We start from the raw sequence: 56,843 nt of genomic DNA, 5'->3' as shown, positions 1-56,843 counted from the left end.
TATTACAGTAGGTTTTCCTTTTTTTCTATTCTCTTCTATTATTTTATAAATATCTATTTTCTTTTGAGAGAGGATATTTTTTATTGCATTCTTTATAGCCATCAATGTAATCTCTTCTATATTATCTTCTGGAGTTATTTTTTTACCTATAAGCTCATTTTTTATATTCTCTATAAGTTTTTCAACAACATCATATGCTACATCTGCCTCTAACAATTCAATCCTTAGCTCTTCTAAAATATCTTCTATATCTTCTTCAACAATAACTATTTCTTTTTTTATCACTCTTTTAATCTCTCTTGTTATCTTGAATTTATCAAAAAAACTAATATTTTCTTTTTTTTCTTCTTTCTTAATTTCTTCTTCTGATTCTTCTCCCTTTTTATAGATCTTTTCAGATATCTTTGAAACAGCATTGAACAGTTTCTCTTTTAACTTACCAAACAATTAAAATCACCTTAATATGCCAATAATCTATATATAACATCTATCAGCACCAGCCCTGCTATACTCATCTGTAGCATAACTGAATGATGTGGGGCAAGTAATGGGGTTAGTGCTGATATAAATGATAATATTATTGTTAATACTACCATAGCTGCAAGTGTAGGAATTATTCCTGTTATTCCTAAAAATACTGTTATAAATAACCATAATAGAACATAGTAGGATATTGATTCAGCTATATAAATTATAGATGCTAACAAACCATAGTGCTCTGTCATGTATCCACTAACTATATCCTTCCCTTTAACAATACCAAATGGACTGTATGGTGATTTTGATGCTAAAAGTATAAAGAAAGCAAATGCTGCAATTGGGAGTTTAAAGATCAATGCTCCATTGGTTTGTTGATATGCTATAATGTCTGAAATTAATGTTGATTTCACAGCTAAATATACAACAGCTACAGCAGAGAATAAAGGAACCTCTGCAGCTGCTGAAAATACACTTCTAACCCCTCCCATCTTTCCATATGGTGATCCAGAAGATAATCCACAACCGTGTTCTACTATTTTTTGTAAGATGTATATGCCTATTAATATTAATAGGGATGATTTCAATACAACAGCTATTATTAAAGCTATTAACCAAATTGAAAGATCAAATAATGGGATGAATATATATAATGGATTTCCAGCTGTTATTGGAAATGTTATTTCTTTAAAGTAGAACTTTATTGTATGTAATAAATACTGTATAACAGGAGGTCCTGGTCTTCCTTGAATTCTTGCTATGAGCTTTCTATGAAAGCCTAGAAGGAGAGAACCTACTAAAAATGCATGAAATGTAAGGTTTAATATATATATTATTGACATGTCCATTATATCCCCCTAAATGGTAAATTACCTGGGTATTTTCTTCTAGTTTTTGGTATTAAAAATGATCCCACTCCATATAGGATAGAAGGTAGGGAGATTGAATATAAGATATAGCATAACCATCCACTTGTTATAACCATACCAAAAGCTGATAATATTCCAATTATTAATAAACATAACCCATACTTTCTTTCAGTATCCATTTAATATCACCTTATAGATAATAAAATTTCAACACTTCTAAGAATTAATAGTAATGATGATAAATGAATCATTAATATATATGGTGCCCCTGGAGCTCTAAACATCTCTGCTTTTGCAGCATAAAAGGGAGCCACTCCAGTCTCTCCAGCTACTCCAATAGAGAATAAAATTTTTTCATAAATTAGGTTAGTATTTATTTTATTTAGTTCTAATAGTGAAAGAGTACCTGTTTTTGCTAATACTAAACCTGCTGATGCAAAAAGTGGTAATGATGAGATTATAGCTATTAATCCATATTGATAGGCTGCATTTAAAACATGTTCTTTCTTCACTGCAGAGACAATCCCAATATTTGTTATCCCAATCAGTGCTAAGAATAGGCAGAAGTCAAATAAATCATATGTTAGCATAGCCCCAGCTGTAGCAATCCCACAAGCTATTGCCATAAATCTTCTTATCTTCAACTCTTCTAAGGGTATTTTTACTAACACATCCTCTCCAAATTTTTGAATTTCCAGCTGCTTTTCTGGCTTTGTTAAATAGACTATTATAGTAAAGACTATTGCAATAATAAACCCAATTATGGAAAAATCTGAGAATAAAAATATAATATCTCCAAATGGAACTAGTGCATAGATGTTTCCAAGTAATTCAATCATCTAATTCCCCTCTCACATATCCAATTAGCCCTAATTTATAACCTACTTTTATAACTAACCCTAAACCAGCCATTAATAGGAAGGCTAACCAGTATTTTGGAAATATGTAAAAGCCTAAGAATCCAAATATCCACAAAGCCCATGCTACCCCAGATAGTCCAGTAACTCCTTTCCACATATTCATAAGCTCTTTTCCTATAGCCTTTTGTGTTATAGCATAAAATAATAACCCAGAAGCCATTACTGCTCCTCCAGTAAAACCAGAAAGTATAGCTCCATAGATCACTAAAATAATAGCAAAGAACTTTGGAGCAGTTTCTAATATTTCCATTTCCACATCATATTTTAAAATTTTATCTTGTAAAGGTAGCCTAAACTCTTCAAAAATATCTACTTTTTTATTATTTTTAGATATAGAATTTCTTGTTAATAAAACTTGGGATACAGCTAATAATTCTGCTAAACTAACAACTAATCCTGGTAAAATTAAAGCTTCAGCTAAGTCTGTTGATATTGCTGCTAATATAATAAGCATAGCACTTTCAACAATATCAGTTAATATGAATGCATGTAAATCATCTTTTTGAAAATAAATAGCTAACAGTGAAAGAAAACCAATAATTAAAGCTATTAAGATAGTTAAACTGAAGATATTAATCACCTCCTATGGAAAAACATCCATGAGAATATCATAAATGATATTAATAGAACAGTACTTTCTAAAACTGTATCCATACCTCTGGTATAATATAATATTTCATCTAAAATCCCTCCTGGGGTAGAAACAATAGTAGTTCCAAAAAAATATGTTTTATCTTTGATAAATTCAGCTATTGGAGTAAGATAAGATGTAATTTTTCCTAAGTTTTTTAAATAGTTTGGATATTGAGCTTTGACAATGTTTCTATCATATGGGGCTAAAGGAGTTTTTAATATTTGAGAATGAGGTTTAGGCTTTGGATAGAGTTGATTAGGAATTTTGTAGTAATGATTAAAAAATCCAAATAATAAAAATATAGCTAAAAACAATGCAAATATTCTTGGAACTACTTCAGGCTTTGAAAGATAATTCCAAATTTTCCCAATCATAGTTATTCATCCTCTAATTTTTTGTATAATATTATTGATCTAACAAATATTATAGTTAGGATAGTATTAACTGCTATAAACGTCATTAACGCTAATGCCATATCATAGGCTAAAAATGCTAGACAAACTCCCATATTAACTACTTCTAAGTTTAAAAATCTAATTAATGGATCTTTTGTATCATATCCAACCAATGCTCCTAATGTGCCAAATATCAAAAGGAAGTAGCTTATGTATAAAATTATCATATTATCACTTTGTTAATATGGGTAGTTCTCTACCATATTTCTTTTTGCTTTTAACCATGGATAGGTATTTCATATAACCAATTAATAAAATTACTGTACATATAGGCTCTGTCAAAGAGGTTATTAGAGCAATATCTAAATAATAATAATAAACAATAAACAAAATTACTCCAATCTCAATTAGGGAAAGCAATATTATCTTATTTATAGGATTTTTATAAAAAATAACTCCTATTGCTCCTAATACACAACAAAGTGATGCTATATACTCTATCATGACGTCACCTTTCTGAATCTTTTACTTGAGCTAAAGTATAAGCTATTGCATTAGACGAGAGTGTTGAGCAGACAAAAAAGGTAATAGCTACAATTCCACCCATAGGAGATTTTACATATAAAGCTATTAAAGCAGATATACAGAATGAAAGGCAGCAAAGATATAATAGCTTTCTTTCTCTACTTCTTTCTAAAAATATTCTGATAAGCATTAATATTGCTATTATATAAATTATCTCTTCCATCCTATCACAGCTTTATAGATATTCCCTAGAACTTTAGATGCTTCTTTATGACATAAACCTTGAATTGTGAATATTGCTAAAACAGAACCTACAATAAAGCTTTCTGGAGTTATAAATGGTTTTAGCAATGTTATAATTACTGTTATTGATAATGCCCCAATACTTCCAGCATATCCAGGATCATGACAGAGTCTATTTCCAATCCAAACTAAAAATGCTGCTAATAACCCTCCATCAAATCCCATTAAATAAGTCATTATTGATCCTAATAAAGTTCCAGCTGAAGCATCAGGAGAACAAACAATATTTCCCATAAAATAACCACCATTTAAATTACCACCAATCTTCTCTATTTTTTCTCCAATAACTTTAGCTCCTAAAACTCCTGGTTTTTCTGGTAATCCAAAAATTGTATCTATTATAACAAAATTCAGCCAACATAATATTGTGGCTATAATAATTTCAATCATTACAAACACCAAAAATTTTATTAGAATACTTTGCAAAAACTGCTCCTATAATGCCAGATATAATTGAAAAGGAAATGCTATCAAAAAATAAGTATTTGAATATTACATAAAATCCTAAAGCTATTATTGGAGTGGGAAAAATTATAGATGTCTGAAAACTGAATTTACTTTTTGGAATTAGTGGAAGTTTAAATAAATAAGCAAATATCATTGAAACTATTATAGCTAAAATATACCCCATCAAAATTTCACCAGCAGTGTATTATTACACAGTCTCTTTTCACTCCATAAATTGGTGGAACTTCTTCTTTTGGAAATGATTGTATAATAATGTTTTTCTTTGTTTTTTCTGAACATTTTTTTTCTAATCTCCTTATGTCTGAACAGTCTAAAATAATGTCAACATAACTATCAATATGTTTTCCAAAAGCTTTAATTTTTCCCCTACTTATTTCTATTTTTTCTAAATTAATAACTTTTAATCTTTTTTTCATTTCATTTATAAGACTATCTTTATCAATTATTATGACAGGAAAACCATCTATATTTCTTATATACTTTATATCATTCTCTTTAATAATATTATTAACTAACTCTGCAAAAGCATCTTCAAATTTTAGTAGAGATAGGGTATCTAAAAGTTCAATAATGGGGTTTTTAGATTTTTCTGAAAAACATTTTAATAGTCCATAAGTTATAGCAGCAGCTATTAACTCACTAGCTTCTCTTTTCCCTTTTTCAAGCATACTTAAATGAGATTGGCTAATTCCACTCTCTTTAGCTAATCTTGATTGAGTAATTTTTAATTTTTTTCTAAATGATTGAATGTATCTTGGATTTAACAATATAGCTCTCTCAATAATCTCTAATTTTTTAAACATCATCTCACAAATATTCTTATGGAATAATTTTATTCCTACAGGAAATATTTAAATCTTTCTTAAATCATAATTTTTAAATTATATGATAAAAAATATATATTTTTGGTTGGGACCATGAAGGTTAATGTTAAAGATGTTAAAGCCTTTATAACAAAAGATGGATCCATAATTAGAGAGTTAATCCATCCAAAGTTTGCCAATTCTAAGCAGAGTTTAGCTTTAGCAGAAGTCCCTATAAATGGAAAAACATTATTACATAGGCACAAAACATCGGAAGAAATTTATTTTATTTTAGAAGGTAAAGGAAAGATGATATTAGATAATAAAGAGTTTGAAATAGAAATGGGTGATACAATTTTAATTCCTCCAAATACAAAGCATAAAGTTATAAATACAGGAGATAAACCCCTAAAAATTTTATGTGCTAGCTACCCTGCATACTCAGATAATGATACGGAGTTGTTAGAATGATATTAAAAAACTGTAAAATAGTTAAAGAAGATAGAATTGTTGAAGCTGATATAATAATAGATGGGGAAAAAATAAAGAAGATAGGAAAATGTATAAATGAAAATGATAAATGTATAGATCTAAAAGATTATTTTGTTTTTCCAGGGGTTATAGATGCACATGTACATTTGAGATGGAGAAGTAAAAAAGAGGGTTTTTATAGTGGATCATTAGCAGCAATAAATGGAGGGGTTTGTTTTGTTATAGATATGCCAAATGACAATCCACCAATTATAAATAAAGAACTTTTTTATGAAAAATTAAAAGAAGCTAAAAAACAGTTAGTAAATATATTTTTAAACTTTGGAGTAACTGATGAAAATTATAAATTAACATTAAGAGAGGCTAAAGCTTATAAAATATTTATGGTTAAATCTGTTGGAGAATTGTATATAAGAAATTACAGCAAATTAAAAGAAATATTAAGAGAAGATAAACTTTTTTGTATTCATGCAGAACATAAAGATATAATTGAAGAGAATTATAAAAAATTTTCATTAAATGATTGGAGTGACCATTGTAAAGTGAGATGTAAAAAAGCTGAAATTGAAGCTATAAAAATAATTTTAAATAATCTATCAAGAGCTAAAGTTCATTTTTGTCATGTGTCAACAAAAGAGGGTTTAGAAGTATTAAAAGATAAACCTGTAACTGTTGAAGTTACCCCTCATCATTTATATCTAAACTGTGATATGGCTAATGAATTGAAAGGATTGGGTAAAGTAAATCCTCCTTTGAGAGATAAAGAAGATAATATTGCCTTAATAAAAGCTTTAAATGATAGGGTAGATATTATAGCCTCAGATCATGCTCCACACTTGTTAGAAGAAAAGATGAAAGATGTAAAAAACTGCCCTTCAGGAATTCCAGGCTTAGAGACTTTAATCCCAATGACTTTAAATTTAGTTAATAGTGGTTATATATCCCTCTATACTGCTGCTAAATTACTATCTTACAACCCCTCAAGAATCTTTAATATAGATAATGGTATTAGAGAAGGTAATTACGCTAACTTAACAATAGTTGATATAAAGAAAGAAGGTAAAATAGATGTTGATTTATTTAAATCAAAAGCTAAATTTTCTCCATTTGAGGGATATAAGGTTAGGGGTTTCCCTATATATACAATTGTTAATGGAAAATTTTATGAAAGCTATGGTTATTATTTATAAGTATTTCTTAACATATAGCTCAGCATTTAAGACACTAGCTCCTGCAGCTCCTCTTATTGTATTATGCTCTAAAGCTAAGTATTTGACATCAAAAATTTTATCTTTTCTTATTCTACCAACAACTATACTCATCCCTTTTCCTGTATTTCTGTCTAATCTTGGTTGTGGTCTATCTTCTTCTTCTTTAATAACTATTGGCTTAGCATAAGTAGGCAAATCTAAATCTTTTAATGGATCAAATTTCTCCATAACCTCTTTAATTTCTTCTGGTTCAGCACCCTCTGAAGTTTTAACAAATATTGCTTCTAAATGTCCATCAATAACAGGAACTCTATGGCATGATGCAGAAACTTTAAAATCTGCAAATTTAACTTTATTATCTTCAAATTTACCCAATATTTTAAGAGATTCAGTTTCCATTTTTTCTTCTTCTTTTTTAATATAAGGAATTATATTATCCAATATCCCCATTGATGGAACTCCATTATAACCAGCACCACTAACAGCTTGCATTGTTGAAACAAAAACACTTTCTAATCCAAAATTATCCATTATGGGTTTTAATGTTATACATAAACAGATAGTTGAACAATTAGGATTTGTTATAATTGCTCCATCCCATTTTCTATTATCTCTTTGAATATCTATTAAAGCAAAATGGTCTTCATTAACTTCTGGGATAATTAATGGGACATCTTCTTCCATCCTATAAGCTGAAGCATTGGAAAAAACTAACTTATCTTCAGCAAATTTAGGTTCTAACTCTTTAGCTAAATCTGATGGTAAAGCTGAAAATACAATATCCACATCCTCAAACTCTTTGGCTTTAGGATCAGTTTTTATAACAGTCATATCTTTAACACTTTCAGGCATCCCTTCACTTAAATACCAATTGCAAGCTTCTTTATAAGTCTTACCTGCACTTCTCTCTGATGCTGCTAAGACTTCTAATGAAAACATTGGATGGTCTGCCAAAAGTTGAACAAATCTTTGTCCTACCAAACCTGTAGCTCCAAGAACTCCTACTTTTATTTTCATTCTATCACCTATTTACAAACTCCCAAAATGATTTAACAGCACTGGGATTTTTTGGTCGTTTACTTTTTATTAAATATAGATATCTAACAACATCAAAATCAACTATAGGCACAATCTTAACCAATCCTGCATTTTCAGCTTTCTTAGCAGGAATTTCTGAAACTATACTAATACCATACCCTTCAGAGACAGCTGTAATTACTGCTGAACTACTACCAAGTCTCATAACTATATTTAGATCCATTATAGAATATCCCTTTTCATTCAAAGCTTTTATAAATGTCTCCCTAGTTCCTGAACCTTCCTCTCTATCTATAAAATCTTCTTTTAATATATCTTCTAATCTCACATACTCTCTTTTAGTAAAAGGATGATTTGGTGGGACAATTAGCACAAGTCTATCTTTCCCTATAATAGTATAATCATAATTTTCATTCTTTAAATACCCTACTGCTATTATATCAGCCAACCCCTCCTCCAATGCTTTATAACAGTTTTTAGAGTCAGTTATTGTTATCTCAAAATCAACATTTTTATATTGATTCTTATACTCTTTTATAATTGATGGTAATACATGCTCTCCTGGTGTTGTTGATGCATATATTCTAATAACCCCTTCAGGATTTTCATGTATGGCTCTCATTAACATTTTAGCTTCATTTATTAAATCTAATATCTTTTCAGCTCTCTCAAAAAGTATTTCACCTTCAGGAGTTAGATCAACACCTTCAGGAGTTCTTAAAAAAAGCTGTGCATCAAAGAATTTTTCTAAAGCTGCAATATGGTTACTAACTGTACCTTGTGTTATACCTAACCTTTTTGCAGCTTTAGAAAAACTTTTTGTTTTAGCAGCAATAATAAATGTTTGAAAATAACTGACCTTTGGATCCATAATATCACCCATTAAAGTATTTAATAAACTAATATATATATCTAATGGGTAAAAGATAATTTAGGGTGATATTTTGGAAATAATACACTATATTGTAATATTATTAATGCTATTGTCAAGTTTAGCAGCACTATTACAAAAAGATCTAATCAAATCTATAATTCTTTCAGGATTTTCTGGCTTGTGTTTGGCTTATCTCTACTATGCTCTCTTAGCTCCTGATGTAGCTTTAACTGAAGCTATCTTAGGAGGTGCAATACTTCCAGCCCTCTTTGCTTTTACAATAAGAAGAACAGAGAGATTTGAAGATTAATATCTAAGTTTTCCTCCAATGTTTTTAATTATTTTAATAAATTCTTTCTCTTTTTCTCTTAACTCATCTTTTTTATATCCAAATATTCTAAATGTTACACTTTTCCAACCTTTTTCAATATTTTCTCCCTTATATACATCAATAATCTCAATATCAAACTTACTTTTTAATAAATCTAATATTGTATTCTCATCAACATTATCCTTTAATAATACAGATACATCAAAATAGATTCTTTTTAAATATCTCTTTTTTAGCTCTTTTAATTTTTCTCCATCAAATACCTCTACCCTAAGAACATTAAATTTCTCTAATTTTCCATTCTTATCCAATATAAGATAATCCCCATCTACCCCTTTTAATATCCCAAAATGTACATTGTTAGAATCAATATTTCTAATAGCTACTTCTTCACCTATCATATCCACTAATCTATTTAGTTCATTAGTTAAAGCAAATATTGCTTTATCAGAATAATAAACTCCTCTCTTAGCTTCAGATCCAAAATGTTTAGCTGCTTCTTTCATTATTTTGACAAATTTTTCTCTATCTTTATTTTTAACTACATTGCTAAGCTCTAAACAACAGTTTATAAAAGTTTTATGGATCTCTCCAATTCTTTTGTTAAACATTTGAATATCTGCATATAAATATGGATTTTGACCAATTATTCTTGCTATTATTGATAACATAAGTTCATAAACTGGAGAAGAATATTTTCTTGACTCTTTTATATCTACATTCAACTCTTTTAAAGTATATGCTAAACTTATAAAAGAAAAGTGGGTTAACCCTTGAACAACTGCCATTATTCTATCATGTTTCTCAGGGGTAGTTATTATTATCTTTGCTCCCTCTTTTTTCAAAAAATTATAGACCTTCTTAAACCATTCAGTATTTTTATGCCTCTCCAATGGAGTTAAAATTATTACTTGGCCAAATAAAGATGGAGCTGAAGGACCAAACATTGGATGTGTAGGGATAATAACAACATTTTTATTAGCATACTCTTCCATAGCTTTTGTAGGAATCTCTTTTATTGAAGTAATGTCCATTAATAAACAGCCATCTCTAACATGTGGAGCCACTTCTTTAATGACTTTCTCTGTAACATTAATAGGAACAGCTATTATCACAATATCCGCTTTTTTTGCAGCCTCTATGTTATCATTAATAAATTTAACTCCTAACTCTCTTTCCACTTTTTTTCCCTTCTCAACATCCCTTCCTGTAACTATAACATCAAAACCTTTTCCTTTTAAATATCTAGCAAACCATTTACCTAAGCCATCAGTACCTCCAATAATAGAGATTATCATATAAATCACCTAAATAAAATAATGGATTTAAAAATTATAAAATATATTACAAAGAATGTTAAAACTAAATATTGTGGTGATTATAAATGATTATTGCTGTTAGTGGTAAAGGAGGAGTTGGAAAGACAGCATTTACAACCTTACTAATTAAAGCTTTATCAAAAAAAACTAATAGTATATTAGTAGTTGATGCTGATCCTGATAGTAATCTTCCAGAAACTTTAGGTGTTGAAGTAGAAAAAACTGTTGGAGATATTAGAGAAGAGTTGAAAAAGGCTATTGAAGAAAATAAAGATATAGGTATGAGTAAGATTGATTATTTAAAAAGTAAAGTTTATGAAATTTTAGTAGAGACTGATAACTATGATCTCTTAGTTATGGGAAGACCAGAAGGTTCAGGGTGTTACTGTAGTGTAAATAATTGGCTTAGGCAGATAATTGATGAGTTATCTAAATATTATGAATATGTTGTTATTGATACTGAAGCAGGTTTAGAGCATTTGAGTAGAAGAACTACACAGAATGTAGATACAATGATTGTTATAACAGATCCATCAAAAAGGGGTTTAGGTACTGCTAAGAGAATAAAGAAACTTGCTAATGAATTAGAAGTTAAATTCAAAGATATATATGTTGTAGCTAATAAAGTAAAACCTGAGCATGAAAAGTTAATAGAAGAGTATGCCAAAGAATTAAAATTAAATTTAATAGGTAAATTACCATATAACAAAGAGATAGCTGAATATGATTTGAAAGGGATTCCTCTTTGGTATTTACCAGAAGATAATGAAGTTTATAAAAAAGTTAAAGAGATAGTTGATAAATATTTTTAGAGGCTGATGGGTATGTTAGAAAAAATGAGTGAAAATCTTACTAAAGCTATTAATAAAATAAAAAATGCAATGTTTGTTGATAAAAAGCTTATAAAAGAGGTAGTTAAAGATATACAAAAAGCTCTAATACAGGCTGATGTTAATGTTAGATTAGTTTTAAATCTTAGTAAAGAGATTGAAAGGAGGACATTAGAGGAAGAACCTCCAAAAGGGTTATCAAAAAAGGAGCATATAATAAAAATTGTATATGAAGAACTTGTTAAACTGTTAGGTGAAGAAGCTAAACCATTAAATATTGATCCAAAAAAACAAAATATTATCTTGCTACTTGGACTTCAAGGTTCAGGTAAAACAACAACAGCTGCTAAATTAGCAAGATATTTGCAAAAGAAAGGATATAGACCAGCTTTGATATGTGCAGATACCTACAGACCAGCTGCCTATGAGCAATTAAAACAGTTAGCTGACAAAATCCATGTACCTGTTTATTGGGATAATAAAAAACCAGAAGAGATTGTTAAAGAAGGTTTAGAGAAGTTTAAAAAAGCAGATGTTATTATTATAGATACAGCAGGTAGACATAAAGAAGAAAAAGGATTGTTGGAAGAGATGAAGAGAATAAAAGCTATTACCAATCCAGATGAAATTATTTTGGTTATAGATGGGACTATTGGACAGCAGGCTAAAATACAGGCTAAAGCTTTTAAAGAAGCTGTTGGAGATATAGGAAGTATTATTGTAACAAAATTGGATGGATCTGCTAAAGGGGGAGGGGCTTTAAGTGCAGTTGCTGAAATAAAGGCTCCAATAAAGTTAATTGGTGTTGGAGAGAAGATAGATGATTTAGAAGAATTTAATCCTAAGAAATTTATAGCAAGACTTTTAGGTTTGGGAGATATAGATAGTTTGTTAAAAAAAGCTGAAGAGATTGTTAATGAAAAAACAGAGGAAAGTATTGAAGCAATAATGAGAGGAAAATTTACATTAAATGAGTTATATGCACAATTAGAGGCTATAGAAAATATGGGGTCTATGAAAAAACTTCTTTCAATGATTCCAGGATTCTCTGCTATGCCAAAGGAATTGTCTCATTTAACTGAGGAAAAGATAAGGAAATATAAAGTAATAATAAGTTCAATGACAAAAGAAGAAAGAGAAAATCCAAAAATTATAAAAGCTTCAAGAATAAAAAGGATAGCAAGGGGTTCAGGAACTACAGAGAGAGATGTTAGGGAGGTTTTAAGATACTATGAAACTACAAAAGGGGCTATAGACAAAATTAGAAAAGGTAAGGTGTTGAAAATTGGAGGGCCTTTAGGGCAAATATTAAGGCAGCTGATGTATAAAGAGTGAAGATTATGGAAATGATAGAGAGGCTATTAAAAAGAATTGATAAAAAACCTGCAGTAGTTAAAGATGAACCATTTAAGGTGTTAGTTGCTGCTTTAATTAGTGCAAGAACAAATGACAACATCACTGAAAAAGTTATGAAAAAACTTTTTAAAGAAGTAAAAGATTTGGATGATCTTTTAGAAATTGATGAAGAAAGGTTATCTTCTCTATTATATCCAGTAGGATTTTATAGGAATAAAGCTAAATTGTTAAAGAAGTTAGCAAAAGTGTTAAAAGAGAGATACAATGGCAAAATTCCTGATAATTTAGAAGATCTTCTATCTCTCCCAGGAGTTGGTAGGAAGACAGCTAATTTAGTATTGACATTAGCATTTGATAAAGATGGAATTGCTGTTGATACTCATGTACATAGAATAACCAATAGATGGGAGATTGTAGATACTGAAACTCCTGAAGAGACAGAGATGGTATTAAGAAAGAAATTGGATAGAAAATACTGGAAGGTTATAAATCATATATTGGTTGTATTTGGTAGAGAGATATGTGGAGTTAAACCAAAGTGCTCTATTTGTTATAAAGAAATTAAAGAGTTGTGTCCTTATTATAAAAAGCTTTTACATTTTGAACACATAATTGATAAGTTTAAATATAAAAAAGTGTCAAAAAGTAAGATACCTAATGAGAAAGGAAGTTATATATTAAAAATTAAATTAAAAAAAGGAAGACTTATAAGATTTGGAAAAAATGAGAAATATTTTAAGAGTGGTTATTATTTTTATGTTGGTTCAGCCATGAATGGATTAAAAAACAGAATAGAAAGACATTTAAAAAATGAAAAAAAGATGTTTTGGCATATAGATTATCTTCTAAATTATGGAAAAATAGAGGAGATATATATAACAAATAATAATGTTGAGTGTGAAACTGCTAATGAATTTATAAAGGCATTTGATTACATTGAAGGCTTTGGCTGTTCAGATTGTAGTTGTAAAAGCCATTTATTCTATATGAAACTTTAAATATTAATTAATCTAAAAATAATTTTTGGGTGATAAAATATGATTCTATTTGAGTGGGGGACATATAATGCTTTATCTACATTAAAGCAAGCTTCCCTTCTAGGAACTAGAGTTACAGAAATTCCTCCTGCTATACTTTCAAGAAGATTACCTGAAGGTTATTATGAAAGTTATAAAAGGTTAGCTAAAGAGTATTTTTCAACAATCTTAGCTCATGGTCCATACTACCAATTATCATCAGAATCTGGATTAAGAGGGCATATATCAGCTATAGAAAAAGCATCTATTTGTGGAGCTGAGATATATAACTATCATCTTGGTAAAAGAGTGGGTGATGATATTAATTTTCACTTAGAGGTGTTAAAGAAGTTTAATGAAGTTAACAATTCCCTCATTTACTCTCCAGAACCTGCAACAAATATTGGAGAGTTTGGTAGTTTAGATGAATTATTGGAATTAGTTAAAGCTGCAAAAGATGAGGGAATAAAGGTTATACCATCACTACAATTAGAGAATATATTTTTAAATGAGTTAAAGGTTTATGAAACTGATGACCTAGAAGAAGCTTCTAAAAAGGCTGATATTGATTGGTGGTTAAAGATATTGTATAAAGTTGATAAAATATCAGAGTATATAATGCATTTCAGGTTCTCTCAGGTTATTGGTTTAAAATATAAAAATAGATTCTTTAAAAAGAGAGTGCCATTAGGTAAAGGATATCCACCATTAGAACCATTAGTTGAAGCTTTATCTACATATTTAGTTGATAATGCATTAAAAGGAGCATTTAAGAAAGTGTTATTTGTCTATACCGGATTACCAGAAGTTAAATATAAAGATTTAATTGATATTTATGCAATGATAATGAAAAGAGCTGTTGATAAATTAATGAGTAAAGAAGCTCAACTAGAATATGGTGAATTCTATAAAATACTAAATATTGAGGAAGAATGATGCTTAAAGATATTATAAATAAAATTTTATGGCACCCAAAATATAAGAGAGAGGATTACTATCTAATTATTTTACATAGAGGAGAGAAAGATAATAAAAAAATTATTCCAATGGACAAGATCAAGTTAGAGGGTGGGTATATCATTTATAATGATACATACATCCCCCTACATAGAGTTTTAGAAATAAGAAAAAAGAATGGTGAGTTGATTTATAAAAAGTGATGTTTATGGAACTTAAAGGTAGAGCTATATCAAAAGGTAGAGCTGAAGGTGTAGCTTTAGTTTCTAAAAAACCTTTCTCTTTTTTAGGTGGTGTTGATAAAGATGGAAAGATTATTGATAAAAACAGTGATGTTTATGGAGAATCTCTAAAAGGGAAGATATTTGTTTTTCCATATGGAAGAGGTAGCACTGTTGGAAGTTATGTTATATATAGCCTAGCAAAAAAGGGAATTTTAAAAGGAATTGTAAATAAAGAGTGTGAGCCAATAATTGCTAGTGGGGCAATATTGGCAGGAATACCACTGGTGGATAAGGTAGATATTGACAAAATAAAAAATAATGATTATATTATTGTTGATGGATATAAAGGAGTAGTTAAGGTGATAAGATGAGAAGATTATTAATCTTACTTATTGTTTTACCATTTTTAATGACATCAGGATGCTTGGAGAAACCTAAAATAGTTTCTAATGATATTGAATTCAAAAAGGTTGAAGCTGATACAACATTACTTAATGTAAAAATAACAGTGGAAAATCCAAATCCTATAGGGGTGCATATTAATAAAATATTTTTTAATATATTTTATATTAATAATGATGGTAAGTTAGAGTATTTAGGATATGGAGAAAAAGAGGATATTAATATTAATAGTGGAAACACTACAATAGAAATTCCTGTTCATGTTTTAAATAAGAATTTAGCTAAAGCTTTAATAGAAAGCGGAGGTGTGTTAAGGGTTAAAATAGATGGTAAAATAAATGTTGATCTCTTTTTAACATCAATAGATGTCCCAATCAGTTATGAAACTACACTAAATATTCCTGAATATGTTAAAGAAGAGTTAAAAGAAATGATAGCTAACTTATTATAAATTATTTTTTATTTTAAAATTTTTATTTTTTAAGGTGGAAACAATGGATATTAAAGATAGAATATTAAAATTAAAGGAGGAAAAGAATGCTATTATTTTAGCACATAATTATCAACCAAAGGAGATTTTGAAAGTAGCAGATTTTATGGGTGATTCTTTAGAGCTGTGTATAAAAGCTAAGGAAACTAGTGCAGATATAATTGTTTTCTGTGGAGTAGATTTTATGGCAGAATCAGCAAAAATATTAAATCCAGAAAAAAAGGTTTTAATGCCTGAAATAAAAGGAACACAATGTCCAATGGCTCATCAACTAACAAAAGATATTATTTTAAAATATAAAGAGAAATATGATGCACCATTAGTTATATATGTGAACACAACTGCTGAAGCTAAGGCAATGGCAGATATAACATGTACATCAGCAAATGCTGATAAAGTGGTTAATAGCTTATCTGCTGAAACAGTTCTATTTGGTCCAGATAAAAATTTAGCTTATTATGTTCAGAAAAGAAGTGATAAAAAAATCATACCTATCCCTGAAAATGGAGGATGTTATGTTCATCAAAGTTTTACAATTGAAGATGTTAAAAAAGCTAAAGAAAAATATCCTAATGCCGTTCTTTTAGTGCATCCAGAGTGCAATCCTGAAATACAAGATGTAGCTGATGTAATAGCAAGCACAAGTGGGATGGTTAAATATGTTTTAAATTCTGATGAGGAGGAGTTTATTATTGGTACTGAGAAAGATCTAATTGGAAGAATTGAGATAGAGTTAGAGAAGTTAGGTGAAAAGAAAAAACTGATTCCTTTAAGTGAGAAGGCAGTGTGTAAAGAAATGAAACAGATAAGTTTAGAAAAAATAGAAAGATGTTTATTAGAAGAAAAATATGAGGTTAAGTTAGATGAAGAGATTATTAGAAGAGCTAGAAAAGCTATTGAAAATATGCTAAAAGTGAAATAATGAGGGTTGAAGAAGAGGAGTTATTTAATAAGTATTTTAAAAACTTATCTCAAAGGGAAAGGGCCATATTTGAGGGAGGTATTAAATTAGGAGCTATATTTCATCAGTTTATAGGCACACCAGTTAGTAAAAAAAATAAAGATTTGTTAGAAAGAGCAATAGAAGAGTCTATAAAAAATCAGCCATTTGTGTATGATATAAAGGTCAAGATAAAAAATGTGTCTGAAAGATACAAAGCTTTAAGCGAAGATATGTTAGATGTGGATTTAATAATAAAAGTAAGTAATGTAAAAGCATATTTAAAATTAGAATATGTAAAAGAGTTAAGTTATCCACTAATGTATGTTAAAAAGGTGGAAGAATGAAAAAACTTTTAATAATAGCTCTAATTATAAGTTGTGTTTATGCTATTAATTATAAATATGTTAGCACAGTACCAATAGAGGTAGTTAATCTCTCTAATATTAATGTTAATGAATTAGAGAAGTATTTAAATGATAATAGATTAACCTTATTAATTTTAGATGAAAGAACTAAAAAGGATATAATTAAAGCTTTAAATATTACAATATCCCCTGACAAAATACCTGATTATGACAACTATACTTTAATTACAAATAGTAATTGTATTGTATATCCTAAAAAATATGTTTATTATGATGATGATGGAGCTTTAATCTATATCCCTCCAGCTAATATTTCATCAAAATCAATAAATTATACAAAAATCTCTGATGGAGTTTATGAAATAAAGAAAAATAAACTTCTTTTTTTATATCCTACAGATCTAAATGATAAAAAGACATTGGATATTTTAGGTAGATATATAGCTAAAAATAATGGGACTTTTGCATACATCAATAAAGCTCCTGCAGGATATGATAATATTTTAGTAGCAGGTGTTGGAGTTAGTAAAGTTATTCCTGATGAGAATGGGAAATATTGTATAAAAGTAGCAAAAAGGAAGATAAAGGTAAATTATTTAGATGATGAGGTTATTAATAAAAAAATAAAGGCCATAAAACTACTTTCTGCTTTTGGGATAAATGTTAGCTATATTGTATCTGGAGATGAGGCAATAAAACTGATAGAAAAATCTAATTTAAATAAAGAGGATTTAAAGCTTATTAACCAATATTGGTTTAAAAGTTATAAAAACTATACACACACATATATAAACCCAGAAAAATTAAATTATGATCTAGATATTGTTGCTTTAAGCTACTACCCATTGATATATGTTGATAAGTCACCAGAAACTTTTGAAAATGATCCTACTGTTGGTGGATATTATCCAACATTAATAAATTATGAGAGTGGATATTGGCAGTTGGGAGAAATTAGTGAAAACAGATATTATTATTTATATAAAGGAGAACCTTATTGGAATGGGAAAGCTAATGAAGTTTCTAAATGGTATTATAAAGGAGAACCTGTTCCTGAAAAAGAAAATAATAAAATGAATGATAGATATAAGTATTTCAATCATTGGTTTGTAAAGAATTATGGTTATGCATTGGCAAGTGGATGTAATGGACTATTTTTAGAAAGTTCTAATGAGGATTTAGTTAATGCAGTTTTAGGAAAAGATGGAGATTGGAAGTTAGATATTAATGGAAAAGTGAAATATCTTATAATCCCTGGAAAAAGAGGTTTTGAAATCTATAATGGCATCCCCATATTGAAAGTACCTACACCACTATCAGAGGTTTATGGGGTAAATATTTTAAATATAACCTACATCCCTCCAGAAGATGAAGAATTTGGAGTTTATATAGCAGATATTAGGCATTTCAATACAAATTTATTATTTAAGTTAAAAAATGAGGGAACATGTATAATGAACTTTAATCAAATGGTAAATTGGTTAAAAGATTATTATGAAAACAATATCCACCTAATAAATAAAAGCATAATTATTGTAAAAAATCCCAAAAATGTAAAAATTACTTTATATACAAATAAACAAATACTTGGAAATTTCAAACATTTAATAAAAAATAATGGAAGCTATATAATAGAATGCCCTAAAGTTATCATCTTAAGGTGAGTTTATGAAAGTTGGTTTCTATAATATACAAGGAGGAACAGGTAAAACTACAGTTGCTGCCAATTTTGCATATATTGTTAGTCAATCAACAAAAACTATATTTATTGACTGTGACATTTATGGAGGAACCTCATCAATAATTTTTAATTTAGAGGACAAAGAGCATAACTTAGCTTCATATTTGGCAGGAGAGTCAGTATTAGAGGATATTATATACACTTATGATGATCTTTCAGTAATTCCTTCTGATATGTCATCGAAGGTTTTTGCATATAAGATAGATGTCAGTAGGCTTGATCATTTATTAGACACTATTGAAGATGAGTATGATATTATAGTGTATGATTTCCCTCCAAACATTACTGAAGATAACCCATTATTAACTTATGTTGGGGAAAGTGAATTAATAAATAAAGTTATAATTGTTGGAGAAGATAGCCTTCCATCTATAGTAAATTCTCTAAAAACTATGGAGTTAGTTAAGGATTTAAATATCCCCACTATTGGGATTATAGTGAATAAATATAGGGGTATTGTTGATTTAGAAGATATTATTGATGATGTTATTGGGGTTCTACCCTATGATCAAAAGGTTGAAAGGCAGTGGGTAGAAAGTTTGCCCATAGCTAAATTAAAAACAAAGTTTTCAAAAGAGTTACAATTATTATCAAAAGATATAGCTAAAATATACTTAGAGAAAGATTTAGCTTCATTGAGAGCATTAAAATTAGCAAAAACTATATATGGGCTTCATGAGGATGAAGAAGAAAAAGAAGAAGAATTTAGTTTTAATCTAAATGAGAAATTTAAATTAGAGTGAAAATATGCTTGCTAAAAGAATTATTCCTTGCTTAGATATAAAAGATGGTAGAGTAGTTAAAGGAGTAAAATTTTTAAATTTAAAAGATGCAGGGGATCCTGTAGAATTGGCAAGATATTATGATGATGAGGGGGCTGATGAATTAGTGTTCTTAGATATAACAGCTTCAGCAGAAAGGAGAGATATTTTAATAGATGTTGTTGAAAGAACTGCTGATCAAGTTTTCATACCTTTAACTGTAGGTGGTGGGATAAAAAGTGTGGAAGATTTTAGGAAACTACTAAAAGCAGGGGCTGATAAAGTATCTGTTAATACTGCTGCTGTTAAAAATCCTAATCTTATAAAAGATGCTGCTGAAATCTTTGGCTCACAGTGTGTTGTATTGGCTATTGATGCCAAAAGGAATTATAGTGAAGGTGGAAAATACTATTTTGAAGAGGAAGGGAAAAAATTTTGGTTTGAAGTTTATATTTATGGTGGTAGGAAGGCTACTGGAATAGATGCAATTGAATGGGCTAAAAAAGCTGAAAGTTTAGGTGCTGGGGAGATATTATTAACTAGTATTGATAAAGATGGTACTAGAGAGGGTTATGATTTAACACTAATAAAAGCTGTTTCAGAGAGTGTCAATATTCCTATTATAGCCTCTGGAGGATGTGGCAAACCCGAGCATGTATATGAGGCATTTAAAGCTAAAGCAGATGCTGCACTTATGGCTGGAATATTACACTATGGGCTATATAAGATAAGAGATATTAAAGAATTTTGTCAAAAAAAAGGAATACCTGTAAGGTTATAATTCCACTTTTTTAAATTTTTATTTTTGAGGTCAAGAGCATGGATTTTATAGAGTATATAAAAGAAAAATTTCCATATAAAAATATTAGAAATCCACAAAAGAAAATGATGTTTAAAATATATAATTCAATTATTAATAGAAAACACCTTATTATAGAAGCTCCAACAGGTGTTGGAAAAACTTTAGCTTATTTGATCCCTTCACTATATTTTGCTGAAAGGGGAAAAAGGATAGCTATATTAACAGAAACTATTGATCAGCAATTAAGAATATATGAGGATTTAAAAACTTTAAAACATTCCATAAAAGTTTCTTTTTTTATGGGAAAACACAACTACTACTGTAAATCAAAGAAGGGTAAAGCTAATAGGCTATATTGTCAGTTAAATAGGAAGTGCATATATAAACCAAATAGAAAACCTATATGTTATTGTGGAGCTAGTAAGATAATGATTAAATTTGGAGAAAAAATTCTTTATTATTGTCCATTTTGCACATGTGAATATCAAAAAAATAAAATAGAGAGTGTTCTTGCTGACATAGTTGTTATGAACAATAGTATATTTTATCATTCAAAAGAAGAACTGGAAAAAAAGAGAGGATTTGATATTATAATATGTGATGAGGCTCATAAACTGGAAGATAGTATAAGAAGATCTGCTACAATAGAAATAAATTTTGATAATATCATAAACAGATTAAAATACATGGCTATGTATTATGCACCATCTTTATTAAAAAAGAGATTAAATCCTGAAAGTGATAGGTTTTGGGAGATTATTGAAAATTATTTAGAAAGTAAAAATGTTATGTTAGATATATGTAGGAGCGATATTATTTATAATGGTGTTTTGACAAGTAATTATTATAATTTAAATCTATCAATATTAGGAGCTATTTTGGATGGTTACAAACAAATATTGGGAATAAGGGAAATTGTAAACTCTTTTGATGATAATAAAGAGATAGATAAGAAAGATTTATATTTTGATTTTTATAGCCCATCTCTAATAAATATTGAAATGGATTTTGTTGAAAATAAGAATTTGGATTTATATATAGCAGAGTTTATAGAAAATATAAATAATCTTAGGTTTATAGATGAAAACTATGTTGTATATAAAAATAAAGAACAGCTCATTTGTGAACCAGTTTTTATTAACCATGTTTTAAAATCTTTATATGCAGATGCCACTGTTATCCACTGCTCAGCTACAATTGGAAATATTAAACTACATGCCTATAAAACAGGATTAAGTGAGTATGATTATCTAATATTGGAAAATCCATTTCCTAGAGATAGAAGAATGATTATAGCTTTAAAAGATGGAGTGAATATGAAATATGAGATTAAAGATAGAGATAAAGCTAATTATATATTACTAAAACTATTAGAAGCTATAAATGGAAACACACTAATACTTTTTAAAAGCTTTGAAGATCTTTACAATTTTCATAATTATTTAAAAGAAAATATTAGAAAAATAAATATTAAAAATAAAAATATACATGTTTATGAGCAAGGAATGGATGGAAAAGATGCAAAAGAGTTAAAAGAAAGGTTTATTGAAATCGGAGGGATAATGTTAGCAACAGGAAGATTTTCTGAAGGAGTAGATATACCTGGTGAAGCTTTAATTGGGGTAATTATTGATGCTTTACCTTTTCCAGTACCTACACCTCTACTAATGAGAGAACAGAGTTATCTAATGGAAAGAGGTTTTAGTAAATGGCAATCTTTTTTAATGACATCTTTTGATAAAATGGCAAAAACATTAATTCAAATGATAGGGAGATTAATAAGAACTGAAAATGATTATGGTGTAGTTGTAATTCAAGATCAGAGATTTTACAGATGGGTAGGTAAAGTTATGAAGGAAAAAGGATATTTAAAAGAGGATTATTCTGTAATGGGATTAGACGAGGCATTAAAAGAGATTCCAAAATTTATAAATAAATTTAGATCTCCTTATAGCTAATAAGTTTTGAGTAATCAACAACTTCATGCATTTGTTTAATTTCAACAGGAATTTCATTTTCCTTTAATAATACTATAGGATTTAAACCACCATTATATACAATTCCACACATGTCTTTTTCAACATTAATTCCAAAAATTTCATTATTTGGCTCCCCTATCCCTATAACACAGTTCCAATTCAGCCTATCCAAAACTTCCTCTATATCATCTTTAATAATTCTATGAAATTCTCTAAAACCTGCTAAAATAGTTGATTCACAATCAACAGCATCAAAAAATACTATATGGGGGTCTAGAGAAGAGCCATTATAAGCTATAATATCAATGAATCTCTTTTTTTCATTTTTAATTTCTAAAACTCCTCCATATTTGGGAATAGTGGGTAGAGAATGTTTTAATAATATCCCATCTATGGTTATAGAGCAGAGTGTTTGAATTTTTATTTTATCCTTTTCTTCTATAAATCCAAACTTATCTCCAATACCTAAATTATTTTTATAAGCTTCTTTTAATAGGTCTAATGCATCATCAGCATATTTTTTATCAATGTAACAAATATTGACAATAACTTTACCATCATGTTTATCTATATCATAATCTACCATACTCATAGCATTAACCATTTTATAAAATATAGTTTTTATTTTATAATTGGATTTCTTTTTTACAATTTTTCTTTCATTTTTTTCTAATTTGTGTAATGAATCTATTTTTACTAATAATTCCATTGGTTGTATATCAGCATAATAACCTTTCTCAGTAAATACTGCTATTGGTGACAGCCCCCCAATTAAAGCTATGCCTATAGAATCATCATCCACTTTTAAACCAAGAACATTCTCTTCTCCATAACTTATAACACACTTTAATTCATCATTTTTTAATATCCTTTCAAACTTTTCCATAGAACTTTTTGGTATATACCTAAAGTTGACTGGTAAATATCCATTCCCCTCTTCTAAAATTCCAACTACATCAGTTTTTTTCTCTTTTATAAAAACTTTTAGAGGGTCAATAGATGTAGCTTTATAATAAATAATCTCTTCAAATTTCACAGGCTCTCCATCTTCATATTTCACAATCCCTCCACACACATGTGTTGGAAGAATCCCATTTTTTATTAGAATATTATCAAAATTCAATGAGCATAGGGTATATAATTCTACATATTTTCCTTTATCAACAATACCTACTCTATCCCCAACAGCAAAACCGCTGTTATATATCTTTTTTATTTCCTTAATAACAACATTAAAATCAGCATAAATATATGCCCTATTAACAATAGCATATCTATCATAATAATTAAAAGAGAGCATTTTCTCTAAAATATTTGAATATATACTTCCCAATCTATAAAAAACATCAGCCTTTCTCAACTCCTCCAAACCCTTTTCAGTTATTATCCTTCCAACATATCCTACCTTTTTTGTTAAACCTAAACTATCCAAAATCTTTAAATGGTATCTAACAGCCCTTTCACCTATTTTATAGCCTCTTTTTGATAATTCTTTAGCTATTATTGTAGCCCCAACAGGTTCTTTATATTTTGATAGTATATCCAATATTTCAATTAATTTTCTATCTAAATCCATTTATAACACCTTAAATATCATTTAACATAATTTTTTAAAATCCCTATATTCTCTATTTCACACTCTACAACATCCCCTCTTTTAATCTCTGAAACTCCTGGAGGAGTGCCAGTGGAAATTATATCTCCAGGATATAATGTCATTATTGATGATACAAACTCTAATAGGTAGTAGATATCAAATATCATATTTTTAGTGTTTGACTTTTGCCTTACCTCATTATTAACTCTACACTCTATTTTTAAATTCATTGGGTCTATATCTTTAACAATTCTTGGCCCTATTGGACAAAAAGTATCAAAACTCTTAGCTCTTGTCCATTGTCCATCTTTTTTTTGCAGATCTCTTGCAGTTACATCATTTAAAATAGTGTATCCTAAAATATAATCTTCATGATCTTTTTTTACATCTTTACATTTTTTCTTTATAATAAATGCTAATTCTACTTCATGATCTAATCTTTTACATATCTTTGGTTTTATAATATAATCTCCATCATAAATTATAGATGATGGAGGCTTTAAAAAAATGATAGGTTCATCAGGAATAGGAAGATTTAGCTCTTTTGCATGATCTATGTAATTGAGACCTACACAAACAATTTTTGTAGGATTAATCTTTCTTATATCCAAGATTTCTCACCTTAAAAATTATTTTATACTTATAGTAGTTAATTTAACCATTTCAACATTTTTTAATCCTTTTAATTTATTTACAAACTCAATGATTTTTTCTCTATCTCCTTTTATAGCAGTAATTCTTAAAATTTTATTATTAAATCTGGTTTCTAGTGAGACTATAATAATATCTTTATATTTACTTTCTAACTCTATTATATCTTTTTTCCCTTTAGGATTATAAATTAAACTAACTTCTCCTAACTTTGATTCTATTCTCCTTAACCAATCATATTTTTTTATATAATACTCCACAGCCTCCCTTATAACTTTTGACCTATTCTCACCGTTTATCTTATCTATCTCTTTTAACAAATTTTTTTCAATGGTTATAGATATTCTTCCCATAGTTTCACCCTATTGCTAATTAAAATAATATTTATTAATACTATATATAAATTGGGTGATAATTTGCTAATTGGAATGGTTCATCTAAAGCCACTACCTGGAAGCTACCTTTATGAAGATAATTTAGATGATGTTATAGATTTTGCTATAAAAGAGGCTAAAAAATTGGAAGAAGCTAATTTTGATGCTGTTCTAATAGAGAATTTTAATGACAAACCTTTTAAAAAAGAGATAGATAAAATTACTTTAGCATCATTTACTGTTATAGCTAAAGCTATTAAAGAAGAAGTGGGTATGAAAATAGGAATAAATGTATTAAGAAATGACTCTATAGCTAGTTATTCCATAGCTTATGCCATAAAAGCTGATTTTATAAGAGTAAATGTTTTAAATGGTGTAGCTATAACTGATCAGGGAATTATTGAGGGGAATGCTCATGAACTTTTTAGACTAAAGAAACTTGTCCCATCAAAGATTAAAATTTATGCTGATGTTCATGTAAAACATAGTTATCAGTTTATAGATTTTGAAACATCATTATTAGACACATATGAGAGAGCTTTAGCTGATGCTATTATCATTTCTGGAAGAAGAACAGGGGAAGAAGTTAATATAGAAGATGTAAAGTTAGCTAAGAAATATAATATTCCCACTATTATTGGTTCAGGTGTGAATGAAGAAAATATAAAGAAGTTTATAAACTTAGCTGATGGTTTTATTATAGGTAGCTATATAAAAAGGAATGGAAATGTAAATAATGAGATTGATATAAATAGGGCCAAAAGAATAGCTGAATTATTTAAATCACTTAGAGGGAGATAATGGAAATATTTGCCTTTTTATTTTCATTAGGTTTAACATATTTTTTAATTAAAAGAATAAACATGTTTGGGCATGATTTACATAAAAAAGATAAGAAAAAAATTCCTGAAATGGGGGGAATTGCTCCTCTTTTATCTAATATACTATTTATACCATTTATAAAAGTTTTTTATATTATTCCAATAGTCTTTTCAGGTTTGTTAGGAATAATTGATGATATCTCTAAGCTAAAACCTAAAGAAAAACTAATCTTTCTATTCATATTTAGCCTAATTTTTGGATATTTTTTATATATAAATGGGTTTATCTCTTTATGGGAAGTGTTATTATTAGCTGTATCTATTACAGTATTTTCTAATTTAACAAATATGCTTGCAGGATTTAATGGTTTAGAGATAGGTTTAGGAATAATATCATCATTTTTTTTAGCTATATTTTGTTACATATATGGATATTATGATGCTTACCATGCCCTTTTAATATTCTCTGCATCTTATTTTGGATTATTTATATATAATAAATATCCTGCTAAAGTATTTCCAGGAGATGTGGGAACATTACCAATAGGTGCTTTTTTGTCCACTTTAGCTGTGATTTATCATCAATATATCCCATTTTTAATAATCATGACTCCTTACATTGTTGATGCTTCTTTAAAATTTATAACTGCAGGAGTTATGAGTAGAGATGAACATAAACCAACAGTTTTAGGAGAGGATAATAAATTATATTATATATCTGGCTATTTATCTTTACCAAGATTAATTCTAAAATTTAAACCTATGAAAGAGTGGCAATTAGTTGTTGTTCTCTACATTATAGAAATTATCTTCTGTATTATTGCTTTAATCTTTGTCATAAACTCCAAATTTATTTAAATAATATTTACTATAAATAGCTCCTAAAGGATTATGGGCTAATATTCTATCTTTAACCACAAATGTTGTTGTTGGAGCTTTTGAGTATTTTTGAAATAAAATATCATGCCCAATACAAAGACCAACAATAATATTTAAATCAGTCTTTTTTTCATTCAAAATTAGAGCTTGTGCAATAGGATTACACATAGTTTCTTTTTGTTCCTTATTTATATGTGTTAATTCAAATTTATCTTTATCAATACCACAGACTTTACAGCATACTGAATAAACCTCAAAATGTTTTGACAGTATTTCATCTAAAATCTTTGCTTCTCTCTCCAATCCTATGCAAAAGGCTATACCTATCTTTTTATAATTCATCATTTTGCAAAATTCAATAATTTCCTCTAATCTAGTTTTTTTCATATAGAAATTTCCTTCAATGAAGGAAGAAACTTTTGCTATTTTTAGGTTTTCTTCTTTTTTGTATTCTTCCAAAATATTATCTAGTATCTCTTCCTTACAATTTTTTCCATTTTTACATTCCTTTTTATTACATCTTGCACATCTCATGGTTTCACCAAAAAGTTTATATAGGGAATTAATAAATATTTGATAAAACATCTATTATCAAAATATGTAATCTTATTACCTTAATAAGAAATATTTGGAACTTAGGTGATAAATATGGCTAAGCAAAAACCCGTTTTAAATGTAGCATTCATAGGACACGTCGATGCTGGAAAATCTACAACTGTTGGTAGATTACTTTATGACAGTGGAGCTATTGACCCACAAGAATTAGAAAAATTAAAAAGAGAAGCTCAAGAGAGAGGAAAAGCAGGATTCGAGTTTGCTTATGTTATGGATAAATTAAAAGAAGAAAGAGAAAGAGGGGTTACAATAGACGTAGCTCACAAGAAATTTGAAACTAACAAATATGAAGTTACTATTGTGGACTGTCCTGGACACAGAGATTTCATTAAAAATATGATTACTGGAGCTTCACAAGCAGATGCAGCTATATTAGTTGTTGATGTTAATGACGCTAAAACAGGAATTCAACCACAAACAAGAGAACACATGTTCTTAGCAAGAACATTAGGTATTAAACAAATAGCTGTTTGTATAAACAAAATGGACACAGTCAACTACAGCCAAGAAGAATATGAAAAAATGAAAAAAATGTTATCTGAACAGTTATTAAAGATATTAGGTTATGACCCAAGTAAAATTGACTTCATACCAACAGCTTCATTAAAAGGAGATAATGTTGTTAAAAGATCAGAAAACATGCCATGGTACAAAGGTCCAACATTAGTTGAAGCTATTGATAAGTTCCAACCACCAGAAAAACCTGTAAACTTACCATTAAGAATCCCAATACAAGATGTTTATTCAATTACAGGGGTAGGTACTGTTCCTGTTGGGAGAGTAGAAACAGGAGTCTTGAAAGTTGGAGATAAAGTAGTATTTGAACCAGCAGGTGTTAGTGGAGAGGTTAAATCTATTGAAATGCACCACGAACCTATCCAAGTAGCTGAACCAGGAGATAATATTGGATTTAACGTAAGAGGGGTTAGTAAGAAAGATATCAAGAGAGGAGACGTTTGTGGACACCCAGATAATCCACCAACAGTTGCTGAAGAATTCACAGCTCAAATTGTTGTCTTACAACACCCAACAGCAATAACAGTAGGATACACACCAGTCTTCCATGCTCACACAGCTCAAGTAGCATGTACATTCATTGAATTATTGAAAAAATTAGATCCAAGAACAGGGCAAGTTATTGAAGAAAATCCACAGTTCTTAAAAACTGGAGATGCTGCTATAGTCAGAGTAAAACCAACAAAACCAATGGTTATTGAGAATGTTAGAGAAATTCCACAGTTAGGAAGGTTTGCTATTAGAGATATGGGTATGACAATAGCTGCTGGAATGGCTATAGATGTCAAACCTAAAAACAAATAAACTCTTTTTTAATTTTTTAAACAAAACTTTTTAAATTCTTAAATATTTTAAGGTGATGATATTGCAAGTTGCAAGAATAAAATTGACTAGTACAGATCATAAAATTTTAGATGATGTTTGTAGGCAGATAAGAGAAATAGCAGAAAAAACAGGAGTGGATATTTCAGGACCTATTCCATTACCAACAAAAAAGTTAAAAGTAACAGTTAGGAGATCTCCAGATGGGGAAGGTTCATCAACATTTGATAGATTTACAATGAAAATACATAAAAGATTAATAGAAATTGATGCAGATGAAAGAGCTTTAAGGCATATAGTAAAAATAAAGATTCCTGATAATGTGCAAATTGAAATACAGTTTGTTAATAAATGAAGCTATTTTGTATAGTTAAAACTTCATAAGCCAAAATTCAGTTGCAATCCCTCAAATTTGGGATTGCAACTTAAAATTCTTTTTTATCTTCCAAACCCTACAGAATGAACATATCTTACCAGCAGAAGTCATTCCACATATTTCACACTCTCTAAATTTAAAATTATCATCAACCTTAAAAATATCTTTATGTTTTAAATAACCATGTAAAAACTGTAATTTTATATTTTCTCTATATTTTTTTAATTCATTAAAGTACATCCTATGTCTTAAAGTTATAGCATCTTTTCTATATTTGCACTCAGCAGTAGTAAATGGTATATTTTCTGCCAAAGCATATTTTAAAATTAATTCTTCCTCAATTTCATAGAATATTTTTACTTTCTTTAAGAACTTATCATGTGCTGGAAGTACAGGATCATGTTTTGATAAATGGACAATATCCCAATTTAATATATTGTTTATCATAAAAGAAACTTCATCATCTAAATTATGTCCTGTAACTATTACATCAAATCCATTTTCATATCCAAATCTATTCATTAAATATCTCTTTGTTATTCCACATATAGAACAGTGTTTCTTTTTGACATTTTCTATAGTTTTTCCAGTTATATCTTTTAAATTAACAACATGTAATGGTAAATCTAAAATATTTGAGAGCTTTTTAACCTCTTTAAGAGAAATTTCAGAAAAATTTTTAATCCCTAGATTAATATGGAAAAGTTCAATGTCATAACCTAACTTTTTTAATACCCATGCTACAGCATGACTGTCTTTTCCTCCAGAAACAGAAACAAGAATTTTCTCACTATCCTTTAACATACTATATTTTTTTATAGATTTTTTAACAAGATTTTCAAAATAGTTAATATAATGTTCTTTGCAAAGTCCTTTATAAAACTCTTCCTTACCACATAACTTACAACCCATAAACATCACCAAGTGATTCTTATGTACTTAATAGTTCCAGATACTAACTTTTTAATATATGTATTTAAGCATGGGATAAATTTTGATTATGAAATAGAAAGGGCATTAAATGCTAAATTTGATATTGTTATACTTTCTCCTATTAAAAAAGAGTTAGAGGATCTATTAAAAAGGGATTTAAAAGGAAAAGAAAAAATGGCTATAAAATTAGCACTATCAAAGATTGGAAAATATAAAGTTGTTAAATGTGAAGGTTATGGTGATGAAGCAATACTTAACTTTGCTAAGAATAACAAAAATGTTATTGTAGCTACAAATGATAAAGAGTTAAAAGAAAGTTTATTAAATAATAATATCCCTGTAATGGTTGTTAGACAAAAAAAATATTTTGTAGTTTTTGGTATGGTTTAACCTTCAATAGTTTTTATTGCTGAACTAACAATCATTTCTCTAATATTAGGAATCTCTTTTTCTAATTCTTCTAAAATTTCATGACATCTTCTCCTAATACTATCTCCTCTATCCCTACTGTATGGACAAACCTCTTTATCTTTATAATATTCTAAATTACATTCATCTAAAGCCTTTACAATATCATCTTCTAAAATTTGGAGCATAGGTCTTATAATAGTTAAAGGTTCCAAATCCAATTTAAATTTTATAAAATCAACTACATTAGATTTAAATTTAGTTACTGGCCTCATATATCTTATCTTTTCTCCTTTAAATAAATTAGCCAATATAGTATCAGAATTATCATCAAGATTATGACCATAGGCTAATTTTATTTTTTCATAATCAATATTTTCCTTTTCAGCTAATTCTTTTGCATACTTACCTATCAAATATCTCTTTATAATAGAACAAGAAAAACATGGAGAAAATTCCATACCTTTAGAGTGCTCAGTTAATATTTTTGAAAGCTCTACAACATCTAAATCACTTTTTAATACAACTAAAGGAATATTTAACATGTCACAGTGATATTTTAACAAATCTATATTTTTCCAAGGTCTCACTCCCCCTATATTAACATCTACTGTCACAGCTATTAACTTAATCCCCAGCTTCCTTGTATATGGTTCTAAAAGATGTAAAAGTATTAAACTATCCTTACCTCCACTAAAACCTACTAAAACAGTATCCCTAGCTGAGAGGATTTTATACTTATTAATAAATCTCCCAACTTTTGTTGATATATATTCATATGTTTTTGAGTATATGACAGGAATATTAAACATTTTTTCTATTTTTTTCATTTTTATCTTTGATATTCTTGCCATCCTTTTATTATTAACCAATATTTTATCTTTCCTTATTGTTAGAAAAAAAGGATTAACTATTTTCTTTAACTCCCTAATATCTATCATACATAATCACACTCAAATACTAATCAAACATCTTCTTTATATATGGCTCAAATGGAACAATATTTTCTCTTTTTCTTGGATAGATACAAGCTACTTTTAATTTTCTTTTTTCTGTATCTAAATCTATAACCAATGTCCCTGGAGTAGCTGTAATTGACCATGAGAGTAATATTAACCCAGTAGGGTTATTGATTATTGACTCTATCTCAACAACTTCTGGCTTTATCTGCCCATTAATACATCTCTTAACTACATCAATCCAGGATTCTGTTATAGCTTTTAATAAAACTAATAAATATCCTAATGTAGCCAATATCATAATCCCACAACAAATATTAAATATTCTAAAGTTTTTATAATTTTATATAAAAGTTTTGAGGTGAAATTTTGAAAAATTTAGAACAGAAAGCAATGGCGTATGAAATGTACAGTCAACAATTACAGGCTATTCAAAATGAAATTGCATCTATAAGAGCTTTAAAAAATGAAATAAATAAGACAATTGAAACTATTGAAAATATAAAGTTAGATGAAGAAACTCTAATCCCTGTAGGCCCAGGTGTATTTTTAAAAGCAAAGATTATAGAGGATAAAGCTTTGTTAGGGATAAAATCAGATCTTTTTATAGAAAAACCATTTAATGAAACTATAGAAAAATTAAAAAATAAATTAGATGAACTTGACAAAGTAGAGAAAGAGGGGATAAAGAGAATAGAGGAGTTATCAAAAATCATATTAGAACTTAGGAAGGAATTAGAAGAGGCTATGAAAAAGGAGAAGGAGAAAAAAGAACAATAAATCTAAATTTTTTAATTTATATTTTCTAAAATAAAAATTGGTGGGCCCAGCCGGATTCGAACCGGCGACCTTCGCCTTGTAAGGGCGACGTCATAGCCAGCTAGACCATGGGCCCACAACCAGAATATAATAACTCTCTTTCTTATATATAAATTTTTCCTACATTGGTGGTATTATGTATTTACATTTACAGAATTTTTTAAATGATAGATTAAAGGTTATAGATGATGCTGAATATAAAAATAAAGAATCTTTTAAAAGAGTAAAAGAAATTATAGAGGAGATAAAAGATGTAGAAGGGAAAGATAAGGTTGTTTGTGATTTTACAGAATATAATCCACTACATAAAGGACATAAGTATGCTCTAGAAGAAGGAAAAAAGTATGGAATATTTGTATCTGTTCTTCCAGGGCCATTAGAAAGAAGTGGAAGGGGAGTTCCATATCTATTTGATAGATATATAAGAGCTAGGATGGCTATTGAAGCTGGGGCAGATCTTGTTGTAGAAGGGCCAGCAATGGGAATTTTAGGTTCAGGACAATATATGAGGTGTTTAATAAAAATGTTTTATTGTCTTGGAGCAGATTATATAGTTAGAGGTTATATTCCTGAACCTACAATAGAGAAGGTTATAGAAAAAATAAATAAAGGATATCATATAAGAGTTAAACCTTATAAAATAATATGTATAGAAAGTGGAGAAGTTTTAGGTGAAAAATTAGAGATAGATAATTATGTTATTGCCTCAATGTCACAAACAATATATAAGTTAAATGAAGAGGAAAAATTAAATTTTAACCCAAAATTTATATTTGTTAGAAGATTAGAAGGAATAAGTGGGACAAAGATAAGAGAAGCTGTTTTAAAAGGTAGGTTTGATAGTGTTAAGGATATGTTACCAGAGAGTACATTAAAAATTTTAGAAGATTTAAAAAGTGTAGGATTAGAAAGGTTTATTTTAAGAAGATTTGATGATTTAATATTAAGAACAGCTAATTATGATGAATTAATTAAATACTTACCTGAAAGGTTAGCAAAGCATATTGAAAATAATAGACCTTATCACAGTGTAAATGAAATTAAAGCTATTTTACCTAATGGATTTTCAAAACATGTTAAAGAGAGAGTAATATCTATATTAGAAGCTAGAATTAGTAAAGAGATTAGAAAAAAATATGTTTCCAACTACCCAGCAGAGATTAGAATTCTAGGAATAAGTAAAAGGATATCATGAAGAAAATAATTGTAAAAAATAAAAAAGAATTTTTAAATAATGCTAAAGAATATGGACAAGAAGATGAAATTTATATAAATTTAGAATTAGATAGAGATGTAGCTATTGCCTTATTGGAAAATATTGATCCAAAAAAGATTTATTTGCCTGAATCAAAATATAAAAGAACTTCAAAAAAGATAATAAAAGCATTAAATGGTGTAGGAGTGGAAGTTATTGCTGTAAAACCAAAAACAGGTAGGCCTACAAATATAGATGAGATAATAAAAAAATATCTCCACCTAAAACCAAAAGAAATTGCCGAGAAGACTGGTATTAATTTAAAGACTGTAGAATATCATTATTATAAATTAAAAAGGGCTGTAAAATGTTCAGATACAAAAAAAGATTAGGGCAGTGCTTTTTAAAAGATAAAAGGTATGTTATAAAGGCAGTTGAAGAAGCTAAATTAAGTAAAGATGATAGAGTTTTAGAAATTGGGTTAGGTAAGGGTGTGCTAACAGAAGAGCTATGTAAAAGAGCAGGAGAAGTTTATGTGATAGAGATAGACAAATCACTATCTCCCTATGCTGAAAAACTCAAAGAGGTGTATGACAATCTCAATATAATTTGGGAAGATGCTTTAAAAGTAGATCTTGAGAATATAGATTTTAATAAAGTTGTTGCTAATCTTCCATATCAAATCTCATCACCAATTACATTTAAATTATTAAAAGTAGGATTTGACTTAGCTGTCCTTATGTATCAATGGGAGTTTGCTAAAAGGATGGTAGCAAAAGAAGGAGAAAAAGATTATGGAAGATTAACAGTAGCTGTAAAAGTTAGAGCTGAACCTTATATAATATCTAAAATCCCCCCTTCAGCTTTTTATCCAAAACCAAAGGTTTATTCTGCATTAGTTAAGCTCATTCCACATAATAAATATGAGATTGATGAATTTTTTGACACTTTTTTAAGAGCGATATTTCAACATAGAAATAAAACAGTTAGGAGCTCTTTAATATCATCATCTAAAGAGTTTGGAATGGATAAAAAAGCTATGACAAAGTTACTAGAGGGTGTTAATGAGTCAATATTAAATAAGAAAGTTTTCCAATTAAATATAGATGAGATTATTAAACTATCCAATATTATGAAATCTCTTTTAAAACCTCTATGAGTGCATCTATATGTTCTTTTTTAACATGTGGCATAACAACAATTCTTAAGGCTTTCAAGTTTTTACAGATAGACAAATAATAACCTTTTTCTTTTAATTTATTATAAGTGTTTATATAATCATCATCTAATATATTCACAATATTTAATGTTGGTTTTATTACATCAAACCCATTCTCCTTTAATTTTTTATACAGATAATAACTATTTTCCATGCAAACATTCACTATCTCTCTTATCTTATCCTTATAATATTTTAAAATAGCATATGTACATGCAGCCCCATAACCTACTCTAGTCCCTAATATTGTAGCTTGAGCAGTTTCTGTTAGATATGGAGCTTCTGTTATTAAGTATTTCTTATAACCTATATTTTTAAACACTATTCCTCCAGCAGGGATAGGACATAATGCCATTTTATGTGGGTCAATTGTTATTGAATCTACACCTAAAGAAAAATCAAACTTATACTTTTTCTTTAAAAATGGTATTACAAAACCACCAAATGCAGCATCTACATGAATATAACATTCGTTATCTTTAGCTATTTTTGACAGCTCTTCTATATTATCTACAGTACCAAATTCTGTAGTTCCTGCAATACCTACAATAGCACTTGCATTATAATCTTCAACTGCATCTTTAACAAACTTTTCATCAACTGTCAAATCTTTTTTTATTGGGGCATAAATATAATTAAGATCCATCATATCCCTACCTTTTTCAAAAGAGAAGTGAGCAGTGACAGGAAGGACTATAATTGGCTTTTCATTCCTCTCTTTACACATATTTTTAATACATCTTAAAACCATTAAGTTAGCTTCTGTTCCCCCACTTACAATATGTCCATAAGGATTTTTATTGTTTAAAAGCTCTCCAATGAGTTTAATAGCTTTCTCTTCTAATAACTTTGTCCCTTTAAAAAGCCCAGGATCTCCTAGGTTTGTTTCTAAAAACATTTCAACAATCTTTTTTGTTATAGGAAATACATTGGAACACATAGATCCAAATATTTTCCCATCTTCATATTTTAAATCCATTTCTCTATATTTTTTTAATTCATCTAATATTTCACTTTTTACCATCTTCTCACTTTTATATAGTAAAAAATTTTAATAGCACTTAATAAAATTTATATAGTGTAATAAAAATTTTGTTAATTATTGGTGGGATAAAAATGATTGATGATGTGCCTGTAGTAATTGCAATGTCTGAGCCTGTATTTGTTAGGGATAATACATCTATATACAATACTCTTAAAGAAATGCTTAAGAAAAATAAAAAATATTGTATTGTTATCAATTCCAATAATGATATTGTTGGAGTGGCTACATTCTCTGATATTATTAAAGCTATTATATTAGAAAAGAGAGATGGAGAAAAAACTTCTATAAAAGATGTAGCTGATAGTAAAGTAATAACAGTTAAACCTACCACATCAATAAAAGAGGTTTTAGAACTCATGGAAAAAGAAAAAATTTCTAAATTGCCTGTTGTTGATAATAATAAAATTGTTGGAATAATTACAAAAGAGGAGCTTGTAGATATATTACCATATATTATAGGGCCTTTAAAGGATCTTGTTGAATATCTACTGAAGATTATTGATGAAGAGTTAAAAAGTGATGACAACAAAGAAGAAAAGAAAGAAAATAAAGAAACTGTTAAAGTTAAAGCTATTACAACAAAATAATATTTTGAGGAATAAGAATGAAGATGGCTATTGTTATAAGAAATGATTTAAAAATGGGTAAAGGAAAGATGGTAGCACAGGGAGGTCATGCAATAATAGAAGCTTTTTTGCAGGCACAAAAGAGAAAACCTGAGTTGGTAGAAAAGTGGTTAAAAGAAGGCCAAAAAAAAGTAGTTCTTAAAGTGAATTCTGAAAAAGAGTTAATAGATATTTATAATAAAGCTAAAGCACATGGTCTTATTTGTTCAATAATAAGAGATGCAGGATTAACACAGTTAGATCCAGGAACAATAACAGCTGTTGCCATAGGTCCTGATGAAGATGAAAAAATAGATAAAATTACAGGACATTTAAAATTGTTATAGTGATAACTATGCATCCCAGACCCTCTCCAATAGCGGCAGCTATGTATCAGCTGAGAGATTTGGGTGTTGATGCCATAATCTTACATGGTCCTGCAGGCTGCTGTTTTAGAACTGCAAGGCTTTTAGAAATGGATGGAGTTAGAGTTTTTACAACCTCAATGGATGAGAATTCAATAATATTTGGTGCTGAAGATAAGTTAGTAGAAACATTAGATTATGTTATAAATTACCTTAATAAAGAAAAGCCAATCATTGGGGTTGTTGGAACATGTATGAGCATGATCATAGGAGAGAATTTAAATGTTAAAGATGATAGGGCTATAATAATTCCTGTAGAAGTTCATAGTGGTTTAGGAGATAATACTATAGGAGCAATAAAAGCTATGGAAGCTGCTTTAGAAGTGGGATTGATAGATAGAGAAGAATTTGAAAGACAGTGTTATTTATTAAAAAAAGCTACTGAATTAGAAAAAAAGAGAGGAATGGCAAAGGAAAAATATATAAAACCCAGCTATGAAGATGACACTAACAAGGTAATTGAGGTCTTAAAAGATTTAAAAGGAGAAAAAATAGCTTGTGTGTTAAATGCTAAAAAAGAAACAGCATATCTTTTTGTTCATCCATTGATTGTATTAAATAAATATTTTGATTGTATAAATATTGCTAATTTAGATTGTAGTAAGGGATTAAAGAAGATAAGAGAAGATGCTAAAAACATATTAAAAAGATTTAAACCACATTATATAACAGGTTCATTAGATGAATATCCAATAGCTGGAGAAAAAGCAGTTGAAATATTAGAAAGCTTAGATATCTCTGCAGTGGTAGTTTCAGGAATACCACATGCTTTGCCTATAGAGAAGTTGGATATTATAAAGATAGCCATAAGTGATGGTCCAAGAACATATTACCCAATAAAAGAAATATATGATTATGCCATTATTGAATTTGACGCCCATGCTAAAGTATTAGGTAAGAGGGATGTAGTAAAATCAAGATTTGGAGAAATATTAGATTATGCTTTAAGATAATCTCTTTTTTAACAGGGCAGCAAATAATACCAAAACAGGGATAAACTCTAATCTTCCCATCCACATTCCTATAATAGCTACTATTTTTCCTATTAATGGTGTTTTTAAGCTCACAACCCCTAAAGATAATCCAATATTTGATACAAAAGAAACTGCATCAAATATTGATTTATATGGATCATAACCTAAAGCTATAAACACCATAGCAATTATGAATGATGTTATAATATATAGAGAAAATATAACAAATGCTTCTCTTATAATTCTATAACTTAATGGTATATCTTCCAAATGTTCATATACTACAGCTGATTTTGGTATGATAACTGAGTGTATCTCATAATATATTGCTTTTAAAACTACTAAAAATCTTATAATCTTAACTCCTCCTGTTGTTGTTCCAGCTCCTCCACCAATGAGCATTATAAAAATTAGTATAAAAAGTGAAAGATTTGAAAGAGAAGTGAGATCTATAGTAGAAAATCCTGTTGATGTTAAAGCTGAAGTAGTTATAAAAATAGCATCTATTATATCTATTTTATCAATAAAATAGATAATTAATGAGCTTATGATGATAACTATTAGTGCATATTTAGTTTGTATATCTTTAAAACATTTTCCTGTTAAAATTTTATGATGAATTAAGAATGAAACTACTCCACCAATAAGCATTATTATAATCATAACTATCTTAGCAAAAATATTATTTGGAAAGCTGTAATTATATATACTCATTCCTCCTGTACATATTCCAGTCATTGTTAAATTTAAAGCTGCCCAAAAGGAGAGTCCAGAAAGATATAGAGCTAAAATTCCCAAAATAGTATAGAAAAGATAGATACTAAAAATAACTTTTATTGTATTTAATGAACTTGGCATTATCCTTTCCTGCCTTGCTTCAGAATAGTAAAATAAACTTGCTACACTTCCTTTACCTGCTAGTATTAATGCAGATAAAACCAAAATTCCTACACCACCAATCCACTGTTCAAAGCTTCTCCAAAATAGAACAGAATTTGGTAAGGATTCAACATCTGCTATTAATGTCATTCCTGTTGTTGTCCAAGCTGACATGCTCTCATAAACTGCATCAACATAAGAAAAATAAGGAATAGAAAGGTATAGTGGAATTGCTCCAATTAAAGATGCTATTAACCAAGATAATGCAGAAGCTATCATTGTTTGATAGAGCTTTAAATTTTTAGCTTTAAACTTTTTATTTAATCCAATTCCTAAAATTATAAATATAAAACTTGGAATTAAAAAATTTAAAATAGTAGGTTCTTTAAAGTAAAAAGCAATAACAGATGGGATTAACATAAATGCTCCAATAATCCCAATAACCCCTCCTAATATATGCAATATTCCATAGATATCTTCTTTTTTCATTATCAAATTCATCACTCAAGCTTTTGAGAAAGCTTTCAATATTCCTGCATTCAGCATCCAAGTGTTTATAATATCAAATAATAATGCTATTATAATTATTGATGATATTGTTGCCAATACATCTGCTACAGGAATGAAGAGCTTAACTACAATATATAATATTAACATTGCCACTATTGTAGTTGTAATCATTGTTAATCCTGTTTTCATAGCTTCCTTAGCTGCAGTATCAAAATCTTTTGTCCTTTTTAAAACCCTTGTTGTTAGTAATATGTTTGAATCAACACTGTAACCTAAAACCATTAGTAAAGCAGCTATTGTTGCTGTTGATAACTGGATATTTAGTAAGCTCATAGCTCCTAATGTATTAATTAAATCTGCTAAAGCTGAAAGTATTATAACACCACTAGCTAAAGGTTTTCTAAAAGCTATATAAACTGCTAAAGCCATAAATATAAAAGCAAATAACATAGCTTTTCCTCCTTCTTCAAAAAACTTCTTACTCAAAACAGACCCAACAGTTTTTTCTGAATAATCCAATTTATTTAAATCTCCAAAAAACTCTCTTAATTTAGCTTTGACATCATTTAAATATTCTGACTTACACCTAATAACTAAATAATTTCCTGATGCAGATTTTAATATTTCTAACTCTCCTTCTCCTTTTAACATCTCTTTTAGCTTTTCCAAATCAATATCTTTATTTAGCTTAATTGTTATTTCAGTACCTCCTGTTATATCTATACTTTTTGGAATACCTTTCAATGTTATCAACATTAGGGATATGAATATTAAAAAAATTGGAACTGATATAGCAACTTTATAATCTTTTATTAACATTATCCCCCTCTGATTAATAATCTTTTTATATAAAATCATAAAATCATATATATACATTGAGGTGATGGTTATTAAAAAGCTATTGCTTATTCTTCTTCTATTTCTTCCTAACATATTAGCCTATCAAATAGAGAATGAAAATATTGTTTGTTTTATACATAATAATAATTTATTGGAAAATATAACATTAGAATTTAAAAACTTTGAAAATAATAAAAGTACTTTTTATATAACATTGCCTCAAAATGTTAAGATATTAAATATCTCCTCAAATTACCCTATAGATGGATATTCAGCAGTATTTCAAGATGGGACATCAAATATAGCTGTAGCATTTGAAAAACCACTGCCTATAAACAAAACAGTTTCTTTAACACTCACATGTTTGGTCAAAGATTGTATATGGAAGGGATATGATTACTATCAGTTTATAACAAATTTTCCTATTATTGGAAAAAATGTAAAAATAAAACTCTATCTACCTCCTGGTGCTGTAATTGTTTACCCTAATCTAATAACTCCAGAAGGCTATGAGATTACAGGGGATGGTAAGCATCAGATAATTGTTTGGAATTTAAAGCCCAAAAGTGAGTTTATCATGACAACATCTCTAAGATTTGCATATGCTCCATATACACCTATAACCAATAAAGAAAAGAAAGATAATAATATAATAATCTTTTTAATCTTATTATCAGGAAGTATAGCATTTGTAGCTTATGAGAGATTTAAAAGAATTAAAATAAATAAAGAAAAAAATCAAATATATGATAACTACTTAGAGATAAAAGGACAATTGGCTGAAAAAAATAAACAAATTAGTGATTTGGAAGATAAATGTAGGTTTTTAGAGGAAGAAGTAGGAAAGTTAAAGAATATTATTGAAGAGAAGGATAAGGTTATATGTGAGATGAGTAAAAAGGTTGAAGAATATTTAAAAGAGATTAAATTACTTGGGAAAGAGAAAGAAGATTTAATAAACAATATTACAGAATTAAAAGCTAAAATAGAAAAACTAAAAGATGAAAATGAAAAGTTAAAAAATATTATAGATAAATATAAAGATAGTGAGAAAGGAATTTTATTAAACTTTTTAACTGATGATGAGAAAAAAATAATTAAGCTTATTAAAGAACATAAATATATTACTCAAAAAGATATTGTTAGCTTGACAAGAATGAGTAAGTCAAAAGTTTCAAGAATTGTGTCTGAACTTGAGGAGAGGGGAATTGTTAAAAAGGAGAAAGTTGGTAGAATTAATATGTTAACTTTAACTGATGAAGCTGACAACCTAATTTAACTTTTTGGTGAGATTATGAAAATCCTCATTTCTGTTTGTGGGGAGGGATTTGGCCATACAACAAGATGTTTGTCAATTGGAAAGGCCTTAGAAGATAGCTATGATGTAGCTTATTTAGCCTATGGAAAAAGTTATGATTTTATAAAAGAGCATGGATATACTGTTTTTAAGACATATCCTGAGATTAAGCTTAAAGGAGAAGATGGTAAATTTAGTATAAAATCTACAGTTTTTAATAAAGAATATTCTCCAAGAAAAGCAATTGAAAGAGAATTAAAAATTATAAAAGAATATAAGCCAGATTTAATTATAAGTGATTGTAAATATAGCACTATTGTAGTAGGTAAGATGTTAAATAAACCAATAATGTGTATAACAAATCAAAACTATACAAAATATAAGTTTAAAACTGATATTATTGTTTATCCTACAATGAAATTCTTAAATATTATTCACAAAGCCTGTGAAAAAATAATAATTCCAGACTTTCCCTTACCATATACTGTTTGTGAATATAACTTAAAACTATTAAATAATATGGAATTTATAGGGCCGTTAATAAGATACAATGTTGATACTGTTAATGATGGTAATTATATCCTCTCTGTTATTGGTGGTTTTGAATATAGATACAAAATATTGGAGAGTTTAGCTGAAATTGCTGTAAAGGGAGGTTATAATGTTAAACTTGTTTGTGGAAGCTATGAAGTAGCTAAAAAATTAAAAAACAAGTATGGAGATTATAAGAATATAGATATTATTCCATTAGCTATTAATATGAAGGGTCTTATAGCAAATGCTTCTTTAATAGTTTCTCATGGAGGACATTCAACAATAATGGAAGCTATTTCATTTGGAAAGCCTTTAATTGTCATACCTGACTTAGATCATCCAGAACAGAACAACAATGCTAAAAAAGTAGATGATTTAAAATGTGGAATTTATTTATCTTATTATGAACTTAATAGATTAGGAGAGGCTATTAAAGAAATAGAAGAAAATGAAATTTATAAAAAGAATGCTGAAAAGCTAATGAATTTAGCAAAAAATTACTATAATGGGAAAGAGAATATTAGAAGATTAATTGACAATTTCTTCAATAACAAATTTTTTAGAAAAAAGATATTTAATGTAATAAAGGTTTAAGCATGTTTATAGGTATAGATGATACTGATAGCAGAGAGAGGTATTGTACAACATATATTGCTACTCTGTTAATGGAAGAGTTAAGTAATTATAAGTTAGATGATCCTAGATTAATAAGATTCAATCCTATGGTGAAATATAAAACAAGAGGCAATGGAGGAGTGGCTATAAGGATATTGGATAAGGTTGATGAGAGAGATAAAGAAGAGATAAAAGATATTACATTAAAGATTATAGAAAAATACTCTGATATGGATAATGATAATACAAACCCTGGAGTTGTATTTTTAGATGAAGAAAATTATAGGAATAATATAAACTTGCTGAGGGATTATTATAAAAAAACTCTTTTTGATATTTTAGATATTAATTTTGCTGAAGACATTTTAAAGAAAATTAATGCAGATTATTATAAATTTAAGCTTGGTAGAGGAATTATAGGAGCATTAGGAGCAATAGCTTTTTTTGGAGATTACACATATGAGTTGATAGCATATAGAAAAAAAGAAAATTGGGGTAAAAAAAGAAGGATTGATAAAGAATCTGTTATAATAATGGATAAAGAAACTTTTCCTTATACATATGATAACTATGATTATGAAAATGATAAAATATTAATAGCTCCAAACACACCCTGCCCAGTACTCTTTGGAATTAGAGGAATTGATAAAGATATACTGATAAAGGCTATGGAAATGATTAAAGGGGAAGAGCCAGAAAGATTTATGATATTCAAAACAAATCATGGCACTGATGCACATCTTAGGAGAATGAAAATTAAAGATATCTATCCAAATACTGGAGTTATTGTTTATGGAAAAGTAGTAAATAACCCAAAAGATATAGAAGGAGGACATGTTATTTTTAAAATCTCTGATGGCACTGGAGAAATTAGCTGTGCTGCTTATGAACCTACAAAAGGATTTAGAGAAATAATAAGAAAACTTATTGTTGGAGATTATGTAGCTGTTTATGGCACTGTTAGGGAAGAACCATTAACAATAAACTTAGAGAAAATAAAAATATTGAGATTAGAAAAAAAATATATTTTAGATAAAAGATGTCCATTCTGTGGAGGGACATTAAAAGCTAAAGGTAAAAAAGTAGGTTTTAAATGTAGAAAATGTAAAAAAGTGATTAAATATGATAAAATTAAAAAGATAGAAGTTGAGAGAGATTTAAAAATTGGGTTTTATGAAGTTCCAGGATCTGCAAGAAGGCATTTATCCAAACCCATTCAGCTTATTGATTTGGTGGAAAAATGAAAAAAATTTACAGATCAGTCACTTACAGAATATTACCACCAGAAGAAACATTCAATAACATTAAACCAATTTTAGATAAAATAAATATTAAAGAAATGAAAAGTATAATGGGTATAGATAAGTTAGAGATCCCTGTGTATTATGTTAGAAGGGTTAATAATAATATAGAATATCATCATTATGGAAAAGGGGCTGTAGATATACAAGCAAAAGTTTCAGCATGCATGGAAGCTATAGAAAGGGCTTCAGCTAAATATGATGAAAATAAAATTAAGAATGAACCTGAGAATAAGATTGATATAAATAGCTTAATTCTACCTCCATATTCAGATACAGATGTTAAAGATTGGGTAGAAGGTTATGATATAATAAACTCTGAGCCTATTGATGTCCCTGCTGATGCAGTCTTTTACCCATCTAAAGGAAAACTGTTTAGATGGCATACTAATGGTTTAGCCTCTGGTAACTGTCTTGAAGAAGCTATTCTACATGGTGCATTAGAGGTTATAGAGAGAGACAGTTGGAGCTTAGCAGATCTTTCTAAAAAGATTCCAACAAAAATTAATCCAAAAACTGATAATGAGATAATAAATAGATTATTAGAGAAATTTGAAAAAGCAAATGTTAAGGTTATATTAAAATTATTGCCAAATGAACTAAATATTCCTGTTATATCAGCTATAGCTGATGATGACCCACTACTGATGTGTATTGGTGTAGGGTGTCACTTAGATCCAGAGATAGCAGTTATTAGAGCTTTAACAGAACTTGCTCAAAGTAGAGCTTCTCAACTTCACATGAAAAGAGATGATGCAAAAAGGAGGGCTAAGATTGTTAAAAGGCTGAGTTATGAGAGAGCTAAAAAGATAAATAGAAAGTGGTTTGAATATGAAGAGGAAGTAGAATTAGAAGATATAGAGAATAGAGCAAAATATAATTTAAAAAAAGATATAAATCTTTTAAAAGAGGAGCTGTTTGATCATGGTTTTGACAGATTTATATATGTTGATTTAAATAAATATGGAGTTGATACAGTTAGAGTAATAATTCCAAAAATGGAAGTTTATACAATAGATAGAGATAGATTATCAAATATGGCTATTGAAAGGATGAAAAAACTTTATCAATGAGAGAAATGTTTTATTTCAAATACATCTAATTCCTTATTTTGCTCTTTAAAGTAATTTTTTAATTCTTCTTTTTCTTTTATTAACCCCACAGCATCAGCTCTACATTGTGCACAAGCTCTAAATTGTGGTAGATATTTTTCAGCCTCTTCTCTAACTTTTTTTAGTTCTTCACAAGTAGGAGGTCGGTAATTTTTCATCTTATAAAGAGGGATTAATGGAATAATATTTTGTATATATGCATAATCCTTTAACTCCTTAGCTATTTCAACAACATGTTCTTTATTTATTTCAGGAATTAACACTGTATTAATTTTTATAATTAGATCTTCATCATATGCCTTCCTTATCCCTTCTAACTGATTTTTTATTAGTATCTCAGCACCCTCAATACCTTTATATATTTTCTTATTATAATATACCCGCTCAACTATCTCTTTCAGAATTTCTGGATTTATTGCATTAACAGTAACAGTTACAGTCTTAACATTTAAGTCAGCTAAAGTTTTATAATATTTTGGTAATAATAACCCATTTGTTGATATACATTTTATTAGATTTGGGAACTTCTCATCAATAATCTTCAAAGTTTCAAAAGTTTCTTTATTGAATAAGCTATCTCCTGGTCCTGCTATACCAACAACTTTTATATTTGGATATTTATCTAACATTCTCTTTAAATAACTTTCAACATCTTCTGGCTTTAATATAGCTCTTGCTACTCCAGGCCTTTGCTCACATGCTTCCTTCCCAATACTTCTTCTACAAAATTTACAAGCTATATTACACTTTAAAGCTACAGGTAAGTGAATCCTTCCGACTTTATCATGAATCTTTTCATTAAAGCAAGGATGTATTTTGGTTATATGAGCAAATTTTGACATTTTCATAGTCTCACAACTCTTTAAAATTTATCAGAAATAAAGGAAATTTTCATATATATTTATTTTGAATCTATATTTTTAAAGTGGTTATTATGTATGATTTAGAAACTGAAAGGGTTATTGAAGAAATAAAGAAATTAGGAAAGGAAAACCCAATAGTCATTTTTCAAGCTCCTGAAGGATTAAAATTAGAAGTTGAAAAAGAAATAGAAAAGATAAAAAACAAAATAAACATAACTCCATTTCTTTGGTTAAATTCATGTTATGGAGCCTGTGATTTGATAGAGGACAAAGTAAAAATTGTAAATCCTGATTTGATTATTCACTATGGACATAAAAAATTAGATTATGTAAATTCAGAGAAAACCATATTTATCCCTGCTTATTACAAGGGAGATAGGGAAAAAATAATTAGAGACATAAAAGAATTTATAAAAAATAGAGAATTTAATGTAATCACAACAGTACAGTTTGAAAAAATTTTAGAAGAATTTAACCCACATGTAATTATAGGTTGTAGAGTTGAAGTAGATAGTAATAAAGACTTACTTTTTGTAGGTACAGGTAGATTCCATCCTCTTATGTTAGCATATAAATATAAGAAAGATGTTTTTATTTATAATCCCATATCTTATAAATTTGATAAGATAGGAAGAGAGGAGGTAGAGAAGTTTATAAGGAAGAGATTATCAGCTGTAGCTAAGTTAAAGTTTATGGACATTAAAAAAGTAGGAGTAGTTTTATCTGTAAAAAAGGGTCAGTGTAGAAAGAAAAAATTTTATGAGATTATAAATTTATTAGAAAAAAATAATATCAATTATCTTTCAATATTAGCTGATGAGGTTAAGCCAGAACTGTTGTTTTATGATGTTGATGCATATATCATCATAGCATGTCCAAGAATAGTTTTAGATGACTATATCTTATATAAAAAACCTATTTATACTCCAGAAGAGTTTAAAATGTTTTTAAATAGTGATTTCAATTATAAATTAGATGAAGTTAGAGAAGAAGACTTTGAGGGATAAGAATGAAAATGCTGCTTATACATGCAGATTATTTAGAATTTGAAGCAAAAGAAAAAACAAAAATAGCTGAAGAAACAGATATTTTAAAAGGTAGAATGGAAGATTGTCTTGTCTGTTTTATAGCTGTTGAGAGAGGGGATAATAAGAACGTTATAAAACCTGCTATAGAAGAGATAGATAAAGTGGCTAAACAGTTAAAAGTTAATAATATTGTCCTCTACCCCTATGCTCATCTCTCATCAGATCTTTCTGATCCAGAAACTGCCGTAAATATACTAAAATTATTAGAAGAAGAATTAAAAAGTAGATATAATGTTTTAAGAGCTCCATTTGGGTGGTATAAGAGCTTTAAGCTAAGCTGTAAAGGACATCCATTAAGTGAACTTTCAAGAAAAATTGAACCAAAAGAAGAAGAAGAGAAAAAAGAGGTAAAGTCTAAAATTTACCTCATAAAAGATAATGAAATTATAGAGATTAATGAAAAGAATTTGGATATTATTGAAGATAAAAATCTATTAGCCTTAGCAAAACATGAGCTTGGAATAAAAGAGAAAGCAGATAAAGAGCCTTATCACATTAAGTTTATAAGAGAAAAAGACATATGTGATCATGAACCCTCCTCTGACCCAGGACATTTCAGATGGTATCCAAAAGGGAAGTTAATAAGGGATTTATTAGCTGAATATGTTTATAATTTAGTTATAAATATGGGAGCCATGCCTGTAGAAACTCCGGTAATGTATGATCTCTCAAATAGGGCAATAAAAGAACATGCTGATAAGTTTGGTGAGAGGCAGTATAGGTTTAGACAAGGAAATAAAGAGCTTATGTTAAGATTTGCAGCATGTTTTGGACAATTTATGATAAAAAAGGACATGTTTTTACAACCTAAGTACTTACCACTTAAATTATATGAACTTTCAACCTACAGTTTTAGATATGAGCAAAGAGGAGAGTTGGTAGGATTAAAAAGATTAAGAGCATTTACAATGCCTGACATGCATACAGTATGCTTAAATTTAGATCAAGCTATAGAAGAGTTTGAAAGGCAGTTTTGGACATGTCTAAAAACTGGTGAAGATTTAGGAGTAGAGTATTCTGTTATCTTTAGATTCACAAGAGATTTCTTTGAGGAGCATAAGGATTGGTTCCTTAAGATAGCTAAAGAGTACAAGGAGAAATATAATAAAGATTTATTATTAGAAATATTGGAAGAGAGAAAACATTATTGGGTAGGAAAAGTTGATATAGCTGCCATTGACAGCTTAAATAGGCCAATAGAAAATCCTACTGTGCAAATAGATGTTGAAAGTGCAAGAAGATTTGGTATTAAAGTTGGTGATATACACCCAATCATCTTACACTGCTCTCCTACAGGTTCTTTAGAAAGGGTTATATGCTCAATAATAGAAGAAGCTTATAAGAATGTTGATAAAAAAGCCCCTACATTACCACTGTGGTTATCACCAATTCAAGTAAGAATCATCCCTGTTTCAGAGAAGTATAATGACTATGCTATAGAAATAGCTGAAATATTGAGAAGAAATAATATTAGAGCTGATGTTGATGATAGAGATGAGACTGTAGGAAAAAAAATAAGAGATGCTAATAGAGAGTGGATACCTTATATAGTTGTTGTTGGGGAGGAAGAAGTTAAGAGTAATGTTTTAACAGTGACTGTTAGGGAAAAATCAACATTAAAAAGCTCATATAAGGAAAAGAAAACTTTAGAAGAGCTAATAAATGAAATTAAAGAAAAAGTAAAAGGATATCCATACAAACCATTACCTCTACCAATAAGATGTTCTTTACAGCCAAAATTCCATTAAAAGGTGATTTTTATGTCTAAACTTAGATGTCCTATTGTCTCTGTCTTAGGCCATGTTGATCATGGAAAATGTATCTTACCCGAGGAAAGAGTTATAACTCCATTTGGAGAAATAAAAATAGAGGATATCTTTAACTCTTCCAAGTATGTTGTACATTCAGACTATGAAAAAGAGATAAGGTTAGCAAACTTTCCTGTTATATTAGTAGATGAAAATGGAAAGATTAAAGAAGATATAGCTAAGTATGTTTGGAAGGTTAAACATAAAGGGAAAGTTATAAAGGTGAAAGTGAAAGGATGGCATAATATTTCAGTAACTCCTGAACATCCATTTTTAACTAATAAGGGATGGATAAAGGCTGAAGAGTTGAAGATAGGGGATTATGTAGCAATTCCAAAAAGGATAGTTTATAGAAAATTAAGACATTTTAAAAGATCATTTAGTGTCAAAACCTCATCCTTTAGAAATTCAATAACATATAAAAGGATAAGAAAGCTATCCTACCCTATTCCTTTAGATATCTTTATATACTTAGCTCCAGAGAAGAAAGTTTCTAAATTTTTAAGAAAATATTTTGATAAATATGGAGTAGTTAATGTAGAAAAGTGTGATGTTGAATTACCACTGTGTGAATTTTCTGAAAAATTAACAATTGCTTTATTAAGATTTGGGATAATTAGTAAATTAGAGAATGATAAATTAATAATATCAGGTAAAAGAAATTTAATATTATTCAGAAAGTTCATAGGATTTACTCTAAAAGATAAAATAGAAGCTCTTAATAAAATAATTGAAAATAGTAGGGATGAGGAAATATATCCAATACAGGAAGAAATTAGAAGATTAAGATTACTTTTTGGATTTACAAAGGATGAAATAGGAGAAAATAAGCTTGATTATAACACAATAAAAAAGATCCTTGAGAAATTAAAAAAAGGTGTAAAAAATTTAGATAAAAAAATTAGAGTTTTAAAAGGATTAGAAGAGGATTGTTATTATATAAAAGCATTTGAGGAAGATGGATTAATAGAGAATGGAAAATTAACAGAACTTGGTAAGGAAGCTTTAGACATTTGGGAGAATAGAAAGTTCAGTTTAGATGATATAAAATATATTGAAAACATTATTGATAATCTTATTTTTTTGCCTGTAGAAGATATAGAGGTTATAGATTATGATGGATATGTTTATGATTTAACAACAGAAACACATAATTTTATAGCTAATGGAATTATTGTTCATAACACAACCCTATTAGACAAGATAAGAAAGACAAGAGTTGCTCAGAGAGAAGCTGGGGGGATAACACAACATATTGGAGCTAGTGAAGTGCCAATAGATGTGATAAAAAAGTTATGTGGGCCACTATTAAAAATGCTTAAAGCAGATCTTAAAATCCCTGGATTGTTGTTTATTGACACTCCAGGACATGAGGCATTTACATCTTTAAGAAGAAGAGGAGGAGCTTTAGCTGATATAGCAATTTTAGTAGTTGATATAAATGAAGGTTTTAAACCTCAGACAATTGAGGCTATTAATATTTTAAGGCAGTATAAAACCCCTTTTGTTGTTGCAGCAAATAAAATTGATCTTATTCCTGGATGGAGATCCAAAGAAGGACCATTTGTATTAAACTTTAATGAAAAAGTTCAACACCCAAATGCATTAACTGAATTTGAAATAAGATTGTATAACAATGTAATAAGGCATTTAAATGAACTTGGTTTTGATGCTGACCTTTATACAAGGGTTAAAGATGTAACAAGAACTGTTTCAATCATTCCAGTTTCTGCTAAAACAGGAGAAGGGATTCCAGATCTATTAATGATGGTAGCTGGTTTAGCACAGAGGTTTTTAGAAGAAAGATTAAGGTTGAATGTAGAAGGTTATGCAAAAGGAACAGTGTTAGAGGTTAAAGAAGAGAGAGGGTTAGGGGTTACAGTTGATGCTATAATTTATGATGGTATTGCAAGAAGAGGAGATTATTTAGTTGTTGGGTTGCCAAATAATAATGTGATAGTAACAAAAATAAGAGCTCTGCTAAAACCAAAACCATTAGATGAAATGAGAGATCCTAGGGATAAATTTAAGCCTGTAAATGAAGTTGTTGCCGCTGCCGGAGTTAAAATAGCCGCACCTGATTTAGATAAAGTTATAGCAGGATCTCCTATAAGAATTGTGCCAGAAGATAAAATAGAAGAGGCTAAAGAGGAGGTTTTAAGAGAGGTTCAAGAAGCTACAATAGAGGCTGATGAAGAAGGAATATTAATTAAAGCTGATACACTTGGATCACTTGAAGCACTTGCTAAAGAGCTAAGAAAAGCAGGAGTAAAGATAAAGAAGGCTGAAGTTGGGGATATAACTAAAAAGGATGTTGTTGAAGCAGCAAGTTATAAACAAACAAATCCTCTTTATGGAGTGATAGTTGGGTTTAATGTTAAAGTTCTACCTGAAGCTGAAGAAGAGATAAAAAGGTATAAAATAAAGGTTTTCTTAAATAACATAATATATAAATTAGTTGAAGATGTTGTTGAATGGATTAAAATGGAAAAAGAGAGAGAAGAAAGGGAGAAGTTTGAAAGACTAATAAGGCCAGCTATAGTTAGAATATTACCTGATTGCATCTTCAGACAAAAAAATCCAGCTATATGTGGGGTTGAAGTAATTTCAGGAACATTGAGAGTAGGAGCTCCATTAATGAGAGAGTAGGAGCTCCATTAATGAGAGAGGATGGAATGGAGTTAGGATATGTTAGAGAGATAAAAGATAGAGGAGAAAATGTTAAAGAAGCCAAAGCAGGAAAAGCAGTTTCTATATCTATAGAAGGTAAATGTACCCTTAAAAGACATGTTGATGAAGGAGATGTAATGTATGTTATGGTGCCAGAGGAACATGTAAAAGAGTTCATCTATAAATATAAGGATAAACTTAGAAGTGATGAGTTAGAAGCATTGGAAGAATATGTTAATCTAATGAGAAAGCTTAAAAATGATATATTTTGGGGAAGATAATTTTTATTTTTCTAAAGCCTTATTATATAGCTCAATAGCTTCATCTAATTTACCATTTCTTTCTAATATTTTAGCTTTTAAGAGTATAGCATTTTTATACAATAACAAATTCTTATTTTTAGCTCTTTTTATAACTTTATCTAATATTTTTATAGCTTTTTCATCTTCTTTCAATCCTTCATAGGCTAAAGCTAAATAGAATAAAGCTTCATTATCATTTGGAACTTTTTCTAAATATTTGTTTAACCACTCTAATGCATTTCTATAATTTCCAATTATTAACTCACAGTAAGCTATGTCTTTGTAAGCTAAAATCAAATCTTTGTTTAAATTAACAGCTTTGTATAGATATTCTAAAGCTTCTTTAAATCTACCAAGCTGTTTTAGAATCTTACCTTTCAAATACAATGCAAAGATATCAAAACTGTTTAAGCTTAATATTACATCTATACATTTTAAAGCTTCTTCATATCTTCCTAAAGTTTCTAATAAAACTGCTTTCTGTCTCCATGCAGGAACAAAATCCTTTTTTACTTTTATTAAATCATCTAAAGCTTTTAAAGCTTTATCATATTCTCCTAATTCTACTAATGCCATTGCTCTTCTATATGGTTGTAAAAAACATATGTGTGTTTCTTCTGGAAATGTGTCTTTTGTATATGCTGCCCTCTCAAAGTTTCCTAACATGAAATTACAGCATCCCATATGTGGTTCTAAATCATATATTTTATCTCTTATATATTTAGCTAAAGTATTATTTGGATCTAACTCTAAAGCTTTTTCAATAAACTTTTTTGCACTCTCTGTATCCCCATAATCTATACTTTTAATGGCATTTAATATTAGTTCATTTATATTCATACCATTCACCAAAATTATATATATTAAATCTAATATAATAAACTTATTTTTTTAAGATTTCATTATATACTTTGACAGCTTCTTCTACTTTACCTAATCTTTCCAATATACTAGCTTTTATAAGCATTGATGTGGTTTTTATAAAAACATTTGTTCCTTTATCTATAATACCATCTAAAATCTTTAAAGCTTCTTCCAATTTACCTAACCCTTTGTATGCTATAGCTTTATAGAACAGTGCTTCTGGGTCATTTGGCACTTTTTTCAAGTAATCATTTAACCATTTTAAAGCTTTTTTATAATCACCTATTATTAAATTAGTATATCCCAATTCTTTTAAGACATTAACTAAATTTTTATCTAATGTAATGGCATTATATAAAGCTTCCAAAGCCTCATTATATCTTCCTAATTTTCTTAGAATTCTTCCCTTTATATACCAAGCTAATGCATCTTTCTTGTTTAACTCTAACACCTTATTTATAGCCATTAAAGCATTTTCAAGATCTCCTATCATCTCATACAATAAAGCCTTATATAACCAAGGTGTAACAAACTCTCCATCAATTTTTGTTAATTTTTTAAAATCCTCTATTGCTTTATAATAATCTCCCCTCTCTATAGAGAGCATAGCTTCTCTATATTCAGGAGTTAAAGCTAATTTAAGTATGTCATATGTAGTTTTTGGATATTTTAAAAATTCTATAGGAATATGGACTTTTTCAAACTTTAATAATTTAGAAAATTTTTTATATGTATTTACTTTTCCAAGTAAATAATAAATTAATGGATTGTTTGGATACTCTTCAGATAATTTCAAAAGCTCCTCCTCTGCAGTTTTAAACTCCCCTCCTTCAATTAAATCTATGATTTTTATAAACTTTTTAAATATATCATTTTTCATAATCTCTACCTAAGGTGTTATTTATTGTATATAATTGTATATAATTAATCTCTTCTTATATAAAAATAAGATTATAAAAATAAAATGTGATAAATATGGTTAATGTTGAAAGGGTGAGTTTGTCTTTACCAAAGTTTCTATTAGGAGAGATTGATAGATTAATGAAAAGGAAAGGATATTCTAGTAGAAGTGAGCTTATTAGGGATGCTATAAGGAAATATATATTGGAGAGTAATTTACCTCTAGAGGATAAAGAAGTTGGAGGAATTATAATATTAGTTTATTCCCCAAATAAGGAAAATATAGAATTTTTGGAAAAACTATTTTTGGAATATAAAGATATCATCAATTCTATTAATCAATCTTATATAAAAACATCATGTGGTAAAAATAAAAAGATTGAAACATATATAGTTGAAGGTAATGCAAAAAAGATCTTAGAATTTTATGAAAACATAATAAAAATCCCTGAAAAGATTTATGATAAAATAATCATATTTTAAATTTTAAAGAAAATTTTAAATATTAACAAGGATTTTTTAATTTTTTGGTGGGATCTTGTTAAAAATGGATGATTTTGAAGCTAAGGTTGTTAGGCATAATGTAGATGTTTTTGGAAAGGTTATGGAAGCTAAGACTCTTTTAGTGGAGTTTGAAAGAAGAAGGAGAGTTTTATCAACTAAAGAAGGATTTAAAAATGTGAAGTATGTTGCTAATCACTCACTACCTGACTGGAGGAGAATTCATAGATATAACTATAAAGATTATTTAAAAAGAGTTTTAGATAGCTTAAAAATTGATGAGAAGGATATAGCTATTTTAACTACTGCTGCTGATATGGATAATTTAGCTATAGCCATTGAAAAGTTTGATGAATTTTATGTTGTAGCATTAACTACTGCAGGGGCTAAGGATAATGCTATTAGGTTAGGGGATGAAGAAGCAGATTATATTGAAAAGGATTTTAGAACTTATAAAATAGAGGGGGATAAGCTTATACCTTTGGAGAAATATGGGACAGTTAATATTATTGTAATAACCAATGCAGATTTAACAGATGGGGCAATGGCTAGGGCAATAATAACTATTACAGAAGCAAAAACTAATGCTTTTCAGGAGTTAGATGTTAGAAGCACAAAACATCCTGAGTTATTAGCTACAGGTACGGGAACGGATAATGTTATTGTTGTTAAAGGTTTTGGAAGAAAAGTAGATTACACTGGAGGGCATACAAAAATGGGGGAAATGATAGCTAAAGCTGTAAAGAGGTCAGTTATTGAAGCATTAATAAAACAGGATAAAATTTATAAATATAAAGATTTTTAATAACTTATATTAACTTTTCTTGCCTTTATATACCCTCTTGCTAAAATTTGTATGAGAAAATTGGGAAAAAGTAATAATGATTTTTTCTAAGTAAAATTGAGATTTTTTTAATTATTTTAGATATTTATTTTTATAGTTTTATGTTTAGTTTGTTTTTATTTTAGTTAGGTAAGTTCTAATTGTTTATATTTTATAATACAGTTGTGCGTTATATTTATAAATAATTTGCATAATCTTTCTTAACTTTATAAAGGTTTTAATAATTGGGCAGTAAGAAAAATCTTGTTGAAAAAGAAAGGTTTATATAGGAGTTTTGGCGAATATAATTAGTGGTTGCATAGGGTTTGAATCGCTTATCCATTAAAACAAGGATGGAAACTCTATATTCCCATAAACTAATATTATACTTATCCAGTTTGAATCACTCATCCATTAAAACAAGGATGGAAACTAATAATCGGTTAAATCCACGCTATCAATACTTGTATATTCTGAACGTTTGAATCGCTCATCCATTAAAACAAGGATGGAAATTTCCCCCTTGTGCCGCCATAATATCACCTACTCTTTAGTTTGAATCACTCATCCATTAAAACAAGGATGGAAACCTATGTAATTATTTTATTATATCCTTATATTTGAAAATAATATCTATAATTTTTCTAATGTCTTCTCCTTGTTGTTTAGCTTCATTTAGATATATTTTATATAAATAAGGAGAAAGTCTTGGGTTAGGTTTAAACATTTCCCCATATACTAAAAGATCATAGCATCTGAACTCTGCTACACTCAAATTATGGTTATATGTTTTATATAATAGTAAATCTTCTTTATTCATATCTAATATTAAATCACACATCTCAGTTTTTGGAATAGGTTCAGCTATAGAAACAAAAATATCATCTAACTCAGCTTCAGCAATAAAGTCTTTAGTAAGCAAATAATCTTTTTCACTCTCTGTTGGATAAGCTACAATAAAACTACCAGCAACTTTTACACCCATTTCTTTAGCCAACTGTATAGCATATAAATTTTTTTCTCTATTGGTTCCTTTTTTCATATCTTTTAATATCTTATCACTTCCACTCTCTATACCATAAAACACCCATCCAATTGTATAATCTTTAATAGCTTTTAATATATCTTCATCAACATAATCAACTCTCATATCTGGAACAGATAAGTTGTTTTTTCCTAAAATAGAAGATATCTTTTCTAAAAGTTCTATAAACTTTTCTTTTTCCATGGATTTTTTAAACCCATACAAACTTCCAGTTCCCCCACTTATTGCTATTCTTTTAGCTCCATATTTTTTAAACTCTTTAACTTCCCTAACAATATCTTCTATTTCTCTACTTCTTATCTGTTTTCCAAAAAACTTGGGAACTTGGCAAAATGTACAATTGCCTAAACAACCTCTATGTGTTTCAATATATACATTAGCTCCTCTTATACTTTGTTTTCCTATATCTTTTGGGATTAAAGGAAGTGGATGGTTTAAATCAGGTTTTTCTTTAGGATAGTTTATTACAATCTCATCCCCTTCCTTATATGCCAATCCCTCCTTATCTCCTTCCAATATTCTGGGAGTAGTTATCTCACCTTCACCAACTATAACCCCATCAACATTTAACTCATTTAAAATAATTTCTGGATACATTGAAACACATCCTGCAATATACACCTTCTTTTTAGCCCTTTTTAAAAAATCTATAGCTTCTCTAATATTTTTATCTAAGATATGTAAAGTTGAATATAAACTGAAAATAACTACATCTGATTTTAAAAAAACTGTTTTATCTAATTCTCTTAATAATCTAACTTTATACTTATTTTTCAATATTCCTCCAATAAGCATTGCCCCATATGTATAAACATGAGGAGAATATATGGTTACTCTCATAAGTTATCACTTAGCCCTGATTATCACATAACTTCCATCATCTTCCTCTGATAACCTCACTCTTTCATACTCTATATCTTTAAATCCAAATCTCTTTAATAACTCTATAACTTCATCTAAGGAGAAAAAATTTGCATCTTTATAAAATTTACTCTTATCTTTTTTGGCTTCATAAATTTTTCCTAATTTACTATTCTTATCTATCATACCTATAATTAAATAACCTCCTGGCTTTAATACTCTTTTAATTTCTTTTAAAGCTTTTTCAACATCTTTTAAAAAACATAATGTAG

66 protein-coding genes, 1 tRNA gene and 1 pseudogene (1 of these 68 running past the window's edge) are annotated in these 56,843 nt (G+C 28.5%); 37 read left to right on the top strand and 31 right to left on the bottom strand.

The genetic code is table 11. The features are described 5' to 3' along the window. The 12 genes in view from ftsY to METVI_RS0100285 are tightly spaced (at most 11 nt apart) and all read right to left on the bottom strand, a layout consistent with a single transcriptional unit that may run on beyond the window. A protein-coding gene (gene ftsY / locus METVI_RS0100340; RefSeq protein WP_017980920.1) for a signal recognition particle-docking protein FtsY crosses the window boundary here: on the bottom strand, positions 1–447 show its 5' portion. It extends 615 nt beyond the left edge of the window; the window shows 447 of its 1,062 coding nt (coding positions 1–447); it begins with the start codon at positions 445–447; its stop codon lies beyond the left edge, outside the window. Positions 448–458: 11 nt separating this feature from the next. Then, the gene (locus tag METVI_RS0100335) at positions 459–1,325 is read right to left on the bottom strand and encodes a respiratory chain complex I subunit 1 family protein (RefSeq protein ID WP_004589798.1); all 867 of its coding nucleotides are present in this window, start codon (positions 1,323–1,325) and stop codon (positions 459–461) included. Further along, the gene (locus tag METVI_RS0100330; RefSeq protein WP_004589797.1) at positions 1,325–1,525 is read right to left on the bottom strand and encodes a hypothetical protein; all 201 of its coding nucleotides are present in this window, start codon (positions 1,523–1,525) and stop codon (positions 1,325–1,327) included. The genes METVI_RS0100335 and METVI_RS0100330 overlap by 1 nt, the downstream gene beginning before the upstream one ends. Before the next feature lie 6 nt (positions 1,526–1,531). After that, positions 1,532–2,185: a proton-conducting transporter transmembrane domain-containing protein gene (locus tag METVI_RS0100325; protein WP_004589796.1), complete on the bottom strand. Its 654-nt coding sequence runs from the start codon at positions 2,183–2,185 to the stop codon at positions 1,532–1,534. After that, on the bottom strand, positions 2,178–2,846 hold the full coding sequence (locus METVI_RS0100320; RefSeq protein WP_004589795.1) for an EhaG family protein: 669 nt from the start codon (positions 2,844–2,846) through the stop codon (positions 2,178–2,180). The genes METVI_RS0100325 and METVI_RS0100320 overlap by 8 nt, the downstream gene beginning before the upstream one ends. Then, complete coding sequence (locus METVI_RS0100315) at positions 2,843–3,274, bottom strand: EhaF family protein (RefSeq protein WP_004589794.1); 432 nt, start codon at positions 3,272–3,274, stop codon at positions 2,843–2,845. Before METVI_RS0100315 ends, METVI_RS0100320 begins: the two co-directional genes overlap by 4 nt. A 2-nt stretch (positions 3,275–3,276) precedes the next feature. After that, complete coding sequence (locus METVI_RS0100310; RefSeq protein ID WP_004589793.1) at positions 3,277–3,522, bottom strand: EhaE family protein; 246 nt, start codon at positions 3,520–3,522, stop codon at positions 3,277–3,279. 4 nt (positions 3,523–3,526) lie between these two features. After that, positions 3,527–3,799, bottom strand: a complete 273-nt coding sequence (locus METVI_RS0100305; RefSeq protein WP_004589792.1) for a DUF2108 domain-containing protein — start codon at positions 3,797–3,799, stop codon at positions 3,527–3,529. 4 nt (positions 3,800–3,803) lie between these two features. Continuing rightward, a complete protein-coding gene (locus tag METVI_RS0100300) occupies positions 3,804–4,043 on the bottom strand; it encodes a DUF2109 domain-containing protein (RefSeq protein ID WP_004589791.1) in 240 nt (79 codons plus the stop codon). Beyond that, on the bottom strand, positions 4,031–4,513 hold the full coding sequence (locus tag METVI_RS0100295) for a hypothetical protein (RefSeq protein ID WP_004589790.1): 483 nt from the start codon (positions 4,511–4,513) through the stop codon (positions 4,031–4,033). Before METVI_RS0100295 ends, METVI_RS0100300 begins: the two co-directional genes overlap by 13 nt. Further along, positions 4,506–4,754: an energy-converting NiFe hydrogenase A subunit EhaA gene (ehaA, locus tag METVI_RS0100290; protein ID WP_004589789.1), complete on the bottom strand. Its 249-nt coding sequence runs from the start codon at positions 4,752–4,754 to the stop codon at positions 4,506–4,508. The genes METVI_RS0100295 and ehaA overlap by 8 nt, the downstream gene beginning before the upstream one ends. Before the next feature lie 7 nt (positions 4,755–4,761). Further along, positions 4,762–5,394, bottom strand: a complete 633-nt coding sequence (locus tag METVI_RS0100285) for a helix-turn-helix domain-containing protein (protein ID WP_004589788.1) — start codon at positions 5,392–5,394, stop codon at positions 4,762–4,764. A 114-nt stretch (positions 5,395–5,508) separates the two neighbouring features. On the opposite strand from METVI_RS0100285, the gene METVI_RS0100280 reads away from it, so the two are divergent. Both METVI_RS0100280 and pyrC read left to right on the top strand, forming a co-directional pair. Further along, a complete protein-coding gene (locus METVI_RS0100280; RefSeq protein ID WP_004589787.1) occupies positions 5,509–5,865 on the top strand; it encodes a cupin domain-containing protein in 357 nt (118 codons plus the stop codon). Next, positions 5,862–7,076, top strand: a complete 1,215-nt coding sequence (pyrC, locus tag METVI_RS0100275; RefSeq protein ID WP_004589786.1) for a dihydroorotase — start codon at positions 5,862–5,864, stop codon at positions 7,074–7,076. The genes METVI_RS0100280 and pyrC overlap by 4 nt, the downstream gene beginning before the upstream one ends. On the opposite strand, the gene asd is transcribed toward pyrC, so the two are convergent. Beyond that, positions 7,071–8,114 carry an aspartate-semialdehyde dehydrogenase gene (asd, locus tag METVI_RS0100270; protein ID WP_004589785.1) on the bottom strand — a complete coding sequence of 348 codons (1,044 nt, stop codon included), beginning with the start codon at positions 8,112–8,114 and terminating at the stop codon, positions 7,071–7,073. The two genes, pyrC and asd, sit on opposite strands and share 6 nt — an antisense overlap. Positions 8,115–8,118: 4 nt before the next feature. Next, complete coding sequence (locus METVI_RS0100265) at positions 8,119–9,006, bottom strand: selenium metabolism-associated LysR family transcriptional regulator (RefSeq protein ID WP_004589784.1); 888 nt, start codon at positions 9,004–9,006, stop codon at positions 8,119–8,121. A gap of 73 nt (positions 9,007–9,079) precedes the next feature. On the opposite strand from METVI_RS0100265, the gene METVI_RS0100260 reads away from it, so the two are divergent. After that, the gene (locus tag METVI_RS0100260; protein WP_004589783.1) at positions 9,080–9,319 is read left to right on the top strand and encodes a DUF4040 domain-containing protein; all 240 of its coding nucleotides are present in this window, start codon (positions 9,080–9,082) and stop codon (positions 9,317–9,319) included. On the opposite strand, the gene METVI_RS0100255 is transcribed toward METVI_RS0100260, so the two are convergent. Then, positions 9,316–10,638 carry a prephenate dehydrogenase gene (locus METVI_RS0100255; protein ID WP_004589782.1) on the bottom strand — a complete coding sequence of 441 codons (1,323 nt, stop codon included), beginning with the start codon at positions 10,636–10,638 and terminating at the stop codon, positions 9,316–9,318. The two genes, METVI_RS0100260 and METVI_RS0100255, sit on opposite strands and share 4 nt — an antisense overlap. A gap of 86 nt (positions 10,639–10,724) precedes the next feature. Between METVI_RS0100255 and METVI_RS0100250 the strand changes: the two genes are divergently transcribed. Genes METVI_RS0100250 through METVI_RS0100190 form a run of 13 tightly spaced genes read left to right on the top strand, consistent with a single transcriptional unit; the run spans position 10,725 to position 22,504 of the window. Then, on the top strand, positions 10,725–11,471 hold the full coding sequence (locus tag METVI_RS0100250) for an ATP-binding protein (protein WP_004589781.1): 747 nt from the start codon (positions 10,725–10,727) through the stop codon (positions 11,469–11,471). 12 nt (positions 11,472–11,483) lie between these two features. Further along, positions 11,484–12,824 carry a signal recognition particle protein Srp54 gene (locus METVI_RS0100245; RefSeq protein ID WP_004589780.1) on the top strand — a complete coding sequence of 447 codons (1,341 nt, stop codon included), beginning with the start codon at positions 11,484–11,486 and terminating at the stop codon, positions 12,822–12,824. Between the two features lie 5 nt (positions 12,825–12,829). Then, positions 12,830–13,843 (top strand): DUF123 domain-containing protein, encoded by a 1,014-nt coding sequence (locus METVI_RS0100240; RefSeq protein ID WP_004589779.1) that lies wholly within the window; start codon positions 12,830–12,832, stop codon positions 13,841–13,843. Between the two features lie 39 nt (positions 13,844–13,882). After that, on the top strand, positions 13,883–14,797 hold the full coding sequence (locus METVI_RS0100235; RefSeq protein ID WP_004589778.1) for an apurinic/apyrimidinic endonuclease family protein: 915 nt from the start codon (positions 13,883–13,885) through the stop codon (positions 14,795–14,797). Next, a complete protein-coding gene (locus METVI_RS0100230; protein WP_017980919.1) occupies positions 14,794–15,021 on the top strand; it encodes an RNA repair domain-containing protein in 228 nt (75 codons plus the stop codon). Before METVI_RS0100235 ends, METVI_RS0100230 begins: the two co-directional genes overlap by 4 nt. Before the next feature lie 5 nt (positions 15,022–15,026). After that, on the top strand, positions 15,027–15,413 hold the full coding sequence (locus METVI_RS0100225; protein WP_017980918.1) for a DUF126 domain-containing protein: 387 nt from the start codon (positions 15,027–15,029) through the stop codon (positions 15,411–15,413). Then, complete coding sequence (locus METVI_RS0100220) at positions 15,410–15,895, top strand: LEA type 2 family protein (RefSeq protein ID WP_004589909.1); 486 nt, start codon at positions 15,410–15,412, stop codon at positions 15,893–15,895. Before METVI_RS0100225 ends, METVI_RS0100220 begins: the two co-directional genes overlap by 4 nt. 43 nt (positions 15,896–15,938) lie before the next feature. After that, complete coding sequence (nadA, locus tag METVI_RS0100215) at positions 15,939–16,856, top strand: quinolinate synthase NadA (protein WP_004589910.1); 918 nt, start codon at positions 15,939–15,941, stop codon at positions 16,854–16,856. After that, entirely contained in the window at positions 16,856–17,221 is a 366-nt protein-coding gene (locus tag METVI_RS0100210) for a dihydroneopterin aldolase family protein (protein ID WP_004589911.1), read from the top strand. Before nadA ends, METVI_RS0100210 begins: the two co-directional genes overlap by 1 nt. Further along, positions 17,218–18,906, top strand: a complete 1,689-nt coding sequence (locus METVI_RS0100205) for a hypothetical protein (protein WP_004589912.1) — start codon at positions 17,218–17,220, stop codon at positions 18,904–18,906. Before METVI_RS0100210 ends, METVI_RS0100205 begins: the two co-directional genes overlap by 4 nt. A gap of 4 nt (positions 18,907–18,910) precedes the next feature. Continuing rightward, on the top strand, positions 18,911–19,726 hold the full coding sequence (locus tag METVI_RS0100200; RefSeq protein WP_004589913.1) for a MinD/ParA family ATP-binding protein: 816 nt from the start codon (positions 18,911–18,913) through the stop codon (positions 19,724–19,726). Positions 19,727–19,730: 4 nt separating this feature from the next. After that, a complete protein-coding gene (gene hisF / locus METVI_RS0100195; RefSeq protein ID WP_017980917.1) occupies positions 19,731–20,525 on the top strand; it encodes an imidazole glycerol phosphate synthase subunit HisF in 795 nt (264 codons plus the stop codon). Positions 20,526–20,563: 38 nt separating this feature from the next. Beyond that, entirely contained in the window at positions 20,564–22,504 is a 1,941-nt protein-coding gene (locus tag METVI_RS0100190) for an ATP-dependent DNA helicase (RefSeq protein WP_004589914.1), read from the top strand. Here METVI_RS0100190 and METVI_RS0100185 read toward each other — a convergent pair. The 3 genes from METVI_RS0100185 to METVI_RS0100175 are packed head-to-tail and all read right to left on the bottom strand — an operon-like array spanning position 22,485 to position 25,126. Next, entirely contained in the window at positions 22,485–24,101 is a 1,617-nt protein-coding gene (locus METVI_RS0100185) for a DUF128 domain-containing protein (RefSeq protein ID WP_004589915.1), read from the bottom strand. The two genes, METVI_RS0100190 and METVI_RS0100185, sit on opposite strands and share 20 nt — an antisense overlap. Before the next feature lie 17 nt (positions 24,102–24,118). After that, positions 24,119–24,733 (bottom strand): fumarylacetoacetate hydrolase family protein, encoded by a 615-nt coding sequence (locus METVI_RS0100180; protein ID WP_004589916.1) that lies wholly within the window; start codon positions 24,731–24,733, stop codon positions 24,119–24,121. Between the two features lie 18 nt (positions 24,734–24,751). After that, the gene (locus METVI_RS0100175; protein WP_004589917.1) at positions 24,752–25,126 is read right to left on the bottom strand and encodes a CopG family ribbon-helix-helix protein; all 375 of its coding nucleotides are present in this window, start codon (positions 25,124–25,126) and stop codon (positions 24,752–24,754) included. 63 nt (positions 25,127–25,189) lie between these two features. Here METVI_RS0100175 and METVI_RS0100170 point away from each other — a divergent pair, with 63 nt between their 5' ends. Continuing rightward, the gene (locus tag METVI_RS0100170; RefSeq protein WP_004589918.1) at positions 25,190–25,948 is read left to right on the top strand and encodes a BtpA/SgcQ family protein; all 759 of its coding nucleotides are present in this window, start codon (positions 25,190–25,192) and stop codon (positions 25,946–25,948) included. After that, on the top strand, positions 25,948–26,826 hold the full coding sequence (locus METVI_RS0100165) for an MraY family glycosyltransferase (protein WP_004589919.1): 879 nt from the start codon (positions 25,948–25,950) through the stop codon (positions 26,824–26,826). Before METVI_RS0100170 ends, METVI_RS0100165 begins: the two co-directional genes overlap by 1 nt. Here METVI_RS0100165 and METVI_RS0100160 read toward each other — a convergent pair. Then, the gene (locus METVI_RS0100160) at positions 26,794–27,381 is read right to left on the bottom strand and encodes a DUF1847 domain-containing protein (protein WP_004589920.1); all 588 of its coding nucleotides are present in this window, start codon (positions 27,379–27,381) and stop codon (positions 26,794–26,796) included. The two genes, METVI_RS0100165 and METVI_RS0100160, sit on opposite strands and share 33 nt — an antisense overlap. Positions 27,382–27,495: 114 nt before the next feature. On the opposite strand from METVI_RS0100160, the gene tuf reads away from it, so the two are divergent. Together tuf and rpsJ are read left to right on the top strand one after the other, a co-directional pair. Beyond that, positions 27,496–28,782, top strand: a complete 1,287-nt coding sequence (tuf, locus tag METVI_RS0100155; protein ID WP_004589921.1) for a translation elongation factor EF-1 subunit alpha — start codon at positions 27,496–27,498, stop codon at positions 28,780–28,782. A gap of 61 nt (positions 28,783–28,843) precedes the next feature. Beyond that, positions 28,844–29,155 carry a 30S ribosomal protein S10 gene (gene rpsJ, locus METVI_RS0100150; RefSeq protein WP_004589922.1) on the top strand — a complete coding sequence of 104 codons (312 nt, stop codon included), beginning with the start codon at positions 28,844–28,846 and terminating at the stop codon, positions 29,153–29,155. Between the two features lie 51 nt (positions 29,156–29,206). Here rpsJ and METVI_RS0100145 read toward each other — a convergent pair whose 3' ends face one another. Beyond that, positions 29,207–30,088, bottom strand: a complete 882-nt coding sequence (locus METVI_RS0100145) for an alpha hydrolase (protein WP_004589923.1) — start codon at positions 30,086–30,088, stop codon at positions 29,207–29,209. Between the two features lie 21 nt (positions 30,089–30,109). Here METVI_RS0100145 and METVI_RS0100140 point away from each other — a divergent pair, with 21 nt between their 5' ends. Beyond that, complete coding sequence (locus tag METVI_RS0100140) at positions 30,110–30,499, top strand: type II toxin-antitoxin system VapC family toxin (protein WP_004589924.1); 390 nt, start codon at positions 30,110–30,112, stop codon at positions 30,497–30,499. Here METVI_RS0100140 and METVI_RS0100135 read toward each other — a convergent pair. Continuing rightward, positions 30,496–31,458 carry an ATP-binding protein gene (locus tag METVI_RS0100135; RefSeq protein ID WP_017980916.1) on the bottom strand — a complete coding sequence of 321 codons (963 nt, stop codon included), beginning with the start codon at positions 31,456–31,458 and terminating at the stop codon, positions 30,496–30,498. The genes METVI_RS0100140 and METVI_RS0100135 overlap by 4 nt on opposite strands. Before the next feature lie 19 nt (positions 31,459–31,477). Then, a complete protein-coding gene (locus METVI_RS0100130; RefSeq protein ID WP_004589926.1) occupies positions 31,478–31,777 on the bottom strand; it encodes a monovalent cation/H+ antiporter subunit E in 300 nt (99 codons plus the stop codon). Between the two features lie 68 nt (positions 31,778–31,845). Between METVI_RS0100130 and pfdA the strand changes: the two genes are divergently transcribed. Then, on the top strand, positions 31,846–32,256 hold the full coding sequence (gene pfdA, locus METVI_RS0100125) for a prefoldin subunit alpha (RefSeq protein ID WP_004589927.1): 411 nt from the start codon (positions 31,846–31,848) through the stop codon (positions 32,254–32,256). A gap of 38 nt (positions 32,257–32,294) precedes the next feature. On the opposite strand, the gene METVI_RS0100120 is transcribed toward pfdA, so the two are convergent. Further along, positions 32,295–32,371: transfer RNA gene (locus METVI_RS0100120), tRNA-Val, on the bottom strand. A gap of 60 nt (positions 32,372–32,431) precedes the next feature. On the opposite strand from METVI_RS0100120, the gene METVI_RS0100115 reads away from it, so the two are divergent. Genes METVI_RS0100115 through rsmA form a run of 3 tightly spaced genes read left to right on the top strand, consistent with a single transcriptional unit; the run spans position 32,432 to position 34,649 of the window. Continuing rightward, positions 32,432–33,490 carry a nucleotidyltransferase family protein gene (locus tag METVI_RS0100115; protein ID WP_004589928.1) on the top strand — a complete coding sequence of 353 codons (1,059 nt, stop codon included), beginning with the start codon at positions 32,432–32,434 and terminating at the stop codon, positions 33,488–33,490. Continuing rightward, positions 33,487–33,882 (top strand): hypothetical protein, encoded by a 396-nt coding sequence (locus METVI_RS0100110; RefSeq protein ID WP_004589929.1) that lies wholly within the window; start codon positions 33,487–33,489, stop codon positions 33,880–33,882. The genes METVI_RS0100115 and METVI_RS0100110 overlap by 4 nt, the downstream gene beginning before the upstream one ends. Further along, positions 33,858–34,649, top strand: a complete 792-nt coding sequence (rsmA, locus tag METVI_RS0100105) for a 16S rRNA (adenine(1518)-N(6)/adenine(1519)-N(6))-dimethyltransferase RsmA (RefSeq protein ID WP_004589930.1) — start codon at positions 33,858–33,860, stop codon at positions 34,647–34,649. Before METVI_RS0100110 ends, rsmA begins: the two co-directional genes overlap by 25 nt. Here rsmA and mfnA read toward each other — a convergent pair. Beyond that, the gene (mfnA, locus tag METVI_RS0100100) at positions 34,621–35,733 is read right to left on the bottom strand and encodes a tyrosine decarboxylase MfnA (RefSeq protein WP_004589931.1); all 1,113 of its coding nucleotides are present in this window, start codon (positions 35,731–35,733) and stop codon (positions 34,621–34,623) included. The genes rsmA and mfnA overlap by 29 nt on opposite strands. 92 nt (positions 35,734–35,825) lie before the next feature. Here mfnA and METVI_RS0100095 point away from each other — a divergent pair, with 92 nt between their 5' ends. Genes METVI_RS0100095 through cfbD form a run of 3 tightly spaced genes read left to right on the top strand, consistent with a single transcriptional unit; the run spans position 35,826 to position 37,737 of the window. Further along, positions 35,826–36,341 (top strand): CBS domain-containing protein, encoded by a 516-nt coding sequence (locus tag METVI_RS0100095; protein ID WP_004589932.1) that lies wholly within the window; start codon positions 35,826–35,828, stop codon positions 36,339–36,341. A 17-nt stretch (positions 36,342–36,358) separates the two neighbouring features. Continuing rightward, on the top strand, positions 36,359–36,706 hold the full coding sequence (gene pth2 / locus METVI_RS0100090; protein ID WP_017980915.1) for an aminoacyl-tRNA hydrolase: 348 nt from the start codon (positions 36,359–36,361) through the stop codon (positions 36,704–36,706). Between the two features lie 2 nt (positions 36,707–36,708). Continuing rightward, complete coding sequence (gene cfbD / locus METVI_RS0100085) at positions 36,709–37,737, top strand: Ni-sirohydrochlorin a,c-diamide reductive cyclase catalytic subunit (RefSeq protein ID WP_026152834.1); 1,029 nt, start codon at positions 36,709–36,711, stop codon at positions 37,735–37,737. Here the strand turns inward: cfbD and METVI_RS0100080 are convergent. Further along, a complete protein-coding gene (locus tag METVI_RS0100080) occupies positions 37,729–39,138 on the bottom strand; it encodes a TrkH family potassium uptake protein (protein WP_026152833.1) in 1,410 nt (469 codons plus the stop codon). The genes cfbD and METVI_RS0100080 overlap by 9 nt on opposite strands. A 3-nt stretch (positions 39,139–39,141) precedes the next feature. Continuing rightward, entirely contained in the window at positions 39,142–39,966 is an 825-nt protein-coding gene (locus METVI_RS0100075) for a protein translocase subunit SecF (protein ID WP_040682702.1), read from the bottom strand. A gap of 64 nt (positions 39,967–40,030) precedes the next feature. Between METVI_RS0100075 and METVI_RS0100070 the strand changes: the two genes are divergently transcribed. From METVI_RS0100070 to METVI_RS0100055, 4 genes are read left to right on the top strand one after another with little or no spacing between them, the layout of a single operon-like run. After that, positions 40,031–41,266, top strand: a complete 1,236-nt coding sequence (locus METVI_RS0100070; RefSeq protein WP_236610556.1) for a DUF7343 domain-containing protein — start codon at positions 40,031–40,033, stop codon at positions 41,264–41,266. Positions 41,267–41,281: 15 nt separating this feature from the next. Further along, positions 41,282–42,412 (top strand): MJ1255/VC2487 family glycosyltransferase, encoded by a 1,131-nt coding sequence (locus METVI_RS0100065; protein ID WP_004589938.1) that lies wholly within the window; start codon positions 41,282–41,284, stop codon positions 42,410–42,412. Positions 42,413–42,414: 2 nt separating this feature from the next. Continuing rightward, the gene (locus METVI_RS0100060) at positions 42,415–43,677 is read left to right on the top strand and encodes a tRNA(Ile)(2)-agmatinylcytidine synthase (RefSeq protein WP_004589939.1); all 1,263 of its coding nucleotides are present in this window, start codon (positions 42,415–42,417) and stop codon (positions 43,675–43,677) included. Beyond that, positions 43,674–44,807 (top strand): YcaO-related McrA-glycine thioamidation protein, encoded by a 1,134-nt coding sequence (locus METVI_RS0100055; RefSeq protein WP_004589940.1) that lies wholly within the window; start codon positions 43,674–43,676, stop codon positions 44,805–44,807. The genes METVI_RS0100060 and METVI_RS0100055 overlap by 4 nt, the downstream gene beginning before the upstream one ends. Here METVI_RS0100055 and nifB read toward each other — a convergent pair. Continuing rightward, complete coding sequence (gene nifB / locus METVI_RS0100050) at positions 44,801–45,694, bottom strand: FeMo cofactor biosynthesis protein NifB (protein WP_017980913.1); 894 nt, start codon at positions 45,692–45,694, stop codon at positions 44,801–44,803. The genes METVI_RS0100055 and nifB overlap by 7 nt on opposite strands. 86 nt (positions 45,695–45,780) lie before the next feature. Between nifB and dph2 the strand changes: the two genes are divergently transcribed. From dph2 to infB, 3 genes and pseudogenes are all read left to right on the top strand, one after another. Beyond that, positions 45,781–46,716 carry a diphthamide biosynthesis enzyme Dph2 gene (dph2, locus tag METVI_RS0100045; protein ID WP_004589942.1) on the top strand — a complete coding sequence of 312 codons (936 nt, stop codon included), beginning with the start codon at positions 45,781–45,783 and terminating at the stop codon, positions 46,714–46,716. A 2-nt stretch (positions 46,717–46,718) separates the two neighbouring features. Continuing rightward, the gene (locus METVI_RS0100040) at positions 46,719–48,545 is read left to right on the top strand and encodes a threonine--tRNA ligase (RefSeq protein WP_004589943.1); all 1,827 of its coding nucleotides are present in this window, start codon (positions 46,719–46,721) and stop codon (positions 48,543–48,545) included. A 12-nt stretch (positions 48,546–48,557) separates the two neighbouring features. Then, positions 48,558–51,556 (top strand): annotated as a pseudogene (gene infB, locus METVI_RS07240) (translation initiation factor IF-2). 3 nt (positions 51,557–51,559) lie between these two features. On the opposite strand, the gene METVI_RS0100030 reads toward infB, so the two are convergent. Both METVI_RS0100030 and METVI_RS0100025 read right to left on the bottom strand, forming a co-directional pair. Then, positions 51,560–52,417: a tetratricopeptide repeat protein gene (locus METVI_RS0100030; protein WP_004589944.1), complete on the bottom strand. Its 858-nt coding sequence runs from the start codon at positions 52,415–52,417 to the stop codon at positions 51,560–51,562. Between the two features lie 43 nt (positions 52,418–52,460). Continuing rightward, on the bottom strand, positions 52,461–53,321 hold the full coding sequence (locus METVI_RS0100025) for a tetratricopeptide repeat protein (protein ID WP_004589945.1): 861 nt from the start codon (positions 53,319–53,321) through the stop codon (positions 52,461–52,463). Between the two features lie 95 nt (positions 53,322–53,416). Between METVI_RS0100025 and METVI_RS0100020 the strand changes: the two genes are divergently transcribed. Continuing rightward, positions 53,417–53,824: a CopG family ribbon-helix-helix protein gene (locus METVI_RS0100020; protein WP_004589946.1), complete on the top strand. Its 408-nt coding sequence runs from the start codon at positions 53,417–53,419 to the stop codon at positions 53,822–53,824. Between the two features lie 64 nt (positions 53,825–53,888). Beyond that, complete coding sequence (locus METVI_RS0100015; protein WP_201763958.1) at positions 53,889–54,647, top strand: adenosylcobinamide amidohydrolase; 759 nt, start codon at positions 53,889–53,891, stop codon at positions 54,645–54,647. Between the two features lie 616 nt (positions 54,648–55,263). Here the strand turns inward: METVI_RS0100015 and METVI_RS0100010 are convergent. Together METVI_RS0100010 and METVI_RS0100005 are read right to left on the bottom strand one after the other, a co-directional pair. Further along, positions 55,264–56,550, bottom strand: coding sequence for a methyl-coenzyme M reductase glutamine C-methyltransferase (locus METVI_RS0100010; protein WP_004592568.1), 1,287 nt, complete (start codon positions 56,548–56,550; stop codon positions 55,264–55,266). 6 nt (positions 56,551–56,556) lie between these two features. Next, the coding region (locus tag METVI_RS0100005; RefSeq protein WP_017980912.1) for a methyltransferase domain-containing protein at positions 56,557–56,843 on the bottom strand (287 nt) is incomplete at its 5' end.

The sequence above is a fragment of the Methanocaldococcus villosus KIN24-T80 genome, from assembly GCF_000371805.1.
GTDB lineage: Archaea > AGJL01 > Methanococci > Methanococcales > Methanocaldococcaceae > Methanocaldococcus > Methanocaldococcus villosus.
The sequence above is the reverse complement of the archived record's forward strand: the minus strand, read 5'-3'. Positions and strand labels throughout refer to the sequence as shown.

Excerpts from the sequence above, each read along its gene's own strand:
- METVI_RS0100135 (WP_017980916.1), bottom strand. The coding sequence starts at position 31,458 with ATGATAGATATTAGGGAGTTAAAGAAAATAGTTAATCCTTTTTTTCTA.
- METVI_RS0100025 (WP_004589945.1), bottom strand. The coding sequence starts at position 53,321 with ATGAAAAATGATATATTTAAAAAGTTTATAAAAATCATAGATTTAATT.
- METVI_RS0100285 (WP_004589788.1), bottom strand. The coding sequence starts at position 5,394 with ATGTTTAAAAAATTAGAGATTATTGAGAGAGCTATATTGTTAAATCCA.
- METVI_RS0100245 (WP_004589780.1), top strand. The coding sequence starts at position 11,484 with ATGTTAGAAAAAATGAGTGAAAATCTTACTAAAGCTATTAATAAAATA.
- METVI_RS0100175 (WP_004589917.1), bottom strand. The coding sequence starts at position 25,126 with ATGGGAAGAATATCTATAACCATTGAAAAAAATTTGTTAAAAGAGATA.
- METVI_RS0100300 (WP_004589791.1), bottom strand. The coding sequence starts at position 4,043 with ATGGAAGAGATAATTTATATAATAGCAATATTAATGCTTATCAGAATA.
- METVI_RS0100015 (WP_201763958.1), top strand. The coding sequence starts at position 53,889 with ATGGATGATTTTGAAGCTAAGGTTGTTAGGCATAATGTAGATGTTTTT.
- pth2 (WP_017980915.1), top strand. The coding sequence starts at position 36,359 with ATGAAGATGGCTATTGTTATAAGAAATGATTTAAAAATGGGTAAAGGA.
- METVI_RS0100255 (WP_004589782.1), bottom strand. The coding sequence starts at position 10,638 with ATGATAATCTCTATTATTGGAGGTACTGATGGCTTAGGTAAATGGTTT.
- METVI_RS0100330 (WP_004589797.1), bottom strand. The coding sequence starts at position 1,525 with ATGGATACTGAAAGAAAGTATGGGTTATGTTTATTAATAATTGGAATA.
- pyrC (WP_004589786.1), top strand. The coding sequence starts at position 5,862 with ATGATATTAAAAAACTGTAAAATAGTTAAAGAAGATAGAATTGTTGAA.
- METVI_RS0100220 (WP_004589909.1), top strand. The coding sequence starts at position 15,410 with ATGAGAAGATTATTAATCTTACTTATTGTTTTACCATTTTTAATGACA.
- METVI_RS0100040 (WP_004589943.1), top strand. The coding sequence starts at position 46,719 with ATGAAAATGCTGCTTATACATGCAGATTATTTAGAATTTGAAGCAAAA.
- METVI_RS0100230 (WP_017980919.1), top strand. The coding sequence starts at position 14,794 with ATGATGCTTAAAGATATTATAAATAAAATTTTATGGCACCCAAAATAT.
- METVI_RS0100240 (WP_004589779.1), top strand. The coding sequence starts at position 12,830 with ATGGAAATGATAGAGAGGCTATTAAAAAGAATTGATAAAAAACCTGCA.
- METVI_RS0100110 (WP_004589929.1), top strand. The coding sequence starts at position 33,487 with ATGAAGAAAATAATTGTAAAAAATAAAAAAGAATTTTTAAATAATGCT.
- METVI_RS0100225 (WP_017980918.1), top strand. The coding sequence starts at position 15,027 with ATGGAACTTAAAGGTAGAGCTATATCAAAAGGTAGAGCTGAAGGTGTA.
- METVI_RS0100315 (WP_004589794.1), bottom strand. The coding sequence starts at position 3,274 with ATGATTGGGAAAATTTGGAATTATCTTTCAAAGCCTGAAGTAGTTCCA.
- METVI_RS0100055 (WP_004589940.1), top strand. The coding sequence starts at position 43,674 with ATGAAAAAAATTTACAGATCAGTCACTTACAGAATATTACCACCAGAA.
- METVI_RS0100280 (WP_004589787.1), top strand. The coding sequence starts at position 5,509 with ATGAAGGTTAATGTTAAAGATGTTAAAGCCTTTATAACAAAAGATGGA.
- METVI_RS0100190 (WP_004589914.1), top strand. The coding sequence starts at position 20,564 with ATGGATTTTATAGAGTATATAAAAGAAAAATTTCCATATAAAAATATT.
- METVI_RS0100250 (WP_004589781.1), top strand. The coding sequence starts at position 10,725 with ATGATTATTGCTGTTAGTGGTAAAGGAGGAGTTGGAAAGACAGCATTT.
- ehaA (WP_004589789.1), bottom strand. The coding sequence starts at position 4,754 with ATGGGGTATATTTTAGCTATAATAGTTTCAATGATATTTGCTTATTTA.
- nifB (WP_017980913.1), bottom strand. The coding sequence starts at position 45,694 with ATGAAAATGTCAAAATTTGCTCATATAACCAAAATACATCCTTGCTTT.
- METVI_RS0100070 (WP_236610556.1), top strand. The coding sequence starts at position 40,031 with ATGGTTATTAAAAAGCTATTGCTTATTCTTCTTCTATTTCTTCCTAAC.
- METVI_RS0100335 (WP_004589798.1), bottom strand. The coding sequence starts at position 1,325 with ATGGACATGTCAATAATATATATATTAAACCTTACATTTCATGCATTT.
- METVI_RS0100165 (WP_004589919.1), top strand. The coding sequence starts at position 25,948 with ATGGAAATATTTGCCTTTTTATTTTCATTAGGTTTAACATATTTTTTA.
- METVI_RS0100265 (WP_004589784.1), bottom strand. The coding sequence starts at position 9,006 with ATGGATCCAAAGGTCAGTTATTTTCAAACATTTATTATTGCTGCTAAA.
- hisF (WP_017980917.1), top strand. The coding sequence starts at position 19,731 with ATGCTTGCTAAAAGAATTATTCCTTGCTTAGATATAAAAGATGGTAGA.
- mfnA (WP_004589931.1), bottom strand. The coding sequence starts at position 35,733 with ATGGTAAAAAGTGAAATATTAGATGAATTAAAAAAATATAGAGAAATG.
- tuf (WP_004589921.1), top strand. The coding sequence starts at position 27,496 with ATGGCTAAGCAAAAACCCGTTTTAAATGTAGCATTCATAGGACACGTC.
- METVI_RS0100020 (WP_004589946.1), top strand. The coding sequence starts at position 53,417 with ATGGTTAATGTTGAAAGGGTGAGTTTGTCTTTACCAAAGTTTCTATTA.
- dph2 (WP_004589942.1), top strand. The coding sequence starts at position 45,781 with ATGTATGATTTAGAAACTGAAAGGGTTATTGAAGAAATAAAGAAATTA.
- METVI_RS0100205 (WP_004589912.1), top strand. The coding sequence starts at position 17,218 with ATGAAAAAACTTTTAATAATAGCTCTAATTATAAGTTGTGTTTATGCT.
- METVI_RS0100130 (WP_004589926.1), bottom strand. The coding sequence starts at position 31,777 with ATGATATTGGCTACATTAGGATATTTATTAGTTTTATTAAAAGCTATA.
- METVI_RS0100115 (WP_004589928.1), top strand. The coding sequence starts at position 32,432 with ATGTATTTACATTTACAGAATTTTTTAAATGATAGATTAAAGGTTATA.
- METVI_RS0100075 (WP_040682702.1), bottom strand. The coding sequence starts at position 39,966 with ATGTTAATAAAAGATTATAAAGTTGCTATATCAGTTCCAATTTTTTTA.
- asd (WP_004589785.1), bottom strand. The coding sequence starts at position 8,114 with ATGAAAATAAAAGTAGGAGTTCTTGGAGCTACAGGTTTGGTAGGACAA.
- METVI_RS0100010 (WP_004592568.1), bottom strand. The coding sequence starts at position 56,550 with ATGAGAGTAACCATATATTCTCCTCATGTTTATACATATGGGGCAATG.
- METVI_RS0100295 (WP_004589790.1), bottom strand. The coding sequence starts at position 4,513 with ATGATTGAAATTATTATAGCCACAATATTATGTTGGCTGAATTTTGTT.
- METVI_RS0100030 (WP_004589944.1), bottom strand. The coding sequence starts at position 52,417 with ATGAATATAAATGAACTAATATTAAATGCCATTAAAAGTATAGATTAT.
- METVI_RS0100310 (WP_004589793.1), bottom strand. The coding sequence starts at position 3,522 with ATGATAATTTTATACATAAGCTACTTCCTTTTGATATTTGGCACATTA.
- METVI_RS0100235 (WP_004589778.1), top strand. The coding sequence starts at position 13,883 with ATGATTCTATTTGAGTGGGGGACATATAATGCTTTATCTACATTAAAG.
- METVI_RS0100185 (WP_004589915.1), bottom strand. The coding sequence starts at position 24,101 with ATGGATTTAGATAGAAAATTAATTGAAATATTGGATATACTATCAAAA.
- METVI_RS0100140 (WP_004589924.1), top strand. The coding sequence starts at position 30,110 with ATGTACTTAATAGTTCCAGATACTAACTTTTTAATATATGTATTTAAG.
- METVI_RS0100065 (WP_004589938.1), top strand. The coding sequence starts at position 41,282 with ATGAAAATCCTCATTTCTGTTTGTGGGGAGGGATTTGGCCATACAACA.
- METVI_RS0100095 (WP_004589932.1), top strand. The coding sequence starts at position 35,826 with ATGATTGATGATGTGCCTGTAGTAATTGCAATGTCTGAGCCTGTATTT.
- METVI_RS0100325 (WP_004589796.1), bottom strand. The coding sequence starts at position 2,185 with ATGATTGAATTACTTGGAAACATCTATGCACTAGTTCCATTTGGAGAT.
- METVI_RS0100210 (WP_004589911.1), top strand. The coding sequence starts at position 16,856 with ATGAGGGTTGAAGAAGAGGAGTTATTTAATAAGTATTTTAAAAACTTA.
- METVI_RS0100080 (WP_026152833.1), bottom strand. The coding sequence starts at position 39,138 with ATGAATTTGATAATGAAAAAAGAAGATATCTATGGAATATTGCATATA.
- nadA (WP_004589910.1), top strand. The coding sequence starts at position 15,939 with ATGGATATTAAAGATAGAATATTAAAATTAAAGGAGGAAAAGAATGCT.
- METVI_RS0100305 (WP_004589792.1), bottom strand. The coding sequence starts at position 3,799 with ATGATAGAGTATATAGCATCACTTTGTTGTGTATTAGGAGCAATAGGA.
- METVI_RS0100160 (WP_004589920.1), bottom strand. The coding sequence starts at position 27,381 with ATGAGATGTGCAAGATGTAATAAAAAGGAATGTAAAAATGGAAAAAAT.
- rsmA (WP_004589930.1), top strand. The coding sequence starts at position 33,858 with ATGTTCAGATACAAAAAAAGATTAGGGCAGTGCTTTTTAAAAGATAAA.
- METVI_RS0100200 (WP_004589913.1), top strand. The coding sequence starts at position 18,911 with ATGAAAGTTGGTTTCTATAATATACAAGGAGGAACAGGTAAAACTACA.
- METVI_RS0100060 (WP_004589939.1), top strand. The coding sequence starts at position 42,415 with ATGTTTATAGGTATAGATGATACTGATAGCAGAGAGAGGTATTGTACA.
- METVI_RS0100145 (WP_004589923.1), bottom strand. The coding sequence starts at position 30,088 with ATGGGTTGTAAGTTATGTGGTAAGGAAGAGTTTTATAAAGGACTTTGC.